This is a genomic window from Bradyrhizobium sp. SZCCHNR1017, assembly GCF_032381375.1.
Lineage (GTDB): Bacteria > Pseudomonadota > Alphaproteobacteria > Rhizobiales > Xanthobacteraceae > Bradyrhizobium.
The window spans coordinates 283,613-341,283 of the sequence record NZ_JAUHIR010000007.1 but is presented as its reverse complement, the minus strand read 5'-3'; the positions used below and the strand labels follow the sequence as shown (position 1 = coordinate 341,283).

At 64.7% G+C, this 57,671-nt stretch carries 46 protein-coding genes (1 of these 46 cut by a window edge); 24 read left to right on the top strand and 22 right to left on the bottom strand.

The features are described from left to right. Positions 1 to 534 precede the first annotated feature (534 nt). Positions 535 to 2,391: a TIGR04372 family glycosyltransferase gene (locus QW863_RS19665; RefSeq protein WP_315768284.1), complete on the top strand. Its 1,857-nt coding sequence runs from the start codon at positions 535 to 537 to the stop codon at positions 2,389 to 2,391. Between the two features lie 510 nt (positions 2,392 to 2,901). Here the strand turns inward: QW863_RS19665 and QW863_RS19660 are convergent. From QW863_RS19660 to QW863_RS19590, 15 genes are all read right to left on the bottom strand, one after another. After that, positions 2,902 to 3,588: a hypothetical protein gene (locus QW863_RS19660; protein WP_315768282.1), complete on the bottom strand. Its 687-nt coding sequence runs from the start codon at positions 3,586 to 3,588 to the stop codon at positions 2,902 to 2,904. 123 nt (positions 3,589 to 3,711) lie between these two features. After that, positions 3,712 to 4,374, bottom strand: a complete 663-nt coding sequence (locus QW863_RS19655) for a class I SAM-dependent methyltransferase (protein WP_315712807.1) — start codon at positions 4,372 to 4,374, stop codon at positions 3,712 to 3,714. A 27-nt stretch (positions 4,375 to 4,401) separates the two neighbouring features. Next, positions 4,402 to 5,448 (bottom strand): aminoglycoside phosphotransferase family protein, encoded by a 1,047-nt coding sequence (locus tag QW863_RS19650; RefSeq protein WP_315768280.1) that lies wholly within the window; start codon positions 5,446 to 5,448, stop codon positions 4,402 to 4,404. Further along, positions 5,426 to 6,043, bottom strand: a complete 618-nt coding sequence (locus tag QW863_RS19645; protein ID WP_315712805.1) for a hypothetical protein — start codon at positions 6,041 to 6,043, stop codon at positions 5,426 to 5,428. The genes QW863_RS19650 and QW863_RS19645 overlap by 23 nt, the downstream gene beginning before the upstream one ends. A gap of 9 nt (positions 6,044 to 6,052) precedes the next feature. Continuing rightward, the gene (locus QW863_RS19640; protein WP_315753230.1) at positions 6,053 to 7,090 is read right to left on the bottom strand and encodes a zinc-binding dehydrogenase; all 1,038 of its coding nucleotides are present in this window, start codon (positions 7,088 to 7,090) and stop codon (positions 6,053 to 6,055) included. Between the two features lie 8 nt (positions 7,091 to 7,098). Further along, a complete protein-coding gene (locus QW863_RS19635) occupies positions 7,099 to 8,022 on the bottom strand; it encodes a transketolase family protein (protein ID WP_315768278.1) in 924 nt (307 codons plus the stop codon). Continuing rightward, positions 8,019 to 8,867 (bottom strand): transketolase, encoded by an 849-nt coding sequence (locus tag QW863_RS19630; RefSeq protein ID WP_315712801.1) that lies wholly within the window; start codon positions 8,865 to 8,867, stop codon positions 8,019 to 8,021. The genes QW863_RS19635 and QW863_RS19630 overlap by 4 nt, the downstream gene beginning before the upstream one ends. A 42-nt stretch (positions 8,868 to 8,909) precedes the next feature. Continuing rightward, the gene (locus QW863_RS19625) at positions 8,910 to 9,908 is read right to left on the bottom strand and encodes an NAD-dependent epimerase/dehydratase family protein (protein ID WP_315768276.1); all 999 of its coding nucleotides are present in this window, start codon (positions 9,906 to 9,908) and stop codon (positions 8,910 to 8,912) included. A 12-nt stretch (positions 9,909 to 9,920) separates the two neighbouring features. Further along, positions 9,921 to 10,529: an SIS domain-containing protein gene (locus QW863_RS19620; RefSeq protein WP_315712798.1), complete on the bottom strand. Its 609-nt coding sequence runs from the start codon at positions 10,527 to 10,529 to the stop codon at positions 9,921 to 9,923. After that, positions 10,526 to 11,464, bottom strand: a complete 939-nt coding sequence (locus tag QW863_RS19615; protein ID WP_315712796.1) for an SDR family oxidoreductase — start codon at positions 11,462 to 11,464, stop codon at positions 10,526 to 10,528. The genes QW863_RS19620 and QW863_RS19615 overlap by 4 nt, the downstream gene beginning before the upstream one ends. Positions 11,465 to 11,572: 108 nt before the next feature. Next, positions 11,573 to 12,295, bottom strand: a complete 723-nt coding sequence (locus QW863_RS19610) for a nucleotidyltransferase family protein (RefSeq protein ID WP_315768274.1) — start codon at positions 12,293 to 12,295, stop codon at positions 11,573 to 11,575. Positions 12,296 to 12,304: 9 nt separating this feature from the next. After that, a complete protein-coding gene (locus QW863_RS19605) occupies positions 12,305 to 13,792 on the bottom strand; it encodes a PfkB family carbohydrate kinase (RefSeq protein ID WP_409977946.1) in 1,488 nt (495 codons plus the stop codon). A 481-nt stretch (positions 13,793 to 14,273) separates the two neighbouring features. Then, the gene (locus QW863_RS19600) at positions 14,274 to 15,407 is read right to left on the bottom strand and encodes a hypothetical protein (protein WP_315768272.1); all 1,134 of its coding nucleotides are present in this window, start codon (positions 15,405 to 15,407) and stop codon (positions 14,274 to 14,276) included. A gap of 134 nt (positions 15,408 to 15,541) precedes the next feature. Further along, the gene (locus QW863_RS19595) at positions 15,542 to 16,678 is read right to left on the bottom strand and encodes a hydrolase (protein WP_315768270.1); all 1,137 of its coding nucleotides are present in this window, start codon (positions 16,676 to 16,678) and stop codon (positions 15,542 to 15,544) included. A 67-nt stretch (positions 16,679 to 16,745) separates the two neighbouring features. Continuing rightward, positions 16,746 to 18,248, bottom strand: a complete 1,503-nt coding sequence (locus tag QW863_RS19590; protein WP_315768268.1) for an MBOAT family protein — start codon at positions 18,246 to 18,248, stop codon at positions 16,746 to 16,748. 453 nt (positions 18,249 to 18,701) lie between these two features. On the opposite strand from QW863_RS19590, the gene QW863_RS19585 reads away from it, so the two are divergent. The 3 genes from QW863_RS19585 to asnB all read left to right on the top strand — a co-directional run bounded on the left by QW863_RS19585 (position 18,702) and on the right by asnB (position 24,144). Then, entirely contained in the window at positions 18,702 to 19,763 is a 1,062-nt protein-coding gene (locus QW863_RS19585) for a hypothetical protein (protein ID WP_315768266.1), read from the top strand. A gap of 416 nt (positions 19,764 to 20,179) precedes the next feature. Continuing rightward, positions 20,180 to 22,135, top strand: a complete 1,956-nt coding sequence (locus QW863_RS19580) for a TIGR04372 family glycosyltransferase (protein ID WP_315768264.1) — start codon at positions 20,180 to 20,182, stop codon at positions 22,133 to 22,135. Between the two features lie 38 nt (positions 22,136 to 22,173). Further along, positions 22,174 to 24,144: an asparagine synthase (glutamine-hydrolyzing) gene (gene asnB / locus QW863_RS19575; protein ID WP_315768262.1), complete on the top strand. Its 1,971-nt coding sequence runs from the start codon at positions 22,174 to 22,176 to the stop codon at positions 24,142 to 24,144. Positions 24,145 to 24,246: 102 nt separating this feature from the next. Here the strand turns inward: asnB and QW863_RS19570 are convergent, their stop codons facing one another. Next, positions 24,247 to 25,209, bottom strand: a complete 963-nt coding sequence (locus tag QW863_RS19570; protein ID WP_315768260.1) for a lysylphosphatidylglycerol synthase transmembrane domain-containing protein — start codon at positions 25,207 to 25,209, stop codon at positions 24,247 to 24,249. A 187-nt stretch (positions 25,210 to 25,396) separates the two neighbouring features. Between QW863_RS19570 and QW863_RS19565 the strand changes: the two genes are divergently transcribed. The 6 genes from QW863_RS19565 to QW863_RS19540 all read left to right on the top strand — a co-directional run bounded on the left by QW863_RS19565 (position 25,397) and on the right by QW863_RS19540 (position 36,023). Beyond that, positions 25,397 to 26,680: a nucleotide sugar dehydrogenase gene (locus QW863_RS19565; protein ID WP_315768258.1), complete on the top strand. Its 1,284-nt coding sequence runs from the start codon at positions 25,397 to 25,399 to the stop codon at positions 26,678 to 26,680. A 10-nt stretch (positions 26,681 to 26,690) separates the two neighbouring features. After that, positions 26,691 to 27,707 carry an NAD-dependent epimerase gene (locus QW863_RS19560; protein ID WP_315768256.1) on the top strand — a complete coding sequence of 339 codons (1,017 nt, stop codon included), beginning with the start codon at positions 26,691 to 26,693 and terminating at the stop codon, positions 27,705 to 27,707. 11 nt (positions 27,708 to 27,718) lie between these two features. Next, on the top strand, positions 27,719 to 29,131 hold the full coding sequence (locus tag QW863_RS19555) for a mannose-1-phosphate guanylyltransferase/mannose-6-phosphate isomerase (protein WP_315768255.1): 1,413 nt from the start codon (positions 27,719 to 27,721) through the stop codon (positions 29,129 to 29,131). Between the two features lie 70 nt (positions 29,132 to 29,201). Next, positions 29,202 to 31,424, top strand: coding sequence for a tetratricopeptide repeat protein (locus QW863_RS19550; RefSeq protein WP_315768252.1), 2,223 nt, complete (start codon positions 29,202 to 29,204; stop codon positions 31,422 to 31,424). Between the two features lie 81 nt (positions 31,425 to 31,505). Next, the gene (locus tag QW863_RS19545; RefSeq protein ID WP_315768250.1) at positions 31,506 to 33,719 is read left to right on the top strand and encodes a tetratricopeptide repeat protein; all 2,214 of its coding nucleotides are present in this window, start codon (positions 31,506 to 31,508) and stop codon (positions 33,717 to 33,719) included. Positions 33,720 to 33,803: 84 nt separating this feature from the next. Then, positions 33,804 to 36,023, top strand: a complete 2,220-nt coding sequence (locus tag QW863_RS19540; RefSeq protein WP_315768248.1) for a tetratricopeptide repeat protein — start codon at positions 33,804 to 33,806, stop codon at positions 36,021 to 36,023. A gap of 7 nt (positions 36,024 to 36,030) precedes the next feature. On the opposite strand, the gene QW863_RS19535 is transcribed toward QW863_RS19540, so the two are convergent. Next, a complete protein-coding gene (locus QW863_RS19535) occupies positions 36,031 to 36,741 on the bottom strand; it encodes a DUF1223 domain-containing protein (RefSeq protein WP_315768246.1) in 711 nt (236 codons plus the stop codon). 360 nt (positions 36,742 to 37,101) lie between these two features. Between QW863_RS19535 and QW863_RS19530 the strand changes: the two genes are divergently transcribed. Together QW863_RS19530 and QW863_RS19525 are read left to right on the top strand one after the other, a co-directional pair. Next, on the top strand, positions 37,102 to 38,109 hold the full coding sequence (locus tag QW863_RS19530) for a Gfo/Idh/MocA family oxidoreductase (protein WP_315712777.1): 1,008 nt from the start codon (positions 37,102 to 37,104) through the stop codon (positions 38,107 to 38,109). Positions 38,110 to 38,164: 55 nt separating this feature from the next. Further along, on the top strand, positions 38,165 to 39,316 hold the full coding sequence (locus tag QW863_RS19525; RefSeq protein ID WP_315768244.1) for a DegT/DnrJ/EryC1/StrS family aminotransferase: 1,152 nt from the start codon (positions 38,165 to 38,167) through the stop codon (positions 39,314 to 39,316). A gap of 524 nt (positions 39,317 to 39,840) precedes the next feature. Here QW863_RS19525 and QW863_RS19520 read toward each other — a convergent pair. After that, positions 39,841 to 40,329, bottom strand: coding sequence for an HXXEE domain-containing protein (locus QW863_RS19520; protein WP_315753211.1), 489 nt, complete (start codon positions 40,327 to 40,329; stop codon positions 39,841 to 39,843). 276 nt (positions 40,330 to 40,605) lie between these two features. On the opposite strand from QW863_RS19520, the gene murJ reads away from it, so the two are divergent. From murJ to QW863_RS19500, 4 genes are all read left to right on the top strand, one after another. Further along, complete coding sequence (gene murJ, locus QW863_RS19515) at positions 40,606 to 42,135, top strand: murein biosynthesis integral membrane protein MurJ (RefSeq protein ID WP_315768242.1); 1,530 nt, start codon at positions 40,606 to 40,608, stop codon at positions 42,133 to 42,135. 152 nt (positions 42,136 to 42,287) lie between these two features. After that, positions 42,288 to 44,597, top strand: a complete 2,310-nt coding sequence (locus tag QW863_RS19510; protein WP_315768240.1) for a xanthine dehydrogenase family protein molybdopterin-binding subunit — start codon at positions 42,288 to 42,290, stop codon at positions 44,595 to 44,597. A gap of 129 nt (positions 44,598 to 44,726) precedes the next feature. Next, positions 44,727 to 45,176: a cytochrome c gene (locus QW863_RS19505; protein ID WP_315768238.1), complete on the top strand. Its 450-nt coding sequence runs from the start codon at positions 44,727 to 44,729 to the stop codon at positions 45,174 to 45,176. A 148-nt stretch (positions 45,177 to 45,324) separates the two neighbouring features. Next, the gene (locus QW863_RS19500; protein WP_315768236.1) at positions 45,325 to 46,245 is read left to right on the top strand and encodes a cytochrome c; all 921 of its coding nucleotides are present in this window, start codon (positions 45,325 to 45,327) and stop codon (positions 46,243 to 46,245) included. A 27-nt stretch (positions 46,246 to 46,272) separates the two neighbouring features. On the opposite strand, the gene QW863_RS19495 is transcribed toward QW863_RS19500, so the two are convergent. Then, positions 46,273 to 47,433, bottom strand: a complete 1,161-nt coding sequence (locus QW863_RS19495) for an ABC transporter substrate-binding protein (protein ID WP_315768234.1) — start codon at positions 47,431 to 47,433, stop codon at positions 46,273 to 46,275. Between the two features lie 236 nt (positions 47,434 to 47,669). On the opposite strand from QW863_RS19495, the gene QW863_RS19490 reads away from it, so the two are divergent. Then, positions 47,670 to 50,192, top strand: coding sequence for an EAL domain-containing protein (locus tag QW863_RS19490; protein ID WP_315712764.1), 2,523 nt, complete (start codon positions 47,670 to 47,672; stop codon positions 50,190 to 50,192). Here the strand turns inward: QW863_RS19490 and QW863_RS19485 are convergent. Beyond that, positions 50,146 to 51,210 (bottom strand): helix-turn-helix domain-containing protein, encoded by a 1,065-nt coding sequence (locus tag QW863_RS19485; protein WP_315713625.1) that lies wholly within the window; start codon positions 51,208 to 51,210, stop codon positions 50,146 to 50,148. The genes QW863_RS19490 and QW863_RS19485 overlap by 47 nt on opposite strands. Positions 51,211 to 51,593: 383 nt before the next feature. Next, on the bottom strand, positions 51,594 to 51,839 hold the full coding sequence (locus tag QW863_RS19480; protein ID WP_315712762.1) for an Lrp/AsnC ligand binding domain-containing protein: 246 nt from the start codon (positions 51,837 to 51,839) through the stop codon (positions 51,594 to 51,596). Positions 51,840 to 51,961: 122 nt separating this feature from the next. Here QW863_RS19480 and thiD point away from each other — a divergent pair, with 122 nt between their 5' ends. Both thiD and QW863_RS19470 read left to right on the top strand, forming a co-directional pair. After that, positions 51,962 to 52,762, top strand: coding sequence for a bifunctional hydroxymethylpyrimidine kinase/phosphomethylpyrimidine kinase (gene thiD / locus QW863_RS19475; RefSeq protein ID WP_315712760.1), 801 nt, complete (start codon positions 51,962 to 51,964; stop codon positions 52,760 to 52,762). Positions 52,763 to 52,876: 114 nt separating this feature from the next. After that, complete coding sequence (locus QW863_RS19470; RefSeq protein WP_409977945.1) at positions 52,877 to 53,332, top strand: ester cyclase; 456 nt, start codon at positions 52,877 to 52,879, stop codon at positions 53,330 to 53,332. 33 nt (positions 53,333 to 53,365) lie between these two features. Here the strand turns inward: QW863_RS19470 and QW863_RS19465 are convergent, their stop codons facing one another. Beyond that, entirely contained in the window at positions 53,366 to 54,415 is a 1,050-nt protein-coding gene (locus tag QW863_RS19465) for an AraC family transcriptional regulator (protein WP_315712759.1), read from the bottom strand. Positions 54,416 to 54,555: 140 nt separating this feature from the next. Here QW863_RS19465 and QW863_RS19460 point away from each other — a divergent pair, with 140 nt between their 5' ends. The 5 genes in view from QW863_RS19460 to QW863_RS19440 are tightly spaced (at most 27 nt apart) and all read left to right on the top strand, a layout consistent with a single transcriptional unit that may run on beyond the window. Then, positions 54,556 to 55,380 (top strand): alpha/beta hydrolase, encoded by an 825-nt coding sequence (locus QW863_RS19460; RefSeq protein ID WP_315712757.1) that lies wholly within the window; start codon positions 54,556 to 54,558, stop codon positions 55,378 to 55,380. 15 nt (positions 55,381 to 55,395) lie between these two features. Further along, the gene (locus tag QW863_RS19455) at positions 55,396 to 55,908 is read left to right on the top strand and encodes a hypothetical protein (protein WP_315712756.1); all 513 of its coding nucleotides are present in this window, start codon (positions 55,396 to 55,398) and stop codon (positions 55,906 to 55,908) included. Between the two features lie 27 nt (positions 55,909 to 55,935). Then, on the top strand, positions 55,936 to 56,580 hold the full coding sequence (locus QW863_RS19450; protein WP_315712755.1) for a hydrolase: 645 nt from the start codon (positions 55,936 to 55,938) through the stop codon (positions 56,578 to 56,580). 14 nt (positions 56,581 to 56,594) lie between these two features. Next, positions 56,595 to 56,882, top strand: coding sequence for a XapX domain-containing protein (locus QW863_RS19445; RefSeq protein WP_315712754.1), 288 nt, complete (start codon positions 56,595 to 56,597; stop codon positions 56,880 to 56,882). Continuing rightward, a protein-coding gene (locus QW863_RS19440; protein ID WP_315712752.1) for an amidohydrolase crosses the window boundary here: on the top strand, positions 56,879 to 57,671 show its 5' end (the start). Its footprint extends 1,085 nt past the window's final position; only the first 793 of its 1,878 coding nucleotides appear in the window; the start codon lies at positions 56,879 to 56,881; its stop codon lies beyond the right edge, outside the window. Before QW863_RS19445 ends, QW863_RS19440 begins: the two co-directional genes overlap by 4 nt.

Here is a 57,671-nt window from a genome sequence, read left to right as displayed (position 1 = left end):
CGTCGTGCTGTGATGGCAGCCGCCATACATCGCCGAGCTGGACGCAAACGATGACCAACTTCGCCGTGTCGCATTGTGGTTATAGGATGGAATCGTGCACTAGCTCGGCAGGTGCGTCAGGCCATATATTGAGCCAGTTTCCACGAGATTTCACCTACGGAGAGAGTGTTTTCGGTCACCTAAGACTGTATCGACTTGGGTTGAGTTTTGAGAACAAGGAGCCGAGCGCCGTTCGCCATCGGTTTGCCTCCGATCTAAGACGCTCTCGTCTGATCGCAAATGACGACCGGGCTAGAAATATGCCATCGTGAGGTCGGGCGATTAATTAAGTGCTGTTCTTGGGATCTGACAACTGTGATGACAATGCACAGGCGCAAAAGTCTGGAGGTGCCGTCCGAGCCGCTCACTCTCGTTGCAGCGTACGGGGGCGCGGCACGGTGGTCGCGGCTGCAGTCCCGGCGATGGCTTCTCTTCGGCGTCGGTTTAGCGGCTAAGCTTCTATCTCTGTTCCCGGCTCGTTCGGCATTTCTGGTCATGGTAGCTGTCGACGCGAGCAGGGTTCGCGGCGGTCGCCGGCTTCAGAACGCCTATCAGGGCTACGTGACATCGCTACTGGCCAAGCGTCCCGCCCGTCGGTTTTCCGGACGGTTGATGCGGCAATTTCCGATTGCCGCCACGCGAGTTCTCCTGCGTATCGGGGCCTGTCGCGAAGCCTACGAATTGGTCATGCAGGGTCAACTAGGTTTCCGTTCCACTGACCTTGCAGGCTGGACCGCGCGCGAACTGTTCGAGCACGGGGAATTTGAGAAAGCGCATCGACTGCTATCGGGGGTGGCAGGACAAGTCGATCTGGAACGGGAGCACCATCTCGCCTTTCTGAAGGGAGGGCTTGACCTGATAGCGGGTGACGAGGCGGCCGCCGCTGCATCCGCTCGCAAAGCCGGCCGTGGCTACTCGGATTACATGCGTCCGCACCAGAACATGGCTGCACGGCCGGCTCAGAACTACGTTCCCAATCCGCTCGACTCCGCTTGCGGCTCACAGGGGAGGCTGTTTGATCTCTGCAACTACACCGGCCAACGTTTAACCCACGTCGGGCGTGGCGAACTGGGAAGCGGTCTTTTCGAAAGAGCTCTTGTTGCGCAGTCGCAGCTGCGCAGCAATGTCGTGCCGATCTTGTCGGCGGAACTTGCTGCCCTGCTCACCAGGTTGGGCATCCCGCTGGATCAACTGCGGATCCTTGCGGAGGAATGGACCAGCCAAATCGGTCATCTTGGGATGCTTGACATCTTGTTCCGAATGCGCGACCTGGGCTGGTGGTCGGGACGGCCGGTCCTTGTCGTGCGGCGCAATCTCGTTGCCAACAAGCCTTTTTCTCGCCTGTTCGAGAGATTTGCGGAAGTTGTGGTCATTGGAGAATCCGTCTCCCAAACGATAGGCGAGGAGCTCCTGTCGCTGCAGCGGTGGTATGGAATGAGCTTCAACGTATTCCAACTGCCGAGCGGCGATGTGGTGCCGTGGCAGGAGGCGGGAGCGTTAGCCGTTGTGCAATGGGAGAAGGAGGGCCGAGGCCATCCGCTGCGTGACGAGTATGATCGGATTTTCGGGGCGTGGGCGGGGGTGCAAGACAGTTTCCAGGGGATGCGCGAAGCCTTTGGCATGAAGCCGGACGATTGGTATGTCTGCCTGCACACGCGCGACGCTGCGCACTATTCCGAGGTCGAGGGCTCCGGCCAGACTCATCGTAATTCCCCCATTGAATCATACCTCGATGCAGTCCATTTCATCACGGACAGAGGTGGATGGGTGATCAAACTCGGCGGTCCGAATTCACCCAAGCTGCCGCCAATGGATCGTGTGATCGATTATGCACGCAGCCGCTTCCGTTCCGAATTGATGGATATCTGCTTGATCCGTCACGCCAAATTTTTCATCGGGACCACGTCCGGGCTAACGAATGTAGCGATCAGCTTCGGCGTCCCATGCGCTCTTGTCAATTGCATCACCACTGACGCGCAGCTTTGGACAGGAGGGGTGCGGTTCGCGCCCAAACCGATTCGTCGCGATGACGGGACAATGCTGACGCAGGCGCAACTCACTTCGAGTCCATGGCGTTGGCGGCAGTTTGATGCAGGCGTCCTTCGGCGTAGCGGAGCTCAGCCGTACAACAATACGTCCGATGAAATTTCCGCAGTCGTTGAAGAAGTGGAAGCATTGGCTTCAGGACGTCCGCAGGCGCGTTGTCGTTCAACTCTGGTAGTTCGTTGGCGGAAGCAGCTTGCGATCCCGCACTATTATGGTGCCAGCACGATCAGCTCGTATTACCTGAAGAAGTACGAAGATGCGTTCTTGCGTTCGGACGATGACGGTGAGGTTTCTGGTAACAGGTAATTCGCTCACACTCTATACATGTATGTCTGCTCGAAGCGGTCCCTCGCGCCAGTATAGAGAGCCTGATCGACGACGTTCAGTTGCCGGATCAGCTCAAGGTCTTGAGGCGCGATGTCTCTTTGCAGCGGACGGTCCATGTTCAAGTTGAGTTCTCGGGCGATTGGAGTTCTTCCAAGAAGGCGGGAAAGAACCTCGACGCTCTGTCGATAGTGCTCCACTATTCCGACGAACTGAAATCCGGAAAGATTAAGTTCCGCCTCGCGTTGTAGATCTCCGATTTGTTTCCGATATTGTGGCCTAAAATCCAAGGCGAGCGTTCTGGCCTGAAATTTTCCGTGATCATCCGGACCTGCGGATCTTCACATCGAAGAAACTCTGACAACGACATTATTCGAGCAGCCTCGATCGCGCGGCGACTGTAGTCGGATATCGGAGATTTCTCTCTCAAGAAATAATAGGCCAAGATAACGCGTTCGGTCGGATCGCGCAAGAATGTCAAAGGAAGCGATCCTACCTGAGCTTTGCGACGTGCTGATATGTGAAATGGCCAATAACGAGATCGTGGATCACGAGCTCAAGCGGCGTCACCGTGTCAAAGTTGGTAAGCACCTCGTGGAAGATCACCGCGTCCTTGAAGGCATCCGAGAGCGCGTGCTGAAGCGAGGTGCCCGCCGTCTTGCCGATATGCAAAAAGCAGATCTGGTGGCCGTCAGGTCCCGGCCCGGATGCGGTCGCTCGCCCCAGGAACTTCTCGAGACTGCGGAAGAGTCGGTCGCACTCATCAAGCGCCCTGGAACGTTCGGCGCAGCACGTCTCGTATGCAGCACAAAAACCATCCGATGTTTCGCGCCACTGCGTAGCTTCAGCTTGCAAACTCTCGAAGGCATTCCGATAACGATCGGCATCGAGGTGCCATTGCGTTGCTTGCTGCGTCAGGCTTTGATAGGCAGCACGCAAACCGTCCGCCGTTTGCCGCCACTCGGTAGCCTCAGCCTGAAGACTCTCAAAAGCAGCCCGGTAGCCGTCAGCGTCCAGGTGCCACTGTGTTGCTTGCTGCGTTAGATTTTCGCACGCAGCACGATATCCGTCACGTTCGCTTCGCAGGCGATCAATATCTAGTGCGGTGCCCACATTGTCCGCATCGGTGGTTCTCCACTTTGCCAGCAACCGTTGAAAAACCTTTCCGGGCTTCGCCATTCGCATCTGTCCTCACTCACGCTGAGGCGCGTTTGATTTTGATCTTAGGTGGGCCTGGTGGCCTGAGTCCAGTCGCTCACGTATGCCGTCGTGCCTAGAGTGCGAAAGAGATGGCAAGCACACTCATTCGAAGAAGATGAATTCGTGGTCGCCGGTGTAGCCGGAGCGCTTGAATTCGAAGGCCCATTCCTCGGGGGTGTGGAAGATGCGGCAGGTGAGCTGCCAGTACATCAGGTTCACCTTCTCGCGCTCGTTGCGGTAGCCCTCGACGCAGAGATACTTGGCGCCGCGGCTGACGCGCTCCATCTCGCGCAGGGCGGCATCGAGATCGTAGTTGTAGAGGTTGTGCAGCGTGTTGATCGAGATGACCAGATCGAAGTGCTTGTCGGGGTAGGGCAGCTTGGCCGCGGTGCCGACCTGGCAGAACGGCTTCACGCTCTCCATCGTGTGCTCGATGCCGTAGGAGGAGACGTCGATGCCGGCGACCTCGAGATCCGGGATGGCTTCGCGGAAATCGTGCAGGATGAAGCCCTTGCCGGAACCGACGTCGAGCACGCGCATGCCGGGCTTGATGCCGTAGGTCGCGATCATCGCATCGGCGACCTTGCGCCAGCGGCCGTCATATTTGTAGCCGCCATAGCCGGTCTCGCGGCTGCCGTCCCAGTAGTCGTAGTCGTACTTGATCGCCATCTCCGCGACATCGGCCTTGTCGCGCTGGGTAACGCGCGCGAGATAGTCGCGCTTGGTCGATTTGTGGACGAGACTGACGAACTCGCGATAGGCCATGAAAATCTCCGGGCGTTACGATGTCGGTTAGTCGGATGTGGCGCCGATGAGGTCGAGCTTGGCGTCGGCCTTGGCGAGCTGCGCGGCGCAACGCTGCGCCCAGGCGCCTGTGTCGGCGAAGGCGCGCCTGGCGGCGCCAAGCGGCAGGAAGTCGTTCAGGATGATGCAGGTCCACTTGACCTGGTAGGCGTCGAGCAGGAGCCGGCAGCGCGCGACGCTGGCCGCGTCCAGTCCGAGGCCGTCCGTGAGCCGGTCGATGAAATGCTCGTGCACCGCCAGCGGCACCGGCACCTCCGGCTGGCAGAAGAAGTCGGAGACCAGCTTGGCCGGGTCGTCGCAGCCGGCATATTCGAAATCGAGGAAGGTGAGCTTATCAGCGTCGTCGATCAGTGCGTTGTGGAAGCCGAAATCCGACGGCGACAGGCAGACCTGGTCGGCGGGGATGGCGGCCTCCAAGGCAAGCCCTTCGGCCGCGGCGCCGCGCAGAATGGCCGCCTTCACCTCGGCCCAGGCCGGCTGCAGCCGTGCGGTCACGAACTGTCGGGCGTCGGCCACATGGGGCACGTCGCCATCGAGCGTCGCCAGCCGCGCCACCCGGCGCTCGACGGTGGCGAGGTGCTCGGCGAGGGAAAAGCAGGCCTCGGATCCGGCCGCCAGCGCCGGGCGGGGCGGAGCATTCACGGCGAGCACGAAGTCGATCGCGGCATCGACATGAACGGGCGCCAGCTCCGCGACCGTCAGCTTGCGTCCCTGGACGAAGCTGTACAGGCCAGCCTGTTCGGCGCGGTCGCAGGCCAGGGGCTCCGGCACGACACGGACCCCGTGCGACCAGGCATGGCTGACAAAACTCCATTCGGCGCCGAGCCGGTCGCGGGTGTCGCGAGCGTCGGTGAAGTAGCGCTTGAGGACCAGCGGGCCGTCGGCCGTGTCGAGACGGAAGACCTGGTTGTTGCGGCCGCCGGCCAGCCGCGTCAGTCCCGTAGGGCTGGCCTTGCCGGCCTGCGCGGCGAGGCGCTGGGCGAGCGCCAGCAGGGCGGCGTCGGCGTTGGCCTCAGCCGCGGTCACGGACGACATCCGCCGCGATCTCGGCCCACGAGGCGCGGCGCTCGTAAGGGACGGCCGTGGTCGCGAACTGGTTCTCCGGGTCGAACAGCACCTTGCGCATCCCTTGCGGGAATCCGGTCATGCCCAGGATCTCCGGCAGGTCGTCGACAAAGACCTCGCAGGCCAGCGCATGCGCACGGGCGACCTTCTCGTCCTTGGTCAGCTCGAAGAACACCCGGTCCGGCGCGATCTGGCTGGCGGCCGATCCCATCAGCCCGCGGTCGGTCAGGAAGCCGCGCGCGGCGGCATGCATGTCGTGCTTCGGACCGAGAATGGGGTGTCTGGTCTTATGACTGACGATGAACAGGTCATGCCCGGCGCCGCGGGCCGCGGCGACGAACTCCGCGAAGCCAGGGTAGGGCGACACCAGGTCCATCCGGGCACCGTAGACGTAGCCCTGGAGCTCGGTGAAGTCGTCCTTGCGCCCGGAGCCGTTGAGATGGTCGCGAACGCTGTTCTTGTCGCGGCCGAGATCGGCCGGGATCAGGCCGCGCTCGAGCGCGGCCGCATGAAACACGCCGTCATAGCAGGCGATCGTGTTGTCGAAGTCGATCCCGATCCGCATGGCCTGGACTTAACGCAGCGACATGTCGATCAGCGGACGGCCGACCTTGCCGGCGGCCAGATCCTGCAGCGCCTGGTCGGCCTGGGCGAGGCTGTAGGGCTTCGACAAGAGATCCCGCACCGGGAAGCGGCCGGAGCTCAGCAGCCGGCCGTAGCGGCCGTAGTCGCGATCCGGAACGCTGTCGCCGCCCCAGGTGCCGAGCAGGCTCTTGCCCTGGTTGAAGACGCCGGGATTCAGCGTGAGCGCCGCGCCATGCTTGGCGTTGCCGATCACGACCGCGCGGCCGCCCTGCTGACGGGTGGAATTGATCGCCTGCTCCATCACGGCCGGAATGCCGGAGGATTCGACCGCGAGATCAACGCCCTGCGGCACGATCTTCTTGATCTCGGCCAGCACGTCGCCCGATGCATCGATGACATGCGTTGCGCCGTAGATCTGGGCAAGCGCACGGCGGGTCGGGTTCGGGTCGATGCCGATCACCGGCATCGCGCCGGCCAGCGCGGCGGCCATCAGCGCGTTCAGGCCGATGCCACCGGTGCCGAACACGGCGACCGCGTCGCCCGGCTGCACCTTGAGCACGTTGTAGACCGCGCCCATGCCGGTCGGCGCGGCGCAGCCGAGCAGCACCGCGACGTCCATCGGCAGGTCGGGCGGCAGCAGGGTCAGGCGGTTCTCGCTGACGACAGCGTGGCGCTGGAAGGTGGTGACGCCGCCGGCGTTGACCTTCTTGCCATCCCAGTCATAGACGGCGCCGCCAGCCTCGATGCCCGTGCCCTTGATCCAGGACAGCACGACCTTGTCGCCGACCTTGACCTTGGTGACGGCGCTGCCGGCCTCGATCACCGTGCCGGTGCCCTCGTGGCCGAGGCAATGCGGCACCCATTTGTCCTCGCCCTTGTCGCCGCGCCACTCCATGACCTGCGTGCCGCAGGCGCCGGAATAGGCGATCTCGACCAGCACCTGGCCCGGCTTGAGGGCGGGGGTCTCGATCTCGGCCAGCACGAGCGGCTGGCCGGTCTGGACCAGGAGGGCAGCTTGGGTCTTCATGTGATGTCTCAGCTCAACGCGTGGATGATCTTGTCCGCGATCTGGTGGCCGGTCAGTCCCAGCACCTCGCGGGCATATTCCTGTTCGCCTGATTTCTTGAAGAACGCATCCGGCGTGCCGAAGCGTAGGAACTTCTGGTGCTTCGTCTCGGTATCGGCGAGCCATTCGGACACGGCGGAGCCGAAGCCGCCGATCAGCGAATGCTCTTCGATGGTCGCGACCAGCTTGAAGCGGCTGAAGGCCTGCTTGAGCTTGTCCTCATCCAGCGGCTTGACGGTGTGGAAGCTGACGACCTCGGCGGAGACGCCCTTCTCCTTCAATCTGTGTGCGGCTTCAATGACTTCCGGCAGCATGTTGCCGGTCGAGAGCAGGCAGACGTCTGAGCCTTCCTCGATCGTGATCGCCTTGCCGATCTTGAAATCCGCGAGGGGGCCTTTGTGAACGACAGGCTCACCCTTCTTGCCCATGCGGATGTAGACCGGACGGTCCTGCTGCATCGCCGCGCGCAGCGCGCCGCGCACCTCGAAGGCATCGCCCGGGCAGATCACGACCATGTTCGGGATCGAGCGCAGGAACGAGATGTCCTCGCAGGCGTGGTGGGTCGGGCCGAGGCCGGAATAGGCGAGGCCGGCGCCGACCGCGACGATCGTCACGGGGACTTCGTGATAGCAGACGTCGGTGCGGATCTGCTCCAGGCAGCGTGTCGTCACGAACGGCGTGATCGTGTAGGCGACCGGGCGAAGGCCGTTCATGGCCATGCCGGCGGCGACGCCCATCATGTTGGCCTCGGCGACGCCGCAGTTGAAGAAGCGGCTGGGGTGCTTGTCCTTGAACTTGTCGAACAGGCGGTTGCCGATGTCGCCCGAGAGCATGACGACGCGGCTGTCCTCGTTACCGAGCTTGGTCAGTTCGTCAGCGAAAGCGTTTCTCATGACAGGCCGAGCTCCTTGAACGCCTTCGTCACTTCGTCTGCGGTGGGGGCGCGATAATGCCAGTTGTTGTCGTCTTCCATGAACGACACGCCCTTGCCCTTTACGGTGTGGGCGATCAGCGCCACCGGCTTGCCCGAGCCGTTCGGGATGTTCTGCATGGCTTCCGCCAGCGCGCCGACGTCATGGCCGTCGATCTCGTGCGCGTCCCAGCCGAAGGCGGCCCATTTGTCGCGCAGCGGTGCCAGCATCAGGGTTTCGTTGGAGCGCGCGGTCGCCTGCCACTTGTTGTAGTCGACGACGACGCAGACGTTCTCCAGCTTCTGGGCGGCGGCGAACATCGCGGCCTCCCAAACCGAGCCCTCATTGTTCTCGCCGTCCGAGAGAAGGGCGAACACGCGAAAACTCTCGCCCTTGATTCGACCGGCAAGCGCCATGCCGCAGCCGAGCGGCAGCCCGTGGCCGAGCGAGCCGGTCGCAGCCTCGACGCCGGGCAGCAGGTTCGCCGGCGGATGCTCGGCGAGACGGCCGCCGTCCTGGCAGTAGGTGTCGAGTTCCTCGATCGGGAAGTAGCCCTTCATCGCCAAGGTCGCGAACAGCGCTGCGGCGGCGTGGCCCTTGGAGAGGATGAAGCGGTCGCGCAGCGGATCGGTCGGGTTTTTCGGGTCGATGTTGAGCACATGCCAATAGGCCGCTGTCATCGCATCGGCGCAGGACAGCGACGAGGCCAGATGCGCGGCCTGGGCCTTGTGCGACATCTCGATGATCTTGCCGCGCAGCTTCGCCGCCTGCGCCTTCAGGGCGGCTGCGTCAGGCTTGGCCGCTGTGCTCCGGACTGCCACGTTCATCGTGCTCTCCAGTCGCGCTTCACCGGGAAGCGCAGGGGTCGATCAGGGTTTATGTTCGTACTTGGTCGGCAGCTTGGCCATGACATCCTCGAAGCGTCGCGCCCAGGCGATGACGTCGTCGATGCCCTGTTCCAGCGAGAACGTGTCGCGCCAGCCGAGCTCGGTGCGCAGCTTGAAGCTGTCGAGCGTGTAGGCGGTGTCCTTGCCCGGCCGCTCCGGGCCGATCTCGACGCAATCCTCGAACGACTTGCCGAGACGGGCCAGGATCATCTCGACCAGGGTGCGGATCGAGACCAGCTCGTAGCCGGAGATGTGATAGGTTTCGCCGAGCTTGCCGCTGCGCCCGATCTTCACCGTCGCGTCCGAGACGTCGGTCATGTGGATGAAGACGCGGATCGACTTGCCGCCGCCGTCGAGCCGGAGCTTCTGCCCGGTCATCGCGGCCACGATGGTGCGCGGCACGATGCGGTAGAGCTGCTGACCCGGACCGTACACGTTGGCGGCGCGCGTGAACACCACCGGGAACTGGTAGTTGGCGAAATAGGTCCGCAGGCTCATGTCGCCGGCGGCGCGCGACACCGCATAGGGCGTCGACGGATTGAAGGCTGCGTCCTCGCGCACCCAGCCCTCGGTCGAACCGTAGACCTCCGGCGTCGTGACGTGGACGTAGCGGTCGAGGCCGTCATAGTTGCGCAGGATATCGTGCAGGCGGACGGCGGAGACGACGTTGGTCATCATCCAGTGGTCCGGGTACAGCCAGCTCTCGCCGACCATGCTCTGCGCAGCGAAGTTCACGACGTGGGTCGGCCGCTCGGCCGCCAGCAGCGCCTTCAGCGCATCGAGATCGTGGTTGAGGTCGACGCGCTGGAAGCGGACCTTGCCGGCCCGCTTCTGCCACTTGTACGGCAGGAACGCGTCATGCGGCTCGTCCGAGCGGCTGGTCGCGATCACGTCGTGACCGGCCGCAGCCAGGAAGTCGACGAAGGTTGCGCCCGAAAACGAGTTCGAGCCGAGGATCAGGTACTTTTCGTTCGCAGCCATCGTCCTTGCCCGTCAGACCTCGCGCGTCGTGATGATGTCGCCGCGCTGGGCGTACAGCCACTGCATGATCATGTGGCCGATCACCATCTGCGCGTCCTCGGCGATCTGCATGTCGTCGACCGCGAAGTGGATCGGCACGTCGGCGAGCGCCTTGGCCTTGCCGCCGGAGAAGCCCAGCACGGCATAGCTGGTCATGCCGATCTTCTTGCCTTCTTCGAGCGCCTTCAGGATGTTCGGCGAGTTGCCGGAGCCGGAGAAGGTGATCAGCACGTCGCCCTTGCGCGCGAGCACCGCGAGTTGCAGCGAGAACACCTGATCATAGCCTTCGTCGTTGGCGAGGCAGGTGATCACGGACGGGTTCGACGACAGCGAGTGCACGCGCAGGCCCGAGCCGGGCGTCTTCGACAGCGCGTAGAGGAAATCGTTGGCGAGGTGGTTGGCGTTGCCGCCGCTGCCGCCATTGCCGCAGAAGAACACCTGGCGGCCGGTCTGCCAGCAATCACGCAGATCATAGGCGAGCTTCTCGACCGGGCTCCAGTCGAAATCCTTCAGCACGGTGCTGAAGCGGCTGGTGTAGTCGGCGAACAGGCTGCCGGGGGTCTTGAAGGCCAGGACGTTCATTTCACGACCTCCTTCTCCATCCATTTCAGATTATACCAGCGGTCGTCGTTCTTGAGCTGGCCTTGCGAGTACATGCCGATGATTTCCTTGATCGCGTCCTCCACCGTCTTCTTCGGCCGGAAGCCGGTCGCGAGCAGGCGATCGGAGTTGACGCGATAGCTGCGCGGGTCGTTCGAGGGCGTCACGATGACCTCGGCCGGCACGTGCTTGGTGACGAGCCTGGCGATGTCGAGGATCGAGATGTTCTCGAAGCCGGCATTGTAGATCCCGGTGTGCTCAGGATGATCGAGCAGGAAAAGATACAGATCGGTGATGTCGTCGATGTGAATGTTCGGGCGAGTCTGGTCGCCGCCGAACACGGTGATGCGGCCGTTCATCAGCGCCTGCATCGTCAGCATGTTGACGGAGACGTCGAGCCGCTGGCGCGGAGAGTAGCCGCAGACGGTCGCGGGGCGCACGATCTGCACCACCATGTCGTCCTTGTAGGACAGCACGATGCGCTCGCCGCACATCTTGGTCTTGTTGTACTCGGAGATCGGCAGCAGCTCGAGATCCTCGGTGACCTGCTCCTCTTCCTTGACGCCGTAGACGCTGCCGGAGGAGGCGTAGATGAAGCGCTTGATGCCGTGGCGATAGGCGCGATCGGCGAGCTGCATCGTGGCGAGGCAGGAGATCTCCCAGGTCAGCTTTGGGTCGAGATCGCCGCAGGGATCATTGGCGACGCTGGAGAGATGAATGATGGCGTCGACCCCGGTCAGGTCGATGGCGTCGGGATTGCGGACGTCGCCCTGGACGACGGTGAGATCCGGATGCGGCTCGAGAAAGTTGCCGAACCACATGATGTCGAATGCAACGACCTTGTGGCCGGCCTTCAAGAGCTTCGGCACGAGCACGCTGCCCTTGTAGCCGCACGCTCCGGTCACGAATATCTTCATCTGAGCAATCCCCGTGGCTCGCCTGTCGTGTCGCCGGCTGGCGCGTCGCGCGCACCTTTATACAAATTGGCAGAAGAAGGTGACCAGCCCGGCGGCGAAACCCGCCCGTCAAGCGTCCCCGCCACGGCGTGGTTCGTGATTAAACTCCAAATGGGCCCGGCGCAAGCTTTCCGGGTTGCCGATGTCCCGATGATAACCGCTGGTTTCCACGCAGAAAATGCGCCCCAAATAGTTGGGGATGATTTCCGTGGAGAGATCGACGATCGGCTTTCCCAGCGCGGCGATGTCGGCGATGACGGCGGGATCGAATACATAGACCGCGCCATTGGCGAGGTTCCCGGGCGGATTCTTGACCTTCTCGTGGAAGGCGATGACCCTGTGCTGATCGTCCAGCTCGAGAATCCCGCACGAGCTCGGATCATCGGTGCGGAACGCGAGCATCGTCATGATGCAGCCGGGCGGGCGGTTGCGATGGGCGGTGAGCAGCCCCGCGACGTCGAAATCCGTCAGATTGTCGGCGTGAGCCACCAGGAAGGGCTGGTCGCCGAACCAGGCGCGGTTGGCAAGCACGGTGCCGCCCGTCCCGAGCAGTTCATCTTCGTGAACGAGATCGATGCGGTCCCGCCAGCGCGATTGCGCCACGTGCGCGCGCACCTGTTCGGCGAGCCAGTGTGTGTTGAGCAGCGCGCGCTCGATGCCGCCTTCGAACACGAGATCGAGCCAGTAGTCCAGCAATGGACGGTCGTGCACACGCACCAGGCATTTCGGCGTCGTATTGGTCAGCGGGCGCAGCCGGCTTCCGATCCCCGCCGCGAGCAGGAGGGCACGCATGACGACATCCTACTCCTGGCTGAATCCGGTCTCGTCGATTTCCCGCACCAATTCCGCCGTCGTCAACGGCAGATTGCCGACGCGGGAAACCTGGAGGGCAGCCGCCAGCGATCCGAGATAGGAGGCCTGCCAGATATCGGCGCCCGCGCGCAGGCCCATCGAGCAGGCCATGAAGAAGCTGTCGCCGGCACCGGACACGTCCTTCGGGGATGGATTGAACGCCGGCAGGCGGTCCGAGGTGAAGGTGCCGTCCGCCATGGTGTTGATCAGCGCGCCCTCGGCGCCGAGCGTGATCACGAGATTCTTGGTGCGGGCCCGTTCGACCAGCCGCTCGCTGATCACGGCGAGACCCGAAATGAAGTCGTTCAGTGCGACGCGCGCCTCCCGCTCGGTCGGCGTCAGCAGGGTCATGCCCTTGAAGCGGGAGACGTCGCCGGTCTGCGACGACACCTGGCTGTCGGCCGCCATCATCACGCCCTGGGCGCGGGCGCGATCGGCGATCGCGTCGACCAGATCCTGCGGCAGGCAGCCGTAGTTGAAGCAGGAGAACAGCAGCAGATCGCAGGTCTTCAAGGCGCGCTCGACCGAGGTCAGCATCTGCCGCTGCAGGTCGGCATCCGACGCGTGCTGGCGCAGATGATTGACGCGCAACAGCGTCTTGTTGAGCGCGCGAAAACGCTGCTTGCGCGTGGTCGGCCGGCTCTGGTCGGTGAAGGCGTTGAAGTTGACGCCATGCTGTTCGAGCGTGTTGCGGGCGAACCGCGCCGCTTCGTCGTCGCCGACCAGGGTGAAGAATTTCACGTCGGCGCCGAGCCCGTGCGCATGCGCCGCAACCGCACCCGCGCCGCCGACGAAGGTGCGGGTCATCAGCGGCGTCACGACGATGGTCGGGTCCTCCTGGGACATGCCGACCGCATCGCAGGTGACATATTCGTCGACGATCAGGTCGCCGATGACGGCGACCCGCATGCCGGACAGCTTGCGGAGCAGATCCTTCAGATTCGCGATCTCGAAGCCGTGGCGCCTGGGAAATTCCTGCGGCTTGCGGACCGTGGAGATGTCGATGTTGGCGTCGCGTTCCAGCAGCGACAGCGACGCAAAGCGCAGTTCACCGGACGAGAAGATCAGCCGTCCGCCGTAGGCGTCCACGGCCTCCTGCTCGGGATTGGCGCGATCCTCGAACTCCTTGCCCTTGACGACGACCGTCGGCTTCAGATGCGCGATGAAGTCGGACGCCGATGTTTCCAAGCGCACGACATGGTGCACAAAGGCGATGGAACGCACATTTTCGAGGCGCATGTCCTGCGCCAGGGTCACGCCAGGCGTCGAATCGGGATTGACGCCCACGACCAGCACGTCGGCCTGCTCGGCGGCGAACTTCAAAAGCCGTAAATGTCCGGGGTGCACGACGTTGAAGTTGCCGGACACGAACGCAATCGTCTGCCCGGAGTCGCAGGAGGCGCGAACAGTCTGACAGGCCAGATCCATCTCACTCATATCGATCACCTGATCCAAGGAATTCGCCTCCGGTTCGATCGGGCTGAGGTCGGATAATCGGCCACCGTGTCATTCGCGGGCCGAGGAACTCCGATGCAAAGCGTCGCTGTCGCCCGGCACATCTGCACCGCGAATCCCGTTCCGATCTGCATCTTTCATGCTCGACATTGATTTCGTTGCGAAAAAACAAGCACGGTCCCCCGATCGGAGCGATGGAGGGGCCGGCGGCGGTCATTTCCAGCGGTCTCTTTATCAGGTGTGCGCAGCAGCACAAACAGTCCTGTTAGCTTACGGTTGTGTGGTCGCGTTGGAATGCGGCTTCCGGAGAGCTCATCATCCTTTCTCCGCGATGCTCAGCATCTTTGCTGACGAATCAGGCGGAGGATGGATCCGAGGATGCTCCGACGAGAGACGAACTGCTTCGCTGGTGGGCGGGCCAATCGGAAAAGCCTCGGAGGACGCAAGTCTCTCGCAGCATGCCTCAGTGATAGAGATCGAACTGTTCACCCTGTCCCTTTTCGAGATCGGCTGCCAAGGCGCTGCGGTCGATCCGCGGAAACAGCTTGCTGAACTCGGTCCGGTCCAGCAGGGCGAGGTAGGTCTTGAGCATGCCCCTTTCCGAGGGATGCGCGGGATCGAAGAAGTTGCCGGAATCGCGCGATATCTCGGTGCGGCTCATATCGAAGAACTGGATGCCAAGCTGCGCAAATCTTTCGACGGTCTGTGAACTCCTGATCTCGCGCCAGTGACCAGAATAGGGCCGGTAGGCTTCATCGGTATCGAGGAAGGCTGCCGCGCTTTCCAGGAACGGATATTGGATCGCAACCACCGAAAAGCCTCGTTCGCGAGACAGTCGGGCCAAGCGATCGACTTCCAGGAACTGCCTTTCGCTGAGGTGGGATGTACCCCAGAACGACAGGATGTATTGAGCGCCACTAGACATCGTCTCGGCCCATGCGCTTCGATAGGGTGGGGCAACTATGACCGAGCCGTCCTTGCGGAATCCGAACTTCCCGCGAATCGCCTCTGGACCGACCAGTTTGTTGTTGTCCACAGGATCGAACTGCGGAATCAAGAGCGCGGACCGGATTGCTTCGATGTTTCCCCCAGTCCGGATCACGAACTCTACCACGCTGTGCAACTCTCGCCGGTGTGCATCGAGCCCCTGTGCGAAGTCCATCGTGCGTTCCTTTGTCCAGGCATCGGCAAGGGAATCGTCGAACAGGAAGTAATCCAGCGCCACGACGACGACGCGCGGTTTCGCAGCTGTGGTCGCGCGATCGACGAAATCTACGACGTGCGCGAGAGGCCAAGCCGTCAGGCAGGCGTTATAGCTGCGATAGGGGCGAAACATCTGTTCGCGGGCTTGGCCGCAGCGGGAACTTCCCACCAGCAAGATCTCAGGGCGAGTTCGCCTAATTCGCTCCAGCTTGTAAGCGGCATAGTCCTTGAACGTCCCAAGCCAGACGAGCCGGTCGCTTTGTGACTGCTCCGCCGCGATCACTGAAAGCGGAACCGTGGCGCCCAATTGCCAGCCCGCCCATTCCAACATCGCCAGCAGCGGCACGAACGCGGCAGCGAACAGCGTTATGACTATCGCGATATACCGGGTCACGGGCTTGTATCCATTCCGTCTCCTGCCGCAAAGCTCGGCCATCTTTGGTCCCCAACAAGCAACATTCGGACGTTGACTGTCCACGTGTCGAGCTGACGACTCAGAGGTGCTGGCCAAAGAGCGTTGTATGGTGCTCAGGTTTGCGGTGAAGAAGCGAGTGATCGCCGGATCTCTGAGGGGTCGATCCTCGGAAACTCAGCTCGAAAATCCGGATCATTCAGCAAATGCAGCATCGTTCGGGCGGCGCCGGCCTCCGCCAAATGATAGGCGTCCACGAAACTGGCCGTCTCATGCTCCATCGTTAGGCGCGCCAAATCGAAGAAGCGGATTCCCATCTCCTGCATCCAGTCCCGAGTTTGCTTGCTCGCGAACTCTCGCCAAGCACCGAACCTCTGAGGACCGTCCTGTTCGCGATCTAGAAGATCAACGCCAGCCCGAATGAACGGCAACTGAACGCCAATGAGCTTTACCTTGCGAGATTTCGCGATTTCCGCGAGTCGAGCGATCGGCTGTTTCAGCCGTGACGACACGCCTGGCGCGCGAGGAAGGCTCCCGGCGAGCGTTTCGGCATTCAAGTAACGTGAGCGCGCATCGGCAATATGTGCCGGTGAATAGAGGTAGGATCCGTCACTGCGGAAGCCTTCCCCATGAAGGATGGACTGGGTGCCGACGAAGGCCGTCGGCGAGCTGGCGTAGTTCCGGAATGGCGCCGGATTGCGCGCTGCCGTCCGCGCGAAATCCAAAAGGCTTGATCTCACATAGGTGAGCGCGAGATCGTAACGCATCTTTCGTGGAAGAGCGAACCATTCTTCCCAACGCTCGGCAAACAAGAAGTGATCCAGTGAGAGAATGGCGACCCTGGGAGGCGCGAACCGTGTGGCGCGCTCGAACAGATCGACCATCTGGTCAGTCGTCCAAGCCGTGAACGAGAGATTGTAGAAGCTGTATGGAACAAAATGGGCGGCACGAAACGAGCCTGCGCGCGATGAACTGATCCAGATGACTTCGGGACGCTCCTGCTCGAGCCTCGCCAACTTGAACGCTGCATTGTAGCGCAGATCAAAGGGAAGTACGATTTGCCCGGGGTTCTTTCGCTGCGACTCAGCCAGATCCTGCAGAGTTTTCGTAGCGCCGAATGGCCGGGCTAGTTGAAAAAGAGTCGCGGGAAGCAGGTAGCCGGTCAGCGCGGAGGTCGCCAGAACCGTCGTGACGTAACGCCGCGTGCAATCCATCGACTGTGCCGAAAGCGGTGGCCGCGGTTGATCATCCATGCAGCTGTCGTCTGAAACCATGCTCATTAACATCAGCGCAAAGCACTGCGGTGCGCGCGATGATAGCTTAGAATTGGAAGTAGAGGAACTGGGAGGTGTCTCCGGCGATGATGTTCATCAGAACCGCCGCCACGAGCGCGATCGAAGTTCCGATGGCCCACGGCAGGGACGGTCGCCACTTCAGGTTCAGAATGCTCCAGGGACGAGGGTTGTGGTAGGTGTCGAGCCCGACCTTCCAGCGCTCGAACATCGTGTTCACGTTGGGCAGGGTGAAACAGGCGACATAGCCTGCCAGGATTGCGATCATGAGGCGCGGATCGACGAGGTTCGTTGCCGTGATCTTCTCCGGGTTGGACAGGGCGAGCATCCCCTTGATGAGCCTGACCGCGGCATTCGGATTGTCGGCCCGGAAGAAAACCCATGCCAGAACCACGACGAACTGTGTCAACAAGAGCGCCGCCACCGCATACCAGGCGGTCGCCGACAGGCGGGTGAGGGCCGGTCGCTGCGCGACGAATTTGCTCCAGCGATGATTGACGATGAGAAACAGCCCGTGCAGCGCTCCCCAGATGATGAAGGTGAAGCCTGCTCCGTGCCAGAGACCGCCGAGCAGCATGGTGGCGAAGAGGTTGGCGTTTCTCCGGTGCTCGCCGTAGCGATTGCCGCCAAGCGGGATGTAGAGATAGTCGCGGAGGAAGCGCGACAGCGAGATGTGCCAACGGCGCCAGAACTCGACGATGCTCAGCGACTTGTAGGGGGAATCGAAGTTGAAGGGCAGCCGGATCCCGAACATGATCGAAATGCCGATCGCCATGTCGGAGTAGCCCGAGAAATCGAAGTAGATCTGCAGCGAGTAGGCGAGCGCGCCGCCCCAGGCGTCCATCAGGTGAAGGTGGCTCGAATTGGCGGCCTGGAACACGGGATTCGCGATCACGCCGAACCCGTCCGCGATGAACGACTTCTTGAAAAGTCCGATGGTCAGAATCGTAAGGCCGACCGCGACCTTCTCGATGGAAATTCGTCGGCTCTCCTCCGAGCCGAATTGCGGCATCATCTCGCGGTGATGGAGAATCGGGCCGGCGACCAGATGCGGAAAATACGTGACGAACAGGCCGTACTTCACAAAGCTTCGTTCATCGGAATACCCGCCATAGACGTCGGCGAGGTAGGCGATCTGGGTGAAGGTGAAAAACGAAATGCCAAGCGGGAGAACGATCGCAAGCGAGGGGTGCTTCGACGCGGTGATCGCATTGAGGATCTGGATGCCGAAATTCGTATATTTGTAGAACGCGAGCGCGGCCAGGTTGAGCGTGATGGCAGCGGAAAACAGGCCGGTGCGGAGCTTTCCGGTCTGTCCGGCAATCAGCAGACCCATCGTATAATTGAAGACGATGGAGATTAGGATGATCGGGACGAAGTGGATGTCCCAATAGCTGTAGAAAGTGAGCGACGCCGCGGCGAGCCAGCTGAGGCGCACGACAGGGGCGGCGAAAAAGCGAGCCAGCAGAAAATAGCCGACCAGGGTCACCGGCAGGAACAGGAACAGAAACTCAAACTGCGTGAAGAGCATAACAAGTTTCTTGATGTTGCTGCATATTGCGCTGCTTTATCAATGATTGAGGGCGCTGCCAAGTTGCGTGCGCCGCTCCAGCTGCGAATTTCGGGGGGTGCCGCCTGCTGACGGCAGCGACGTGCGGCCGGCCTCTCGAACAGGGCGGACCCTTTTCGATCAATGATTCTTCTGCTATGGCAGCTCAAAATTCGACCCAATGACGCCAATCCAACGCCGCCATGATAGGGGGCGCGCAATCACTCTCGCCGATGACCGCAGCGGCGAAGAAACCCCTCGATGGATCATGCAGATGACATCCCGATAGGTCTGCGCTCCCGCGCAAAGCAAACTTGGGAGGAGTGGGAAGCCCTCTGTTCCACCGGCTGACGTCGTGTCTAGACTCTCGTCGTCGGAGCCGAAAGCAGCTGCCACGACACCCACCGAGACAACCTATCGAGCGGAAATTGCGTCATGTCGACAGTCGGCCGGTCTGCACCGGAAAAGTCAGCTGAACCGGCCGGATTCGGGCGCTATCTCATTGCAGTCGGAATTGTCGGCCTGGCGGCCGCGTTCGCGTTTTCGCTCGGCTTGTCGCTCTTCTCGTTCGACGCGTGGACGTTGCGCGATGGGCTGCTGCAGATTCCGCGCCAAAGCGACACCAACTGGTATCGTAATTTCGGAGGCCGCAGCATTCCGCAGATCCAGGACCAGGATATCTTTTACAGCAATCTGGGAGGATCGGTCGGAGCCGCCGAGCAGGCTGACATTGTCTTTCTCGGTCCGTCCTTCGTCAGCTATGCCGTAGACCGGCAGACGCTCGCGCAATCGCCGGTGCTCGGTCGATTGGGGATCTACAACATGGCCTTCGTGGGCATTCGCGGCGGTGAGTTCTCGCGGCTCGTGATCCAACGCTGGAAAATCCGTCCGCGTCTGTGGATCATCAATGCCGACGATCAGTTCGTGCACTTCTTCAGCAACGACCTCAACGTCACTCTTGGTCCGCAGAAGCAGCCCATTGCCGCCGTCCAGCGCAACCGACTACGGGGGTATCTGACGGTGGTCGGCCGCAATCTGCACTGGCGTATCGAGGACTTGATTGCGGCGTATCAGAGCGGCCATTTCTCGCCCACCGGCCTCTATCGCAACATCGCTGATGGTGACATGGGGCTGGATGACAATCCGGGCTATGTCGCCTTGGGCAACAAGCCGATGCTGTCGGCCCGCGATCCCGACTGCCATACGACCCCCGCGATTGTCGACTATGCGAAGAGATTTCTCCATGAAGTGGGCGGAGAGGCCGTGCTCACATTGGTCCCGCATAGCCAGTCCTGCGTCCAGCAGGCCGCAGAACTGGCGAAGGAATTGAACATCGAACTGATCGCGCCGCCATTCGATGGCCTGACGACGATCGACGGCGGCGGCCATTTGGACAGGCACGGGGCGCAGATCTTTACGAGCTATCTCGCTCGCGAGATCGTCAAGACGGCGGCTTTCAAGCGGGCATTTCCCGTTGGAGTTGGCGACGGCAAATGATGCCGATTTTGCTGAATTCCAACCAAGGAGGAGCCGCCGCCTCCACGCGGGGTCGTCCGACACGCTTCGTCCGAGCCCTCGCGCATCAGGTGGGACTCCCCGAGACCAATCGGCGCCGGGCCTAAGATTCTGAATTCTCATTTCATCCGGATTTGCTCGCGTTCATCCCATGTTCGGCTTGGAAAATTCCCGGCACCTCTGTTATAGCTGCGATCCAATCGGCTCAATCCTTGGTTGGCATTCGCGGCGGCGATGTCTCCACGGGGAATTCTCGCATTGGACTCGGCGAGCGTACTGTCCTTATCCCGAGACGTGATCCTTGGCGCGCAGGCGACTTGAATGGCCGGTCGTCCAGGCTCCGCCTTGATCCGAACGCGCGGAATCCGGGATTTCAAGGTTGTGTGGAACTTGGTCGTATGAAACTGCAAAAGCAAAGGCCGATGCGCGGCGGCCGCCGACGGTTTGTCTACCAGGTCTTCGTCATAGTCGGAGCGACCCTCAATCTGCTGCCGCGACGCGCGGTGTTCCTTGGTCTGGTCATCGCTTTCGCCGCGAGACTTCCACTCCGGCGGCGCCTGGCTCAGGCGTATTTTCCCTATGCGACGTCGCATCTTGCAGCTCGGCCGGAGTTTCGTTTTTCGACGGCTCTCAGCCGATATTTCCCCGGCGCTTCGATTCAAGCCCTGAGCAGCATCGGCGCCTATCGCGAGGCGGCCGGGACTGTCGGCCGCGAAACCTTGGCGTTCGATGATGCGGACACCAGATACGCGCTGGTTCGATCCTTGTTCGAGCTGGGCGAGTTTTCGGAAGCGCGCGATGCCGCGGCGGGAGCGAAGCCAGAACAGCTCGAAGCGATGGTCGATCTCGCCTTCTACAAGGCCATGGTCGACGTGATCGAAGGGGATGAGGCGGCGGCGCTCGACGCGATGTTCTGGGCGGGTCGGAGCAGCCTGCATTTTTTCCGTCCCCACCAGAACATCGCAGCTCGGAATTCACCGCGCTATGTTCCCAACAGCCTCGATTTCCTCTGCGGCGCTCCCGGCCGGCTGTTCGACCTGTGCAACTTCACGGGCCAGCGCGTGATGCATGTCGGTCGCGGCGAGATTGCAATTCGGTTGTATGAGCGCGCCTTGGATGCGCAGCGGGAACTGCGGGCATCGCCGCCACCGCTTTCTGATGAGTTGAAGCGTCTGCTCGACCGGCTCGGCGTCACCTTCGATACGCTGCGGCTCGTTCCTGAGGAATGGGCGACGCAGATCGGCCATCTGGGCATGCTCGACATTCTGTTTCGGATGCGAGAGCTGGGCTGGTGGTCAGGCGAAGCCGTGATCGTCGTCCGTCCCGATAGCATCGCCAACGCGGTCTTCTTCAAGCTGTTTGAAGGTTTCGGCAAGGTCGTGGTGATCGGCGAAACCGTATCGGAGCGATTGGGTGAGGAGCTGCTGTCCTTGCAGCGCTGGTGCGGGTTGAACTTCAACGCGTTCAGGCTGCCGGATGGGCGGGTCGTGCCCTGGCAGGACGCGGGTGCGATCGCCATCGAGCAATGGGAGCGTGAGGGCAGAGGGCATCCGTTGCGTGATGCCTACGACCGGGGTGCGGCCGCCGCTGCGGCTCGCTTCGATGCGTTCCGTTCCAGGTACGGCATGAAGCCCGACGACTGGTATGTGTGCCTGCACACCCGGGACGCAGCGCATTATTTCGAGTTCATGGGCACAGGGCAGACCCACCGCAATGCGCCGATCGAGACGTCTTTGGACGCCATTCGTCTGATCGCCTCCCGTGGCGGTTGGGTCATCAAGCTCGGTGGTCCGAACTCGCCGAGGCTTCCGCTGATGGCTCGCACGATCGATTACGCGCTGAGCGAATTCAGATCGGAGCCGATGGACATCCACCTGATCCGCCACGCCCGCGCCTTCATCGGGACGACGTCCGGGTTGACGAATGTCGCTGTCAGTTTCGGCATTCCTTGTGCGATCGTGAATGCGATCACGACCGACGCCCAGCTATGGAACAGCAACGTCCGTTTTGCCCTCAAGCCCGTCAGACTGGCAGACGGCACCGTGCTGACGCAGCACCAACTGACAACGTCGCCCTGGCGCTGGCGCGTGTTCGATGCGGCCGTGCTGGGCCGGAGCGGCGCGCATCCGGAGACCAACTCGGCGGACGACATCCGCCACACGGCGGATGAGGTCCTGGCCATCGCCGACGGTCGATTGGCTGAATTCGAAGGCGATCACGATGGCGCACGACTGCTGTCGCGCTGGAGGCGTGCGCTGGGGCTCCCCTATTACTACGGCACCAGCCGTCCGAGCCTCGGTTTCCTGGCCAATCATGAGACGGAGTTGCTGCACGACGCTGGTGAGGGTCACTGAGCCATGCAGACGGGGGACGAAGCGCCGGAGAGGGTACCATGTGCGGCATAGCCGGCCTGTTTCGCCCCGGCGGAGCCGACCAGGCTCAACTGACTGGGATCGTCGAACGGATGACGGCAGCGCTGGCGCATCGCGGCCCCGATGCGTCCGGCAGTTGGATCAGTGCTGCGAGGGGACTTGCCTTCGGACATCGCCGTCTGGCGATCCTCGATCTCTCCGAGGCCGGGGCGCAGCCGATGCACAGTGCCTGCGGACGTTACACCGTCACCTTCAACGGCGAGATCTACAACCATCTCGATGTCCGTGCAGAGCTGGAGGCCGCCGGCGCCGCGCCGAATTGGCGCGGTCATTCCGACACCGAAACGCTGCTCGCCGCGATCAGCCGATGGGGCGTTGAGCCGGCGCTTCAGCGCCTGATCGGCATGTTCGTCTTCGGGCTCTGGGACGCCGAAACTCGGCAGTTGATCCTGGCGCGAGACCGCTTCGGCGAAAAGCCGCTGTTCTACGGCTGGAGCGGCGCCGATCTGGTGTTCGGCTCCGAGCTCAAGGCGCTGGCGGCGCATCCCTCCTGGGCGCCGTCGCTCGACCGCGCGGCGCTCACGGCGTTCATGCGCTTTTCCTACGTGCCTGCGCCCGCCACGATCTGGACCGGCATCCGGAAGCTGCCACCGGCGTCGTTCGTGAGCTTCGCCTCGGATGCGGCTCCCGGCGGCTGGCCACTGCCGCAACCCTATTGGTCGCTGCGCGATCGCGTCGCTGCCGCCCAGGAGGATCGCATCGCCGACGAGCGCGAGGCCGTCGATCGGCTGGAGCAGTTGCTGTCGGTCGCCGTGAAGCGGCAGTGCCTGTCGGACGTGCCGCTCGGCGCGTTCCTGTCCGGGGGCGTCGATTCATCGACCATCGTGGCCTTGATGCAGGCGGGGGCGAGCCAGCCGGTCCGCACCTTCAGCATCGGCTTTGCCGAAGGTGGCTACAACGAGGCCGAGGACGCCCGCAGGGTTGCCCAGCATCTCGGCACGGATCATACCGAGCTGTACGTCGATGCGCGGACCGCGATGGACGTGGTGCCGAAGCTGCCGCGGATCTATGACGAACCGTTCGCCGACTCCTCGCAGATCCCCACGCATCTGGTCGCGCAGCTCGCGCGCCGGCATGTGACCGTCGCATTGTCAGGTGACGCGGGCGACGAGCTGTTCGGCGGCTACAACAGGCATGTCTGGGGCGGCGCGCTGCAGGCGCGTCTTGGTCGCGTGCCGATGCCGCTGCGGCGTGCCATTGGCGCCGTTCTCGGCGCGATCGCCCCGGAGCCGGCCGAGACGGTTCTCAGGGCGCTGCAGCCGGTGTTGCCGGCGCGATTGAAGGTTCGGCATGCCGGCGATCAGGTGGCCAAGCTCGGCCGCGTCATTGCCGCCGACGGCTTTGATGGCCTCTACCGGGCGCTGTGCTCGATCGATCAGGATCCGGCCGGCACGGTGGTGGGTGGCACGGAGCAGGAGAGTTGGGCGGGGAGCGAGATGCGGCAGCTCGCGGCGCGGCTCGATCCGCTCGACCGCATGACCCTGGCGGATTCCCTCAGCTATCTCAGCGACGACATCCTGCAGAAGGTCGATCGCGCGGCGATGGCGGTTGCGTTGGAGACGCGTGTGCCGTTCCTCGACAAGGACGTCGTCGAGTTCTCGGCCAAGGTGCCCGCCGGCATGAAGGTGCGGGACGGCCGCGGCAAATGGCTGGTGCGGCAGGTGCTGTATCGCCACGTGCCGGCGGAGATGATCGACCGGCCGAAGACCGGCTTCAGCATTCCGCTCGACGCGTGGCTGCGTGGGCCGTTGAAATCATGGGCCTCGGACCTGCTGTCGCCGGAGCGGCTGAGGCGGCAGGGCCTGTTCGATCCGGTGCGGGTGACGCGCATGTTCGACGAGCATCTCAGCCGCCGCCACAATCATTCCTACTGGCTGTGGAACGTGCTGATGGCGCAGGCCTGGCACGACGAATGGGCGCGCGCCGCTTAGAGCATGATCCGGAAAAGTGGAAACCGGTTTTCCGAAAAGATCATGCTCAAACAAAGAGATGAGATCATGATGCGATTCCGTGGAATCGCATCATGATCCAGGTCAGTCTTCGACCGTCGCGGGAACGGCGAGGCGGCCGGCGCCTTTTTCGGCGCTGAGAATCCACACCAGCCCGCCCATGCCGCCGACGATGAAGTAGACCGCGCCGAACAGGATCGAGACCACGGTGCCGTCCGTCGGCGCCAATCCGGCATAGCCGAAAGCCACCATCATCGTCGCCTCGCGCACGCCCCAGCCGGCGATCGAGATCGGCAGCATCGTGATCAGCATGATCGGCGGGGTCAGCAGGAACAGTTGTTCGAATGCGGCTGGCGCCGCGATGGAGCGCACCGCGCACCAGGCGATGACGACGGCCAGCACGTGAATCGACAGTGACAGCGCGGCGATCTTTGCAGCCGTGGTTCGGCCGAAGATCACCTTGTTCGCGATCACCGAGCAGGCATAGACGTGACGCGTCGGCCACCACGCCTTCATCCACGCCGCCGGCAGATGGCCGATGGTGAGGAAGCCGACGCCGGCCGCCAGCGCGGCGGCGTCGACCAGCACCAGGGCCAGCCGCCCGTGCTCGTCGGCGATCATGCCATAGCTCCACGGCAGGCTCGCGACGATGATCAGCGCCAGTGCAATGAAGCCGACGGCGCGGTCGGTCAGGATCGAGTAGCTGGCAGCGCGCCAGCCGGCGCCGGTGCGCCCGATCAGCCAGAGACGCACGGCGTCGCCGCCGATCGAGGACGGCAGGGTCTGATTGAAGAAGGCGCCGATCATGTTGTAGCGGAACGCTTGCAGGTCCGTCAGCGGCGCGCCGCACAGCGCGGAGATCTCGCGCCACCGCAGGGCGCCGATGAAGATCTGCACCAGCGTGATGGCCACCGCCAGCCCGATCCAGCCGATGTTGATCTGGCTGAGCCGTTCGCGGATCGCCGCAAAGTTGATCCCGCGCAAAGCGAGATACAGTAGGGCCAGCGACACCACGATCCGGAGGAGAAGAATCAAAAACGCACGCATGCCAGGCTGGCTTCGCTCTTGGTTGAAACGGTCCAAGCCGAGTGCGATACGCGCAACTCCCGTCCTGGCAAGGCCGGACCCCGGTCGAGGGGGAGCCTTAGCCGCCCCTTGCGGTCCTGATGCCCCGGTGGCTAAACAGTCGCAGGGGTGGCGTCAATGGCCTCCGAAACGACCGGAATATCAATTTATGTCTCATGGCCGGAAGATTGCGGTGATAGGCCTTGGCTATGTCGGCCTGCCGGTCGCGGCTGCGTTCGCGCGGACAGGCTGCCCGACGATCGGGTTCGATATCGATGCGGTGCGGGTCGCGGAGCTGAAGGATGCAAGGGACCGGACCTGCGAGGTCGATGCGGCCGACCTGCGCCGGCCAGGCCTGCGCTTCACCAGCGAGCCGGATGATATCGCGACTGCCGATTTTTTCATCGTCACCGTTCCGACCCCGATCGATAGCGCGCGGCGGCCCGATCTCGGCGCCATGCTGGCCGCGACGCGCACGGTGGGAGCCGTTCTGAAACGCGGCGACGTCGTCGTCTATGAGTCGACCGTGTACCCGGGCGCCGTCGAAGAAGACTGCGTCCCGTTGCTGGAGAGCTGCTCGGGGCTGAAGGCGGGGACGGATTTCAACGTCGGCTATTCGCCGGAGCGCATCAATCCCGGCGACAAGACGCATCGCTTCGAGACCATCACCAAGGTGGTCTCGGCACAGAATCCGCAGACGCTCGCGATCGTCGCCGCCGTCTACGGCTCGGTCGTCACCGCCGGCATCCATCGCGCGCCCTCGATCAAGGTCGCCGAGGCGGCCAAGGTGATCGAGAACACCCAGCGCGATCTCAACATCGCCTTCATGAACGAGTTGTCGCTGATCTTCCAGGCACTGGAGATCGATACCGGCGACGTGCTCGCGGCTGCCGCGACCAAGTGGAACTTCCTGCCGTTCACCCCCGGCCTGGTCGGCGGCCACTGCATCGGCGTCGATCCGTATTACCTCACCTACCGCGCCGAGAAGGCGGGCTACCATCCCGAGGTGATCCTGGCGGGCCGCCGCATCAATGACGAGATGGGCCGGCGCATCGCGCGCGAATGCATCCGCGGATTGCTGCGGCGGAAGGGCCGGGGGGGCGTCGTCACCATTCTCGGCATGACGTTCAAGGAGAACGTGCCGGACATCCGCAATTCGCGGGTGATCGACATCATCAGCGAATTGCAGTCGTTCGGCGTCGAGGTGCAGATCGCCGATCCCCTCGCCGATGCAGCGGCGGTGCACGAGGAGTATGGCATCGGCCTGACGGCGATCGAGGCGCTGCGCCCAGCCGACGCGGTGGTGTTGGCCGTGTCGCACGATCAGTATCTCGCCGGAGGCTGGGCTCTCGTGCAGGGCCTGCTGCGCGAGGAGAGCGGCCTCGTGCTCGACGTGAAGATGAAGCTCGACCGCGCGAGCAAACCCGCCGCCATCGAACTGTGGCGACCCTGACGGAGCGACCATGGCAGATCATCCCATCCTCGTGACCGGCGCCGCCGGCTTCATTGGATTTCACCTATCGCAGCGGCTGCTCGCCGAGGGACGGCAGGTGGTCGGCATCGACAACATCAACGCTTATTACGATCCGAAGCTGAAGGAAGCGCGCCTCGACATTCTCAAGAGGCAGCCCGGCTTCACCTTCCACAAGCTCGATCTCGTCGACCGCGCCGGCATCAAGGCGCTGTTTGCCCAGCATCGCTTTCCCGCCGTGGTGCATCTCGCGGCCCAGGCCGGCGTGCGCTACTCGCTGGAAAATCCGCACGCCTATGTCGACGCCAATCTCGAAGGCTTCATCAACGTCCTCGAAGGATGCCGCCATCACGGCTGCGAACACCTGCTGTTCGCCTCGTCCTCATCGGTCTATGGCGCCAACACCAAGCTGCCGTTCTCGGTCAAGGACAATGTCGATCATCCGATCAGCCTCTATGCGGCGAGCAAGAAGGCCAACGAGCTGATGGCGCATTCCTACAGCCATCTGTACCGGCTGCCGTCAACCGGCCTGCGCTTCTTTACCGTCTACGGCCCCTGGGGCCGTCCCGACATGGCGATGTTCATCTTTGCCAAGGCCATCCTCGCCGGGCAGCCGGTCAAGCTGTTCAATCAAGGCCGGATGCGGCGTGATTTTACCTATGTCGACGACATCGTGCAGGCCATCGTCCGCCTGATCGGCCGCCCGCCCCAGGGAAACCCGGATTGGGATGGAAACAGGCCCGATCCGTCGAGCAGCCGGGCGCCATGGCGGATTTACAATATCGGCAACAATCATCCCGAACAGCTGATGGACGTGATAACATTACTAGAGAAGGAGTTCGGGCGGCCGGCCATCAGGGAAATGCTGCCGATGCAGCCCGGCGACGTCGAGGCGACCTATGCTGATGTCAGCGACCTCGAACGCGACATCGGCTTCCGGCCGGCGACCTCGATCGCCGACGGCATCGGACGTTTTGCGAAATGGTACCGCGACTATCACCGAATTTAACGGGTTGATTCATGACCGGACGCATCATTCCTCTCATCATGTGCGGCGGCGCCGGGACCCGGCTGTGGCCGGCATCGCGGGAGGTTCGCCCAAAGCAGTTCCTGCCGCTGTTCGGCGCCCGTTCCACGTTCCAGGACACGCTGCTGCGCGTATCCGATGCCGACTTGTTCGAACGGCCGATCATCATCACCAACCTGGCCTATCGCTTCATGGTGCTGGAACAACTGGCCGAGATCGGCATCGAGGCGGACGTGCTGCTGGAGCCGATGCGGCGTGATTCTGGCCCGGCCATCGCAGCCGGAGCTGCCTTCGCCCAGTCGCGCCATCAGGACGCTGTCGTGCTGGCACTCGCGGCCGATCACGTCGTTCGCGACACCGCGGCCTTCCTCGCGGCGTGCCGGCAGGGGCTCGCGGCCGCCGAGGCCGGCCGCATCGTCACCTTCGGCGTCAATCCGGAGCGCGCGGCCACCGAATATGGCTATATCAGCCCGGGTGCATCGGTATCCGGGGAAGTGCGGGCCGTCGCGAAATTCGTCGAGAAGCCGGATCAGCCGACCGCTGAGCGCTACATTCGCGAAGGCTATCTCTGGAACAGCGGCAACTTCATGTTCCGCGCGTCGGTCCTGCTCGATGAATACCGCAAGTTCGATGCGGGCAGCGTGCAGACGGTGATCGACGCTGTCTCCAAGGCCGGCCGCGACCTCGGCTTCATCATCCTGGACTCCGATGCCTTCGCGGCGGCCAAGCCGATCTCGATCGACTATGCCGTGATGGAAAAGACTGAACGTGCCGCCGTGGTGGCGGTGTCGTGCGGTTGGTCTGATGTCGGCTCCTGGCATGCGGTCTGGGAACTGTCCGATAAGGACGGGCAGGGCAATGCCGCGCGCGGCGCCGCCGTGTTCGAGGATTCCCGCAACTGCAACGTGGTCACCGACAAGGCGCTGGTCGCGCTCGAGGGCGTCGATGATCTCGTCGTGGTGGCGGCGCAGGATGCCGTGCTGGTGTCGCGCCAGCGCGATGCCAACGGGTTGAAGCGGCTGGTCGCCAAGCTCAAGACCGTCGCGCCCGAAGTGACCGAGGCGCACATCAAGGTGCATCGGCCCTGGGGCAGCTATCAGTCGGTCGACAATGGCGAGCGTCATCAGGTCAAGCGCATCATCGTCAAGCCCGGCCAGCGGCTGTCGCTGCAGAAGCACTATCACCGCTCCGAGCACTGGATCGTAGTGCGCGGCGCGGCGCGGGTCACCATCAACGAGACGGTCAAGACCGTGCACGAGAACGAATCGATCTACATTCCGATGGGCGCGGTGCACCGGCTGGAGAACCCGGGCAAGATCCTGCTGGAACTGATCGAGGTCCAGACCGGGTCCTATCTCGGCGAGGACGACATCATCCGCATCGAGGACGATTACCGCCGCGAGTAGGGCGGGGTCTCGCCGCGAATCACGCGAGCCGTGCTAGATAGCCCCGGACGTCGTCCGCCGGAGAGCTTCCTTGCAAAGCACGATCGGATCGCGCGCGTTCCAGAACGCGCGCCTGCAGAAGAAGAACCGCAAGCAGGCCGACGGCCTGCTGCCGAAGGCCGTCGAGGCCTACAGGGCGGGCCGGCATGCCGATGCCCAGGCCATCTGCGGTCAGGCGCTGGCCCTCGTGCCCGATCATTTCGACGCCCTTCACCTTCTCGGCGCCTCCGCGCTCGACAGCGGTCGGCTCGACCTCGCCGAGCAGGCCCTGACCCGCGCGGTCGCGGTGGAGCCGCGCAATGCCGAGGCCCTGGCCAATCTCGGCCTCGTGCTGTTCAGCATGAAGCGCTACGAAGAGGCGCGCGCGGTGCAGGAGCGCGCCGTCGCGCTCAAGCCCAATTTCGCCACGGCGCTGACGAGCCTCGGCAACACCCTGATGAACATGCAGCTGTTCGCGCAGGCGATCGAGGTGCATGACCGCGCCATCGCGCTGAAGCCCGACTTCGCCGACGCCTACTGCAATCGCGGCATGGCGCAACTGCTCCTGCTGCGCAACGAGGAGGCCAGACAGAGCTTCGACCGCGCCTTGGCACTGGCGCCGCGGCACATGCAGGCGACCTTCGGCAAGGGGTTGGTCAGCATCAATCTGCGGCACCTCGAGCAGGCGCTCGCCGCCTTCAACGCCGCGCTTGCCATGAAGCCGGGCACGGCGGCCGTCATCGCGCAGCGTGGCCGCCTCTACGTGCAGATGGGACGGTTCGCCGAGGCCGAGGCCGATTTCGATGCCGCCCTGGCGACCGACCCCGGGCTCGAGGCGGCGCTGCTCGGCAAGGCGCATGTCTGCGTGCTCACCGAGCGGATCGCTCCGGCGATGCTGGCCTGCAAGCGGGTGCTGGAGCAGAATCCGGCGTCGGAGGTCGCGCTGATCTGGCTCGGCACGTGCCTGGCGAAGCAGGGCGACACGGCCGGCGCCATCCAGCACTTCGACCGCGCCCTCGAGATCAAGCCGGATTTCGAGGATGCAATGATGAAGAAGATCTTCGCGCTCGATTTCTATCCCGGCGCCGACGTCGCCGTGCATCAGGCCGTCCGCCGCGAATGGTGGGAGCGGATCGGCGCGCATATCTCGCAGCGCCAGCTCGCCGCCATCGACCGTGATCCGGATCGCCGCATCACCGTCGGCTACGTGTCGTCCGACTTCCGCAGTCATTCGGCCGCGCTGACCTTCCTTCCGGTGCTGCGCCATCACGACCACGCGGCGTTCAAGGTCATCTGCTACTCGTGCTCGCCGCTGGTCGATTCAGTCACCGAGCAGTGCAAGGCTGCGGCCGACGGCTGGGTCGACGGATCTCAGCTCTCCGACGATGAGTTGGCCGATCGCATCCAGGCCGACCAGGTCGACATTCTCGTCGACCTCTCCGGTCATTCGGCCGGCAACCGGCTCACCGTGTTCGCCCGCAAGCCCGCGCCGATCCAGGTCACCGCATGGGGCAATGCGACCGGCACGGGATTGCCCACGATGGACTACTTCTTTGCCGATCCGGTGACGGTGCCGGCGGCGGTGCGGCCGCTGTTCGCCGAGCAGGTCTACGATCTTCCGGCGCTGATCACCACGGATCCGCTGCCGGACGCGCAGCCGACGCCGCTGCCGATGCTGCGCAACGGCTACGTCACCTTCGGTGTCTTCAACCGCGTCGACAAGATCTCCGACGAGGTGCTGAGGGTGTGGTCGGCGCTGCTCCAAGCGTTGCCGGACGCCCGCATCGTCATCAAGAACGGCGCGCTGGAGGACGCATTCCTGCGCGACACGCTGATCGCCCGCTTCGCCGCGCACGGTGTCAACGAGAGCCGCCTCACCTGTCTCGGCGCCTCGATGCGCCATGAGCACATCGCGGCGTTCGCCAACATCGACATCTCGCTCGATCCGTTCCCGCAGAATGGCGGCGTCAGCACCTGGGAATCGCTGCAGGCCGGCGTTCCCGTGGTTGCCAAGCTCGGCAACAGCGCGGCGTCGCGGGCCGGCGGCGCGATCGTCAAGGCGATCGGGCTCGACGACTGGGTGGCCGAGGACGACGAGGGGTACATTGCGATCGCCCTGAAGCACGCGGCGCGGCCGGCCGAGCTCGCTCAGCTCCGTGCGGAGCTGCCGATGCGGGTGGCCAACTCGGCCGCCGGCAACGTCGAGACCTACACGCGCAAGGTCGAGGAGGGGTATCGCCAGTTCTGGCGCCGCTATTGCGCTACTGGCGGCTGAGGCCCATCCGTCGCGGCCTGAAGCAAGGTCGCGCGTGAACAAGCCCGATATGTAGATCCACGCGTCATTCGGAGGCCGTCTTTGGCAAGCGATGTCGGTTCCCGTGCGTTTCAGAATGCGAGGCTGCAGAAGAAACACCGCAAGCAGGCCGATGCGCTGATGCCCGCGGCCGTCGCCGCCTATCGCGGTGGTCGGCGGGCCGAGGCCCAGGCGATCTGCGGCCAGATCCTGGCGTTGCTGCCGGACCATTTCGATGCCCTGCATCTGCTCGGTGTGACGGCGCTCGACGGTGGCCAGATCGATCTCGCCGAGCAGGCGCTGACCAAGGCCGTGGAGATCGAGCCGCGGAATGCCGAGGCGCTCTCCAATCTCGGTCTCGCGCTGTTCAACCGCAAGCGCTTCGAGGAGGCGCGCAAGTGCCAGGAGCGGGCGATTGCGCTGAAGCCAGCCCTCGTGGTCGCGCAGACGGGCCTCGGCAACACGCTGATGCGGCTCGGCCTGCCGGACGAGGCGATCGCGGCGCATGACCGCGCGATCGCGCTCAAGCCCGACTATGCCGACGCCTATTGCAACCGCGGCATGGCGCTGCTTCCGCTCGGTCGCAACGCGGAGGCCAACGAGAGCTTCGACCGCGCGCTGTCGCTCAATCCGCGCCACATGGAGGCGATGTTCGGCAAGGGGCTCGCCAGCATCAATCTGCGTCACGTGACCGATGCGCTCGCGGCCTTCGATGCGGCGCTCGCCATCAAGCCCGGTGCACCGCAGGTGCTCGCCCAGCGCGGCCGGCTGCATCAGATGGCCGGGCGTTTCGACCAGGCGAAGGCGGACTACGAGGCGGCGCTGGCGCGTGATCCGATGCTGGAGATGGCGCTGCTCGGCAAGGCCCAGCTCGGCCATTTCAAGGACGTCGCCCAATCCGTCGACGCCTGCCGCAAGGTGCTGGAGCAGAATCCGCGCTCCGAGGAGGCCTGGCTGTGGCTCGGCGTCTGCTATGGCAAGCAGGGCGAGGTCGCCTCGGCCGTCGCACATTTCGATCGCGCCCTCGAGATCAGGCCCGATTTCGCCGAGGCGATGACCGCCAAGATCTTCACGCTCGAGTTCATGCCGGAGGCCGATTTCGCGCTCCAGCAGGCGGTGCGGCGCGAATGGTGGCAGCGGATCGGCGCCCACATCCCGCGCCGGCCGGCGGCCAAGCGCGATCTCGACCCGGAACGACGCCTGACGATCGGGTACGTCTCGTCCGACTTCCGCAATCATTCGGCCGCGCTGACGTTTCTGCCGGTACTCAGGCATCGCGACCCGCAGAATTTCGCGATCGTCTGCTACGCCTGCTCGCCGGTGCAGGACAGTGTGACCGCGCAGTTCCGTGCCTGCGCCGATCTCTGGGTCGACGCCGTGCAGATGTCGGACGACGAACTCGCCGACCGCATCACGGCCGATGGCGTCGATATCCTGGTCGATCTCTCCGGCCACTCCGCCGGCAACCGGCTGCCGCTGTTTGCCCGCAAGCCCGCACCTGTCCAGGTCACGGCCTGGGGCAGCGGCACCGGCACGGGACTGCCGACCATCGACTACTTCCTGGCCGATCCGGTGACGGTGCCCGACGCCGTGCGTCATCTGTTCGCCGAGCAGGTCTACGACCTGCCGGCGGTGATCACCACCGAAGCGTTGCCGGACATCGCGCCGACACCGCTGCCGATGCTCAATAACGGCTTTGTCAGCTTCGGCGTGTTCAATCGGCTCGACAAGATCTCCGATGCTGCGCTGATCGTCTGGACCCGCATCATGCAGCAGCTGCCGGACTCGCGCATCGTGATCAAGAGCAGCTCGCTCGATGATCCCTTGTTGCGCGACCGTCTCCTGGCGCGCTTCGCCGCCCATGGTGTCGCGCCGGAGCGGGTCGTCTGTCTCGGCTGGTCGACGCGCGAGCAGCAGATCGCGCAGTTTGCCCAGGTCGATATCTCGCTCGATCCGTTTCCGCAGAATGGCGGCGTCAGCACCTGGGAATCGCTGCAGGCCGGCGTGCCGGTCATCGCCAGGCTCGGCTGCAGCGCGGCGTCGCGCGCCGCAGCCGCGATCGTCACGGCGGTCGGGCTCGGCGAGTTCGTGGCCGAGGACGACGAGGGCTATGTTGCGCTCGCCGCGAAGTGGGCCTCTCGGCCGGCGGAGCTCGCCAGGCTGCGGGCTGCTCTGCCGGCGATGGTCGCAGGCTCGGCCGCGGGCAATGTCGAGACCTACGCGCGCAAGGTCGAGGAGGGTTATCGCCTGTTCTGGCGCCGCCATTGCGCCGGCTAGTTCTGGTGTCGCGGCATCCGCTCGTGCCGCATGTGAGTTCACCGCGTTCCCGCGATCTGCACGCTCCTCGTGGAGGCAAGTCTTTTGGCAAGCAATGTCGGCTCTCGCGCCTTCCAGAATGCGAGATTGCAGAAGAAGCATCGCAAGCAGGCCGATGAGCTCATGCCGCGCGCCGTGGCGGCGTATCGTGCCGGCCGTCACGCCGAGACGCAGGCGATCTGCGGCCAGATTCTGGCGCTGCTTCCCGACCATTTCGATGCGCTGCACCTGCTCGGCGTCACGGCGCTCGACGGCGGCCAGCTCGACCTCGCCGAGCAGGCCCTGACCAGGGCCGTGGAGATCGAGCCGCGGCATGCCGAGGCGCTCTCCAATCTCGGTCTCGCGCTGTTCAACCGCAAGCGCTTCGACGAGGCGCGCAAATGCCAGGAACGGGCGATCGCGCTGAAGCCGAATCTGCTCGTGGCGCTCACGGGCCTCGGCAACACGCTGATGCGCCTGGGGCGGCCGGAGGAGGCGATCACCGCGCATGACCGGGCGATCGCGCTCAAGCCCGACTATGCCGACGCCTATTGCAATCGCGGCATGGCGCTGCTTCCGCTCGCCCGCAATGCAGAGGCCAATGCGAGCTTCGATCGCGCGTTGTCGCTCAACCCGCGTCACATGGAGGCGATGTTCGGCAAGGGACTCGCCAGCATCAATCTCCGCCATTCCGACGAGGCGCTCGCGGCATTCGACGCCGCGCTTGCGATCAAACCCAACGCCGCGCAGGTGCTGGCGCAGCGCGGCCGGCTGCATCAGCAGGCCGGACGTTTCGACAAGGCGATGCCCGATTTCGAGGCCGCGCTGGCGCTCGATCCGCGGCTGGACGTCGCGCTCCTGGGCTTCGCGCAGCTCAGCGCCATCAAGGACAATATCGCGCCGGCGATGGATGCCTGCCGCAAGGTGCTGGAGCAGAACCCGCAGTCGGAGGTTGCCTGGACCTGGCTCGGAGAATGCTTCTGCAAGCAGGGCGATCTCGCGACGGCCTTGCAGCACTTCGAGCGTGCGCTCGAGATCAAGCCGGATTTCGGTGATGCGATTACCGCGAAGATCTTCCTGCTCGACTTCATGCCGGATACCGATTTCGCTCAGCATCAGGCGGTACGCCGGGAATGGTGGACCAGGATCGGCAGCAAGATCACGCGCCGGCCGCCGCCGGTCCGCGACCGCGATCCGGAGCGGCGGCTCACCATCGGCTACGTCTCGTCCGATTTCAGGAATCACTCGGCTGCCCTGGTGTTCCTGCCGGTCCTGCGCCACCACGACCATCAGGCGTTCAGGGTCGTCTGCTATTCCTGCTCGCCGCTGCAGGATGGCACGACCGAGCGATGCCGTTCTGCCGCCGACCTCTGGGTCGACGCCTGGCAGATGTCCGATGAGGAACTGAGCGACCGTATCGAGGCCGATCAGGTCGATATCCTCGTCGACCTCTCCGGCCATTCCGCCGGCAACCGGTTGCCGGTGTTCGCGCGCAAGCCGGCGCCGGTGCAGGTCACGGCGTGGGGCAGCGGCACCGGCACGGGGCTTCCGACCATCGACTACTTCTTCGCCGATCCGGTGACCGTGCCGGAGGCTGTGCGTCCGCTGTTTGCCGAGCGGGTCTATGATCTGCCGGCCGTGATCACCACCGATCCCTTGCCGGGATGGCAGCCGACGCCGCTGCCGATGCTGCGCAACGGCACCGTCACGTTCGGCGTCTTCAACCGGATCGACAAGATCTCCGAGCCTGCGCTCGCGCTCTGGTCCCGCCTGATGGGCGCGCTGCCGGGCTCGCGGATCGTCGTCAAGAACGGCGCGCTCGATGCGCCCTTGCTGCGCGACGGTCTCGTCGCGCGGTTCGTGGCGCATGGCATCGCGCAGGAGCGCATCACCTGCCTCGGCCTGTCGACGCGCGACCAGCACATCGCGCAGTTCGCAGGCATCGACATGTCGCTCGACCCGTTCCCGCAGAACGGCGGCGTCAGCACCTGGGAGTCGCTGCAGGCCGGCGTCCCCGTCATCGCCAAGCTCGGCCACGGCGCGGCGGCGCGCGCGGCCGCGGCGATCAACACGGCGGTCGGGCTCGGCGACTTCGTGGCCTCCGACGATGACGGCTACATCGCCATCGCGCTGAAATATGCTGCCGCACCCGCGACGCTGGCGAAGCTGCGTGCTGAACTGCCGGCCATGGTTGCCAACTCGGCCGCCGGCAATGTCGAGACCTACACGCGCAAGGTGGAGGAGGGCTACCGCCAGTTCTGGCACCGGTACTGCGCCTCCTCCTGACCGCATACTACAATCGCGCCGCGCCGACGATGCGCCCGTCCGCCGCTTCGAGAATCACGGCGGCATCCTCGCCCTCCGGCATCGGCTCGGTGAGGCGCAGCGCGGCGCCGCTCCAATCTGCCAGCGTGCGCACCGAGCGCACCACGTTGAGCTCCTCCAGCGTGCGGCCGCCATTCTCGCCGCGGCGGATCGCCGTTTCATGCCGATGATCGAAGCCGACCAGGAGGAGGCGTCCGCGTCCTTCACCGCCGCCGACCTCGACCGTGAGCCTGTCGCCATTGCGTGCGAGCTTGAGCCGCGCCGCCGTCGCGCTCGCGCCCCTGGCGCGATTGATCGCGGCTCCCACCTCGGCCCTGTTGGAGCCGACATGACCCGTCACCCCGTCGACGACGATCTCCGGCGTGTAGGAGCCGTCGCCGAAGCGGCTGCCGTAGCGGGCCTGGCGGTCGGTGGCGGCCGGCAGCGAGAACGGATCCTTCCAGCCCAGCCGGTCCCAATAGGTGACGTGAAAGGCGAGCGGCAGCACGTCGCGGCGCTGCCGCACCAGCTCGTTCAGATAGGCATTTGCAGGCGGGCAGGAGGAGCAGCCCTGCGAGGTGAAGAGCTCGATGACGACGGGCCGATCCACCGCGGCCGCCGACGGCGACCACGGGGCAAGCGAGGCGAGCAGCACGGCGAAGGATGAGGCGTAGCGGAGCGAGGCGAGGCTGAGGGTCATGGGTGTTCTCCCGCGATGTGACGTGATCTCCTTCGCCGGCGGGCTCCACCGTGTTACCTCCTGCCGTAGCCAACACGCAGGCGTGAAGACGCATCGACGGTTACCTTCGCGGCCTGTCGTGACGCGTGAGCAGGGCGCTCGCCACACGTGAAGGGCATCGTGCACGCCGTTCAAAAGACAGCGCTTTTCGTCCGCACCCGATGTAACTTTCTGAATCAAATCGTGTCCTGAAAAGGGTTTCCGCATTCGCCTCGCTTCAAGCGGCATGCTAGGAGAGCTTCGACCGGTGATTTGCCGTTCGTTAACCGTTGCGGCCAATCCGTGACGTCGCAATCCGGGGACATTGATGGGGTCGATGACATGAGTTCCAAGGGGGCGGGCCACAAGGCCGAGCTGAGGCAGGCGCTGCGAGTCGGCGTGATCGGAGCCGGCGTGATGGGCAGCAATCATGCCCGCGTGCTCGCCGGTCTGCCCGACGTGCACCTCGTCGGCGTCGTCGATCCGCTGCCGGCGCATCGCAGCCGCGTCACCGAGCTTGCGAACTGCCCGACCTTCGAGACGCTCGATGAGCTCGTCGCCGAGGGCGTCGACGCCGTGACGATCGCCGCGCCGACCCATCTGCATCACGAGCTCGCGCTCGCCTGCATCGCCCGCAAGGTGCATCTGCTCGTCGAGAAGCCGATCGCCTCCACGGTCGAGGAAGGCAAGGAGATCGTCTCGGCCGCGCACCGCGCCGGCGTCACCCTGATGATCGGCCATGTCGAGCGCTTCAATCCGGCGGTTGCCGCGATCAAGAAGGCGATCGCCGGCGAGGATATCCTGTCGATCGCGATCACCCGCGTCGGCCCGTTCCCGCCGCGCATGTCCAATGTCGGCGTCGTCATCGACCTCGCCGTGCACGACATCGACCTGATCCGCTGGTTCACCGAGTCCGACATCATCGAGGTGCAGCCGCAGCTCTCCAGCGCGGTCGCCGAGCGCGAGGACATCGCGCTTCTGCAGTTCCGCACCGCATCGGGCGTGTTGGCCCACATCAACACCAACTGGCTGACGCCGTTCAAGGCGCGCAACGTCACCGTGGCGACGCGCGGCAAGTACATCATGGGCGACCTGCTCACCCGCCAGGTCACCGAATGCTTCGGCTTCAAGCCGGACGGCAGCTACTCGATGCGGCATCTCCCGGTCGGCCATGACGAGCCTCTCCGCGCCGAGCTGATCGCGTTCCTGCATGCGGTGCGCTCGGGCACGTCGCCCGCCGTCACCGGCGACGAGGGCGTCGCGAGTCTGGCGATCGCCACGCAGTGCCTGGAAACCTCGAGCCATCGCCCGGCCGAGGCCGCCGCCACCAAGCTGCGCGCGGCCGGCTAGCCGGCCCGGCCTTCGCTTCATCCTCATTTCCGTTTGCGAACATGTGTCAGAGCTCATGAACCAGCACCTGCGTCATCAGCCCATTCCGTTCATCGACACCGCCGCGCAGCGCCAGCGGCTCGGCAAGTCGCTCGATGACGCCGTCGCCCGCGTGCTCGCGCATTGCCAGTTTCTCGGCGGCCCCGAAATCATCCAGCTCGAGAAGGAGCTGGCTGAATTCTGCGGCGCCAAATACGCCGTGAGCTGCTCCAGCGGCACCGACGCGCTGCTGATGGTGCTGATGGCCCAGGGTATCGGCCCCGGCGACGCGGTGCTGTGCCCGTCCTTCACCTTCTGCGCCACCGGCGAGGCGGTGGCACTGACCGGCGCCACGCCGGTGTTCGTCGACGTGCTGGAGGACACCTTCAACATCGATCCGGCCTCGCTCCGCCGCGGCATCGCCACCGCGAAGCGGCTCGGCCTGAAGCCGAAGGCTGTGATCCCGGTCGATCTGTTCGGGCAGAGCGCCGACCACGATTCGGTCGCCGCGATCGCGCAAGCCGAAGGCCTGTTCGTGCTCGACGACGCCGCCCAAGGTTTTGGTGCCAGCTACAAGGGCCGCCGCATCGGCACCTTCGGGCTCGCGACCGCCACCAGCTTCTATCCGGCCAAGCCGCTCGGCTGCTTCGGCGACGGCGGCGCCATCCTCACCGACGATGCTGGCCTCTTGGAGCGGCTGCGCAGCGTGCGCGCCCATGGTGGCGGCAGCGACAAATACGACAATGTCCGCCTCGGCCTCACCGCGCGGCTCGACACCATCCAGGCTGCGGTGCTGATCGAGAAGCTCAAGATCTTCGAGGACGAGATCGCCGCGCGCAACGCGGTGGCCGAGCGCTACACCGCGGCGCTGGCCGACGTCGTGAAGGTGCCGCGCCTCGCCGAGGGCTGCACCTCGGTCTGGGCGCAATACACCATCCGCCTGCCCAAGGGCGTCGACCGCGACACCTTCGCTGCCGCGCTGAAGGCGCAGGGCATTCCGACCGCGATCTACTATCCGAAATCGATGCATCAGCAGACCGCCTACCGCATCTTCCCGAGCGCCGATGGCGGCCTGCCGGTCAGCGAGCAGCTGTCCAGCGATGTCATCAGCCTGCCGATGCACGCCTATCTCGACGAGCCGACGCAAGGGCGCATCATCGACGTCGTCCGCGGCGCAGTCCGGGCCTGAGGCCTTACGCATCCTTGACGTCACGCCGCTTGCTGCGGCGCGGCTCACAGCGCCGGCGGGCGATCTGCCCCGTTGGCAGCCCCAAATCACACTGTCGTCCCGGCGAACGCCGGGACCCATACCGCGTGATCTCTGAAACGGGCAGGCGGCCCGATCCACGCGCCCCATCGGCCGCACGGCGTATGGATCCCGGATCAGCGCCCGCCGCCGCTTCGCGTCGGCCGGCTTGTCCGGGATGACAGCGGAGTGCTTGGCACGCATCTGGCGCCTTCTCCGGTGTTGTTCGTGCTGACGCCGCATCGGCACACTCATCGTCATTGCGAGCGAAGCGACTTGTCCGCCATAGCCCGAAGGGCGACGGCGGAAGCAATCCAGCGCTGCGCGTGCGGCCCTGGATTGCTTCGTCGCTGACGCTCCTCGCAATGACGGTGGTGAGTTGCGTGCTCGCAGCAAGCCTCGCCCCGATGAGCGCATCGACATCCGGAGTACTAATCGGCCCTACGGGCTGAGCGAAAGATCGTTGGCTACTGCGAACCGTTGATCACTCGGCCAGCTCTGAAGAGAACAGGGATGAGGGCAACGATGGCAATCACGACCAGCGGTCCGGCCCAAACGAACGTGCCGCTGTCAATGTAGCCCTCCGCCAACGCCGTTCGCAGCAGCGTGGCGGTGACCGGCAAATTGATGAGCACTGCAGTTGCAGTCCCCGGCGCATAGCGGCGCATCGCCAGTGTCGACAGAACATGCGGGACGGCGACGTTCAGCAGCATGGCCAGTGCGTAGCCACACAACAAGTAGGATCCGAGACTTTGCTTGCCCTGCAAATTCGCGAGAACGGCCGCGACCGCTGCCACCAGCGTCAACACCGCCAACGCAAACCGAAACTCACTGCTTCCTACGGTATGGTGCCATCTCCCAGCCGTTGCCGACCATCCCGGCAACCAAACGGCCTCTTCGACGTTGTGAACGGCAATTGCCGCCACAAAGAACCATGCGAGAGTTGAGTAGCTCACTCTGGGAACCAAGCTTCTAACAACGCCACATTGCATGCCTACCTTGGTCGGGACATGACCCATTTGACATGTCTCAAGTGTCCGCGAACCGGAGGTCGGACATCGGCCCGAGCATGCTTGCCAGCCGGCGGAGCGCAAGATCCGAGACGATATGTGCTGGCGCTGGCCGCAAGTCGGGAGAGGGGGCCGCGACCGGGTCGCCACAATTTACCCCCAAGCAGGCATCGCCCGCGTTCTCCGCTTCAAACCCGCCCCCCAATGCTCTAGAAGCCCCCCATGCTCGGACGTATCTTCACCGTCGGCGGCTATACGCTGCTGTCGCGCCTCACCGGCTTTGCCCGCGACATCATGCTGGCGGCGATTCTCGGCGCCGGGCCGGTCGCGGACGCCTTCTTCATTGCGTTCCGGCTGCCGAATCATTTCCGGGCGATCTTCGCCGAGGGGGCGTTCAACGCGGCCTTCGTGCCGGCCTATGCGCATGTCCATGGCGAGAAGGGGCCGGCCTCGGCGAGCCTGTTTGCCGACCGCATCTTCACCCTGCTGCTGGCCTCGCAGATCGTGCTGCTGATCCTCGCCTGGGTGTTCATGCCGCAGGCGATGACGATCCTGGCGCCCGGCTTCACCGACGATCCGGCGCAGCGGGACCTGGCGATCACGCTGACGCGGATCACCTTTCCCTATCTGCTGCTGATCACGCTGGTGACGCTGTATGGCGGCATGCTCAACGTGATGCAGCGTTTCGCCAGCGCGGCGGCGGCGTCGATCTTCCTCAATCTCGCGATGATGGCGACCTTGGCGCTGGCGGCGTTCTTCCCCGGCGTCGGTCATGCCGCGGCCTGGGGTGTGCTGATCTCGGGATTCCTGCAATATTTCCTGCTCGCCGGCGATCTCGCCCGCCACGGCGGGCTGCCGCGCTTCGCGCCGCTCAAGCTCGACGATGACATCCGCGCCTTCTTCAAGGCGCTGGGGCCGGCCACGCTCGGCTCGATGGGCACGCAGGTCGCGATGTTCGCCGACACCATCATCGCGACGTTCCTCCCCGCCGGCGCGATCTCGGCGCTGTATTATGCCGACCGCCTCAACCAGTTGCCGATCGGCGTGATCGGCATCGCCATCGGCACCGTGCTGCTGCCGGAAATGTCGCGGCGGCTGACCGCGAACGATCATGAAGGGGCCATGGAGCAGCAGCGCCGCGCCTTCGAGTTCACGCTGCTGTTCTCGGTGCCGTTCGTCGCCGCCTTCCTCGCGGTGCCCGACGTCATCACCCGCGCGATGTTCGCGCGCGGCGCCTTCACCAAGGGCGATGCCGCGGCGGCCGGTGCGACGCTCGCCGCCTATGCCGTCGGCCTCATTCCGTTCGTGATGATCCGCAGCGCGGTCTCGACCTTCTACGCGCGCAAGGACACCGCCACGCCGGTGAAGGCCTCGCTCACCGGGCTGACCGCCAACGTCGTGCTGAAGGTCCTGCTGATGGGCTCGCTCGCCCAGGTCGGCCTCGCGCTGGCGACGGCCGTCGGCGCCTGGATCAACCTGCTGCTCGTGCTCGGCTTCGCCGTGCACAAGGGCTATCTGCGGTTCGATCGGCGGCTCACCATGTCGCTGCTGAAATTTGCCGGAACCGGCGTGGTGCTCGCGGCGGCGCTGTGGGCGACAGCGTTGGTGGCATCGGCCCATCTCGCTTCGCTCGGCCGCTTGCAGGACGAAGTCGTTCTCGGCCTGTTGATCGTGGTGGGGGCCGTCATTTATGCCGGCGCCATTCTGGTGCTGTTCGGCCCGCGCTGGCTCAAGGCGCTGGTGCGGCGCTGACGTTTGCGCTGCAGCATCGAGCTGGTGGCATGCCTGCGGAGAGTTGACCGCGCGTGGGTCCAGGGGCGGCCATATGGCGTTTGCGCGAGTCTTCGTTCCGCTGCAATATGCCGTCCAATAGTCGCGACAATGCAAGCGGGAAGTGAAACCAGATGGCAGCTCCTATCAAGTTCGGCGTCGGACAAAGCGTTCTCCGGAAAGAGGACGACGCGCTGATTCGCGGCAAGGGCCGCTATACCGATGATCTGGCGCTGGCTGCCGCCTTGCATGCCCTGGTGCTGCGCTCGCCGCATGCCCATGCCAAGTTCACCATCGATGTCACCCAGGCGCGGCTCTTGCCGGGCGTGGCGCTGATCCTGACCGCCGCCGACACCGCGGAGCTCGGTGGGCTGCCCTGCCTGTTCAATCTCGAGACCGATCCCTTCACCGCGCCGCCTTATCCGATCCTCGCCAGGAACGAGGTGCGCCACGTCGGTGACGCCATCGCCTTCGTCGTCGCCGATACGCTGGATCACGCGCGCGACGCGCTGGAGGCGATCAAGGTCGAGTGGACGACCTTGCCGGCCGTGACCGGCGTCGTGAACGCGATCAAGCCGGATGCGCCGCAGGTATGGGCCGAACACAAGGGCAATGTGCTGTTCGACGTCTCGATCGGCGACAAGTCCGCGACCGAGGCGGCCTTCGCGAAAGCGCATACGGTGGCCGAGATCCGCATCGTCAATCCGCGCGTGGTGGCGAGCTTCATGGAGACGCGCGCCGCAGTCTGCGAATACGACACCAAGCGCGATCATCTGACCCTGACGGCTGGCAGCCAGGGCAGCCACCGGCTGCGCGACATCCTCTGCCAGAACGTGCTGAAGATCCCGACCGAGAAGATGCGGGTGATCTGCCCCGACGTCGGCGGCGGCTTCGGCACAAAATTGTTTCCCTACCGGGAGTATGCGCTGCTCGCGGTCGCCGCGCAGCGGCTGCGCAAGTCGGTGCGCTGGGCCGCCGATCGCTCCGAGCATTTCATGGGCGACGCGCAGGGCCGCGACAACGTCACCACGGCGAAGATGGCGCTGGCCGAGGACGGCAAATTCCTCGCCATGGACGTCGACCTGATGGGCGACATGGGCGCCTATCTCTCGACCTTCGCGCCCTACATCCCGCATGGCGGCGCCGGCATGCTGCCGGGCCTCTACGACATCCAGGCGTTCCACTGCCGGGTGCGCACGATCTTCACCCACACCGTTCCGGTCGACGCCTATCGCGGCGCGGGCCGCCCCGAGGCGGCGTATGTCATCGAGCGCCTGGTCGATGCCTGCGCACGCAAGCTCGACATGTCAGTCGATGCGATCAGGCGCAAGAACTTCATTCCGCCGCGCGCGCTGCCCTACAAGACCGCGACCGGCAAGGTCTATGATTCCGGCGACTTCAACGCGCATCTCAAGCGCGCGATGGAGATCGCGCAGTGGAAGGAGTTTCCGAAGCGCGCCAAGGCTGCCAAGAAGCACGGGCTGATCCGCGGCATCGGGCTCGCGAGCTATGTCGAGGTCTGCGGCGTGATGGGCGAGGAGACCGCCAATGTGCGGCTCGACCCCAATGGCGACGTCACCATCCTGATCGGCACGCAGTCGAGCGGGCAGGGCCATCAGACCGCCTATGCCCAGATCGTCGCCGAGCAGTTCGGCCTGCCGCCGGAGCGGGTCCACATCCACCAGGGCGACACCCAGGAGATCGCGACCGGCCTCGGCACCGGCGGCTCGGCGTCGATCCCCTCGGGCGGCGTCAGCGTGCAGCGCGCCACCCATGAGCTCGGCGACAAGCTCAAGCAGATCGCCGCCGAAGCGCTCGAGGCCGGCCTCGGCGATCTCGAGATCGCCGATGGCGTGATCCGCGTCGCCGGCACCGACCGCGCGATCTCGTTCGCCGACCTCGCCAAGCGTCCGGGCACAGATCCCGCCAAGCTCAACGGCAGCGCCACCTTCGCCAGCGCCGATGGCACCTATCCGAACGGCACGCATGTGGCCGAGGTCGAGATCGATCCGGCGACCGGCATCATCAAAATCGTCAACTACGTCATCGTCGACGATTTTGGCGTGACGCTGAATCCGCTGCTGCTGGCGGGCCAGGTGCATGGCGGTGCGGTGCAGGGCATCGGCCAGGCGCTGATGGAGCAGGTGGTCTACAGCAACTCCGACGCCCAGCTCGTCACCGGCAGCTTCATGGACTACGCGCTGCCGCGTGCCGCCGACGCGCCGTCCTTCACCTTCGAGACCCACAACGTGCCCTGCAAGACCAATCCGATGGGCGTCAAGGGCGCGGGCGAAGCGGGCGCGATCGGCTCCTGTCCGGCCGTCGTCAATGCGATCGTCGAAGCCCTCTGGCGCGAGTACAAGATCGATCACATCGACATGCCGGCGACCCCGGAGCGCGTCTGGATCGCGATCCGGGAGCAGCATCGCCGTCATAGTCTCTGAGTACTCTCCCCCCGGATCTCCTCCGATATCCGCCTCAATTCCGGAATAACCCGCCGGCTGAGGGGTTGACCACCCAAGCGACCCGTCCAGGTGGGCTGGACGGGATTGTGACAACAAAGGAGCGAATTGATGAAGCGGACTGTCGTGGCTGTCGCAGCTTTGCTGCTAGGGGCCGGCGCCGTGATGGCACAGCAGGATCTGGTCAAGCATAGCCAGGACACGATGAAGGCCAACGCCAAGAACCTCGGCGGTGTCCTGATCGCGATGGTCAAGGGCGAGAAGCCGTATGATCAGGCCGCCGTCAATGCCGCTCTGGCGCAGCTCGAGGAGACCGCCAAGAAGCTCCCGACGATGTATCCGGCGAGCCTGAAGGGCGCCAAGTTCGAAGGCGACTACGGTCCGTCGCCGAAGATCTGGGAAGACCAGGCCGGCTTCAAGGCCAAGATCGAGAGCTTCGGCAAGGTCGTCACCGAGGCCAAGGCCAAGATCAAGGATCTCGACAGCCTGAAGGCGACCGCGCCGGCCATCGGCAAGGAATGTGGCGGTTGCCACGAGACCTTCCGTCTCAAGAACAGTTGATCTGACCAGCAATCAACGGGGGCGGACGCGACAATGCGTCCGCCCCCGTTTGTTTGCGCCGCGCGGGCGTCCTGACGTATCACGGCGCCGCCGAGCTCCGGTGATGATCGCCGGGCCGACGATATCCTCCTGCTGTGACGGAGCCACCATGCTACGCCGCCTCCTGCTTGCTCTCTGCGTGCTCGGCGCCGCCGGCCTGGCGGTGTTCTGGTGGCTGACCCAGCCGTCGACGATCACGCTCGCAGCGGCGACGCGCGCGCCGGATCTCGCCAACGGGCAGGAGATGTTCAACATCGGTGGCTGCGCGTCCTGTCACGCGGTGCCGAACCAGCCGGATCGACTGAAGCTCGGCGGCGGTCTGCCGCTGAGCTCGCCGTTCGGCACCTTCTATGCGCCCAACATCTCGCCCGATCCCACTGACGGTATCGGGCGCTGGAGCGAGGCCGAGTTCGTCAATGCGGTGGTGAGGGGCGTGTCGCCGGACGGCAGCCACTACTACCCGGCATTTCCCTATCCCTCCTACGCTGCGGCGAAGATCGACGACGTCCGCGATCTCTTCGCCTACATGAAGACGCTGCCGCCGGTCGCCGGCGCCTCGCGCGCGCACGACATGCCATTCCCGTTCAACATCCGTCGCACCGTCGGGGTCTGGAAGCTGCTGTTCTTCGACGACAGGCTGTTTGCCGCCAACGCCTCGCGCCCGGCGGAGTGGAATCGCGGCGCCTATCTGGTCAATACGCTCGGCCATTGCGCCGAGTGCCACAGCCCGCGCAACGCGCTCGGCGGCATCGTTTCGGCGCAGCGTCTGGCGGGCGGGCCGGATCCCGAAGGTCAGGGCTTCGTGCCGAACATCACCCAAAAGGGCCTGGCGGACTGGAGCGAGAGCGACATCAGCTATTTCCTCGAGACCGGACAGCTGCCCGATGGCGACAGCGCCGGCGGCTCGATGGCGCGGGTGATCCGCAACACCTCGCAGCTCACGCCCGAGGATCGCAAGGCGATGGCGGTCTATCTGAAATCGCTGCCGCCGGTGGAAGGCCCGCCGAAGTCGAAGAAGCCGGCAAGCTGATCAGTTCGGCGAGCGCGCGCACTCAGGTCAGATCGGCTTGAAGCTGCCGTCGCTCTGGATCACCGTCAGCGATACCGGCGGTGGATTCTCCTTGCGCGCGTTGCCGAAGCTGACCACCAGTCCGCCGATGTCGAACTGGCCGACCTCGTTGATGATGCGGAGCAGCTCGGCGCGGGTCGGGTTCGGCCCGGTCATCGCCAGGGCGCGGGCCACCAGGCGGCCGGTGATGTAGCCCTCGAGCCCGATGAAATCCGGCGTCTGGCTCGGATCGAGCGTCTTCATCGCGGCCTGGTAGTCGGCGACGACGCGGAGGTCGGTGTCCCACGGAAACGGGACCACCTCGGAGACGATAACGCCGCGTCCCTCCGGACCGAGCTCCTTTGCAAGCGCATTGCCGCCGACAAAGGAGACCGCCGTGAAGGTCGGATTGAAGCCGCTGCGATGCGCCATCTTGATGAACTCGGCGCACGGGCCGTAGGTGCCGACCAGGATCACCGCTTCCGGCTCCGCGCGCCGGATGACCTTGAGCGCCGCGCCGACCGCGCGCGTGTTGCGCTCGAACGTGCCTTCGGCCGCGAGCTCGAGGCCGCGGCGATCGAGATGCGTCTTCACGCCGGCCAGCACGTCGCGGCCGAACGAGTCATCCTGATAAAAAATGGCGATGCGGGTGAGGTGAAGCTCTTCGGTGAGATACTTGATCGTGGCTTCGGCCTCGGCCGCGTAGCTCGCGCGGATGTTCACGACGTTCTGGAATTCGGGCGCCCGCAGGAATTCGGCGCCCGAGATCGGCCCGATGAAGGGGACGTCGTTCGACGCCGCGATCGGCGCGGTGGCCATCGCGGTCGGGGTGCCGACGGCGCCGATCAGCGCGAACACCTTGTCCTCGTAGATCAGCTTGATGGTCTCGACCACCGAGCGATCGGGGTCGTAGCCGTCATTGCGGCTCGCCAGCTTCAGCCTGCGGCCGTAGACGCCGCCCTTGGCGTTGAGCTCGTTGAAGGCCGCCAGCAATCCCTGGCGCGCCGCCTGGCCCAGTGCGGCCGACGGGCCCTCCAGCGCCGCCACCTGGCCGAACATGATAGAGTCGTTGGTGACGCCGAGCTCGTCGGCGCGCGCAGACCCGGGCGGCAGCACGCCGGCGATCAGGACGAGAACGATGGAGATCCGAAGGCTTGAAAACCAGTTCATTGCGATCTTCGATGCACGAGTACGCTTGATGACAACTCAGTCTAGGCGTGTTGAATGAAGACCTCGCTAAAGACGTGGCCCGCGCTTGATCGCGTTTTGGGCGGCCCTCAACAGTCAGCCGTTAACCAAGCCCGGTTTCTGGTACGCCACGACGGATCATCTTTGACCGTCCTTAACTTACCGCGGCCAGCATCGGCCGCATCGTGGTGAGGGGCAGCCGTTTGGCGGGGGCCATATTGCAGGTTGAAGAGTACAGCGCACCGACGCTGCAGGAAAAGGATGATGCTCGCAGCGGTAGCGGGCGCGAGAGGCTGCGCGCGTCGCTATCGCGATACCGGCTTTATCGCCCTGCGATCATCGCGGCATGCGTCGGCGTCGTGCTGTCGGTCGTCGGGACGGTTGCCGTGGGACGCTGGGAAAACCGGCTGGCGCGCACCGATTTCGAAGGCGTGGCCGAAGCTCAGGCGATCCTGGTCCAGAACGGCGTCAACGAATATGTCAGCCGGCTGACCGCGCTGCGCACCCGCTTCGAATCCGCCAACGACGACATCACCCGCAGCGAGTACCAGACCTTCAGCGCGCGCCTGTTCGAGGCGCATCGCGGCATGCTGCGCCTGGCGTGGCTGCCGCGGATCAAGCGCAAGGAGCGCGGCGAATACGAGGCGGCGGCGATCACCGATGGCGTGCCCGCCTTTCGCATCAAGTCCTATCCCGACGGCACGGTCGCGCCGGAGAGCGACGAATATTATCCGGTCTACTTCTCCACCGAGGCGAAGACCTCGCCGGTCTACGGTCTCGATTATTGGAGCATTCCCGACCATCGCGCCGTGCTGGAACAGTCGCGCGACTACGACGTGATCGGCGCATTGCGCACGCGTCAGAACCTGATCAATCAGAACGAGCGCAACAACGCCGTGATGATCGGCATCCCCGTCTACGCCAAGGGGACGTCGCGCACGACGGTCGCCGACCGCCGCCGCAATCTCAGCGGCTTCATCATCGGCGTGTTCGACCTGCCGACGCTGTTGCAGTCGGTGCGCGCGAACAATCCCAACAGCCCGGCGCTCGCGATCAACCTTCTGCCGCCCGAACGCGTGATCAACGCCTCCGGCGTGGACCCGCAGCGCTGGCCCGCGGACCCCAGCATCTGGTCGACGACCTTGCGCATCGGCGACGCCGACTGGGTGTTCCAGGCGGCGCCCGCCGGTGGCAGCCTGATGGCGAGCCACAACCGCGCGCTGGCGCTGTACGCGGCCGGCATGGCGACGACGATCTTCCTCGCCGTGTATCTCGCGCTGTCGAGCCGCAACGCCCTGCAGCTCGCGCTCGCCAATCGCCGCGTGCTCGAGCTGGCGCAGACCGACGCGCTGACGGGCCTTGCGAACCGCGCCTTCTTCCTCGAGGAAATGGAGCGCATCAACGACGAGAAGAGCGGCCGCTTCACAGTCTTCCTGCTTGACCTCGACCGCTTCAAGAATGTCAACGACTCGCTCGGCCATGGCGCCGGCGACGAACTGCTGGTGCAGGTCGCTCAGCGGCTGAGATCTCAGCTGCGCGACGAGGACGTGCTGGCCCGGCTCGGCGGCGACGAGTTCGCCCTGATCCAGGCCGGATCCGCCGACCAGCGCGCCGCCGCGATCGAGCTTGCGCAGCGCATCACCAAGCTGATCGCCGAGCCGTTCCAGCTCGGCGGGCAACGGGTCGAGATCGGCACCAGCATCGGCATCTCGCTCGCGCCCCAGCACGGCCGCGACCAGGAGCACCTGCTCAAGAAGGCCGACCTCGCGCTCTATCGCTCGAAATCCGCCGGCCGCAGCTGCTACACGCTCTATGACGATGCGATGTCGGCCGAGCTCGAGGCGCGCAACACGCTCGAGGGTGATCTGCGCGACGCCATCGCGCAGTGCCAGTTCGAGGTGCACTATCAGCCGTTCTACGACGCCGAGACGCGCGAGCGCCGCGGTGTCGAGGCGCTGGTGCGCTGGCGTCATCCGGTCAAGGGGCTGGTGCCGCCGGACAAGTTCATCCCGCTTGCGGAGTCGACCGGCCTGATCGTGCCGCTCGGCGAATGGATCATCGGGCGCGCCTGCGACGACGCCACCGCATGGCCGGACGACGTCAAGATCGCCGTCAATCTGTCGCCCGTCCAGTTCAAGCAGGCCGAACTGTTCGACGTCATCCAGTCGGCGCTCGCGAGGTCCGGCCTCGATCCGAAGCGTCTCGAGATCGAGATCACGGAGTCGGTGCTGCTGGAGCGCGCGGCCGAGAACGAGAGCTTCATCGACCGGCTGAAGGGCCTCGGCATCTCGCTGGCGCTCGACGATTTCGGCACCGGCTATTCGTCGCTGCGTTCGCTGACGGCGTTCCCGTTCAACAAGATCAAGATCGACAAGTCCTTCGTCGCCAATCTGAGCGTGCGCGACGAAAGTGCCGCCGTCATCTCCTCGGTCGTGACGCTGGCGCGGGGGCTTGGCATCCAGATCACCGCCGAAGGCGTCGAGACCGAAGAGCAGCTGGTGCAACTGCGCGCCCTCGGCGTCAATTTCGCGCAGGGCTATCTGCTGGGCCGGCCGATGCCGGTCGAGCAGCTCGAGCAGCATCTGGAGATCGCGCGCGCTGCGTCCGATGCCGACGAGCCGCAGCCGGCCGAAGACGCATCTGAGGACGACGCATCCGAGGACGACGACCCGCACTCGGCGGCCGTCGTCGCGCTCATTCCCCGGTCCGGGGCGCTGCTATCCCTCGCATCCAACGGCTGAGCGGCGAGGCGGCTTCGGCGTCCGCGTCGACCGGCAGGCGTGGCGAGCCCAGCATGGCGGCCTCGCGCGCGGCGCTCGGCGTGATGCCGTAGGCGGCCTTGAACAGCCGCGTGAAATGCGCATCGGTCCCGAGCTGCCAGCGCCGCGCGACCTCGCTGATGCGCTGCGTCCGCGATCCCGTCCCGGCGAGATCGAAGAACGCGCGGTGCAGGCGGCGGCTGCGGATGTAGTCGGCGATGCCGCCGATCGGCGCGAACAGGCGATAGAGCGACGCGCGAGACATCCCGAAATGCAGCGCCACCGCGTCGGCGCTGAGTTCAGGGCTCGACAGCCGCGCTTCGATATATTGGCGGACGCGGAGGAGCGAGGCGTCCGGCGTCACGCTGCGGTCGGCATCGCGGCGTTCGAGCTCGCCGCGCAGGCACGCCGAGATCAGCGCGATCGTGCCCTCGACCGCGGCCTGGCACTCGTCGAAACTCATGCGCGGCGCACAGTCGAGCAGCGCGCCGAAATGCCGCGCCAACAGCGGCGCCAGCGCGCCGCTGCGCGGCAGCACCAGGCCGTGCAGGTCGTCGACCTGCAGCAGGCGCGCATCGAACATCGGACGCGGCACCACCAACGTGACGTTCTCGAACGGTGTCGCGCGCGTTTCGAGTGTCTGGGCGAGATCGAGCACGCAGAGGTCGCCGGCCTCGACCCGGATCGGCGAGGCGCCCGCGACGCCCTCATAGCTGCCGTTCACGTAGAGCTGCAGGATGATGTGATCCACGCCGCTGCGGGCGACGGTTTCGGCCGATCGCCGGAACCGCTGGCCGCTCGCACGGGCCGATCCCAGCAGCACGGAGCCCAGCGCATAGGACAGCACGTCCGCTCTGAACGGAGCGGCCTCGCCGGCCGCGAGCTGGTCGACCTCGAAGAACGTCGACGTGGCCTCGCGCCACGCCGCAATGTTCGCCTCGGTGTCCATCTGCTCGGCGCAAAAGCCGTAGCTCGGCAGCAGGGACGAAACGGCTTTGATCTCACTCTTCACGCGGCGCCGCAGTCATTCTTGAGTTTTCGTCTCAACTTCTTGATCGACCGTATCGGATCGGCCGCCCGCCTTGACCCGGTGCTCCGCGTACCCGCTATAGAGCGCCTGTCGCCAAGTTGCCGAAGGGAAAGCCGGGCCGTTCGACGGTCCCCCAATTGCCCCTCACGATCGAAAGGTCCGGCTTTCCGGCCCACCGGTGCGAATTGGCGGACAACGGTCTCCGGCCGCCACCGTCTTTCATGACGAAACCATGCTTGACCCATTTTCAGGACCTCGGCGCCCGTCGGTCACGACGGGCGCCTTTGTCGTGAGGCAGGTGTTGAGGCAGACGCCCGACGGGCAGGCCGCGCCGGGTGAGAAAGCGCGCCTCGTCAGGTGGCGCCGAAGGCCTTGAACGTGATGATGGTGTGGGTGTCCTGAATGCCGGGCAGGATCTGGACCTTCTCATTCACGAAGTGGCCGATGTCGGTGGCATTGTCGACGTAGAACTTCACCAGCAGGTCGTAATTTCCCGCCGTCGAGTAGATCTCGGAGGCGATCTCGGCTTCCGCCAGCGCATTGGCGACCGTGTAGGACTGGCCAAGCTTGCACTTGATCTGGACGAAGAAGGGAACCATTGCGGGCTGTCTCCGGAAGGCATCTTTCGCCTCAATATAGCGTTTTCCGACGAAGTCGATACGCTTTCTCCGGTGGGCCGGCCTGCTTGCCGGGCGCGGCCGGCCCGCGCTAGGAAGGGGGCATGAGCACCCCCGTCGCACTTACCATCGCCGGTTCGGATTCCTCCGGGGGAGCCGGTATCCAGGCCGACCTCAAGACCTTCGCGGCGCTCGGCGTCTATGGCGCCTCGGTGCTGACGGCGCTGACCGCCCAGAACACCAGGGGCGTGACCGGGGTGCATCTGGTGCCGCCCGATTTCGTCGCCGCGCAGATCGATGCGGTGTTCGATGACCTCGCGGTCGGCGCGGTCAAGATCGGCATGGTGGCGCAGGCGCCGATTGCCGACGCCATTGCGGCAAGCCTCGCGCGCTGGCGGCCGCGGCACGTGGTGCTCGATCCGGTGATGGTCGCAACCTCGGGCGCCCGGCTGTTGCCGGAGGATGCGATCGACGCGCTGCGCCGCGGGCTGATCCCGCGGGCGTCGCTGATCACGCCGAACCTGCCCGAGGCGGCCGCGCTGCTCGACGAGCCGGTCGCGACCTCGGACGAGGCGATCGCCGCGCAAGGCCGCCGGCTGCTCGCGCTCGGCTGTCCGGCCGTGCTGATCAAGGGCGGCCACGGGCAGGGCGCCGACAGCACCGATTACCTGATCACATCAGCAACCAGCATCCCATTGCCGTCGCCGCGCATCGACACGACGAACACCCACGGCACGGGGTGTTCGCTGTCGTCGGCCGTGGCCGCAGGGCTGGCGAAGGGGGAGAGCCTCGAGGCGGCCGTACGCAACGCCAAGGCCTTCATCTCCGGCGCGATCGCGGCTGCCGATCGCTTCACGGTCGGACGCGGCCACGGCCCGGTGCATCATCTCCACCGCTATTATTGAGGTCACTCATCTTTGAGGTCACTTCCCGTGGGAAGTCCGCTTAGCTGGCGACAGCCGAAATAGCTGGGGTGGGCAACGGCTGCATCATGTCTGCGCCCCGGGGGAGATGACGGAATGATGACGCGTTTCGCCGCGGTGGCCGCGGTGCTGTTCGCCACGGTCGCAACACCGGTGCTGGCTCAGCGGGCCTATTCGGCCCAGGAGGAGCGCAACAAGGCGATCGTGCTCGACTTCTATGAGCAGGGCCTCAATCGCAAGGATTTCGAGGCGGCGTCGAAATATCTCGGCACCTACATCCAGCACAATCCGAATGCCGAGGACGGCCCGGAGGGATTTCGCAAGTTCATCGAATTTCTGAAGGCCAAATTTCCACAGTCGCACAGCAGGATCACGCAGGTGCATGTCGACGGCGACTTCGTCGTGCTGCGCGTTCACGCCGTCCGCGAGCCCGGCACGCGCGGCAACGCCATCGTCGACATCTTCCGTCTCAAGGACGGCAAGATCGAGGAGCATTGGGATTCGGTTCAGCCCGTTCCCGAGCAGTCGGCCAATCCCAACGGGATGTTCTGAAGAACGCGTCTGAAGCCGTCTCCCGCCGGCGGATCATGGTCCGCGCGCGACAGCGACTTCCCGCCGCACGCCCTCCATCAGCCGCGAGCGGTATTCGCCCGGTGATTCGCCGAACCAGCGATTGGATGCGCGGAAGAAGGTGCTCTGGTCGGCATAGCCGAGCAGATAGCCGATGTCGGTGAGCGTCATGCGGAAATCGGCGAGATGGCGCTGGGCGAGCTCGCGCCTGACATCGTCGACGAGATCGCTGAAGGAGAGGCCTTCGTCCGCCAGCCGGCGCTGGAAGGTTCGGTCGCTCAAGCCCAGCTCGGCTGCGATGGCCGAGCGCAGCGGGCTGCCGTCGGGCAGCAGCCTGACGATCGCGGCGCGGGCGCGATACGCAGTGTCGGCCTTGACCAGACGCTCCAGCGCCTCGTCGGCGATCCGATCGTGGATTGCCGAAAGCTCGGGCGCCGAGGTCGTCAGCTTGCAGGCGAGATCCTGATCCGACACCAGGAAGCCGTTGAATGGCGCGTCGAATTCGAGTGGGGATTGGAACGCCCTGTTGTAGCACGCGATCGATAGCGGCACCGCATGCGAGAAACGCGTGGCGAGCGGCGTCAGCGGACGATCCAGCATCCACCGGCATAGATTGAGCAGATTGACGACGCCGTAGTCATAGCGCTGCCGCGGAATCGGGCATTCACCGCCGAACACGTCGGTCCGCACCCAACGGCCGCCATTGCCCTGCTCGAGCGTGATGGTCACCGCGTCGCTCACCAGGCACATGTAGCGGATCAGTCGCGTCAGCCCGGCGAGGAGCGTGGGGCTCGACATCATGGCATAGCCGGCGACGCCATAGTTGTCAGGTCGCGGCGCATCGAGCTTTGCCAGCCCGATGTCCGGATTGCCCGAACGCTCGGCCGCCAGCACCCACAACCGGCTCAGCGCCTCGGTCGGCCAGCGGCGATCGCAATCGTCGAGATCGTCGATCGACAGGCCTACGTCGGCGAACAGCGCAGCCGCATCCAGACCTTGCTCGTTCAGCGTCGTCGCGACGCCGCGCATCCAGGACGACGATGTGGTTCGAATCTGCTGAGCCATCCCTTGGCCTTCTGGGGCCAGTGCTTTGGCCTCCTCGGGTCATTGTGCAGATGCACATGAGATTGCATAGCACCGGGTATTGGCGATCGCGACACGAAATTCGTTGGTGCGACCGCATGGCTGGCGCGCAGGAGAAAATCATGCCCGTTCTGAAAACCAATGACGGCACAGAGCTTTACTACAAGGATTGGGGCTCCGGCCAGCCGATCGTGTTCAGCCATGGCTGGCCGCTGTCAGCGGATGATTGGGATGCGCAGATGCTGTTTTTCCTCAATCACGGCTTTCGCGTCATCGCCCATGATCGCCGCGGCCATGGTCGTTCGGCCCAGGTCGCCGACGGTCACGACATGGACCACTATGCCGACGATCTCGCGGCCTTGACCGCGCATCTCGATCTCAAGCGCGCGATCCATGTCGGCCATTCCACGGGCGGCGGCGAGGTGGTGCATTACCTCGCGCGCCATGGCGAGAGCCGCGCGGCCAAGGCTGCCATCATCGCCGCGGTGCCGCCACTGATGCTGCAGACCGCGGCCAATCCGGGCGGGCTGCCGAAGTCGGTGTTCGACGACTTTCAGACCCAGGTCGCCACGCGCCGCGCGGAATTCTATCGCGACGTCGCCGCTGGGCCGTTCTACGGCTACAACAAGCCTGGCGCCAAGCCGTCCGAGGCCGTGATCCAGAACTGGTGGCGGCAGGGCATGATGGGCAGCGCCAAGGCGCACTACGACGGCGTCGTCGCCTTCTCGCAGACCGACTTCACCGAGGATCTCAAGAAGATCACCTTGCCGGTGCTGGTCATGCACAGCGAGGACGACCAGATCGTGCCTTACGCGGATTCCGCGCCGCTGTCGGCCAGGCTGCTGAAGAACGGCGTGCTGAAGACCTACAAGGGCTTTCCGCACGGCATGCCGACCACGGAGGCGGAGACCATCAACGCCGACCTGCTGTCCTTTATCAAGGGCTGATCAGAGGAGGCTTGCATGACCTGGGGAATTCCGACGGCCCTGTTTCTTCAGATCCACGTGGTGCTGAGCCTGATCGGAATCGCGACCGGGCTCGTCATGCTCGCCGGCATGATGGCAGGCCGCCATCTGGCGGCCTGGGCGGCGCTGTTCCTGGTCACGACCTTCCTCACCGGCGTGACCGGCTTTCCGCTGCCGCCGTTCGGTCTCGACCCGCCGCGCATCATCGGCATCATCCTGCTCGCGCTGTTGATTGCGGCCAGCGTCGCACTCTATGCGTTCGCGCTGTCGGGATGGTGGCGACGGGTCTACGTCGTCACCGCGCTGCTCTCGCTCTATCTCAACGTCTTCGTCGCGATCGTGCAGTCGTTCCAGAAGATCGGCGTGCTCAATGTCCTGGCGCCGACGCAGAGCGAGCCGCCGTTCGCCGCAGCTCAGCTCGTCACGCTCGCTCTTTTCATTGCTTTCGGTGTCTTCTCGTGGCGGCGTTTCGCGCCAACCACGCTGGCGCCGCGAGCTTCTCTCACCTGATCGATTCGACCCTTCAAGGAGAACCTCGTGTCCAAGCTCGAAATGCTGACCCCGCAGAACTGCGCCGTGGCGTTGATCGACTATCAGCCCGCGATGTATCAGGGCGTGCAGTCTCATGACCGCCTCGGCGTGTTCAACAACATCCAGATCGTCGCCAAGGCGGCCAAGCTGTTCAAGATTCCGACCGTGCTCACCACGGTCGCCAAGGACTCGTTCTCCGGTCCCTTCATGCCGGAGGTGACCGAGCTGTTTCCAGAGCACGACATCGTCGACCGCACGGCGATGAACTCCTGGCTCGATGCCGGCTTCCGCAAGCAGGTCGCTGCCACCGGTCGCAAGAAGTTCATCATCGCGGGACTCTGGACCGAGGCCTGTGTGCTGTTCCCGACGCTCGACATGCTGCGCGAAGGCTATGAGATCTACATCCCGGCCGATGCCTGCGGCGACCTGTCACTCGAGGCGCACAACAGGGCGATGGACCGCGCGGTGCAGGCCGGTGCGGTGCCGATCACCTCGTGCCAGTTCGCCTTCGAGCTGCAGCAGGACTGGGCGCGTGCCGAGACCTATGACGGCATGATGGAGATCCTGAAGGCGCATTCGCCCTACGGCATCCAGATCCGCTTCTCCAAATGGGCGCTTGGAGAGCACGCCTCGGAGGGCGGGGCCAAGTAGTCCCGGGACGAACGATGAAGATCTATCTGTTTTCGCTCGGGGCAGGGCTGCTGGTCGGCGTGATCTACAGCCTGCTTCAGGTCCGCTCGCCGGCGCCGCCATTGGTGGCGCTGGTCGGCCTGCTCGGCATCCTCGTCGGAGAGCAGGTGATCCCCGTGGGCAAGCAGCTCCTGAACGGCACCACGCTTGCTGCCGCGTGGCAGAAGGCGGCCTGCGCCACGCACATCTTCGGCCTGCTGCCCGGCCACCACGGCCGGGCAGAGACGACCAATTCTACTGTGCAGAATGAGAAGGCCTCATGAGCGATTACCCCGATCTCATCCTCCATCACGGCCTGTTCACGACGCTCGATCGGTCCAATCCCACGGTGAGCGCGGTGGCGATCAAGGACGGCGCCTTCACCGCGGTCGGCCACGAGCAGGACGTGATGAAGCTCGCCGGTCCCCGAACGAAGATCATCGATCTCACGGGCCGTCGCGTGCTGCCGGGGCTGATCGACAATCACCTGCACATCATCCGCGGCGGGCTCAACTTCAACATGGAGCTGCGCTGGGACGGTGTGCGCTCGCTCGCGGACGCGATGGCGATGCTCAAGGCCCAGGTCGCCATCACACCGCCGCCGCAATGGGTGCGCGTGGTCGGCGGCTTCACTGAGCATCAGTTCGCCGAAAAGCGCCTGCCGAGCATCGACGAGCTGAACGCGGTGGCGCCTGATACCCCGGTGTTTCTGCTACACCTGTACGACCGCGCGATCCTGAACGGCGCCGCGCTACGCGCCGTCGGCTACGACAAGGACACGCCGCAACCGCCCGGCGGCGAGATCGTGCGCGATATCAGGGGCAACCCGACCGGCTTGCTGCTCGCCAAGCCGAATGCGGCGATTCTCTACGCGACGCTGGCCAAGGGTCCGAAGCTGCCGTTCGACTATCAGCTCAACTCGACGCGGCACTTCATGCGCGAGCTGAACCGGCTCGGCGTCACCGGTGCGATCGATGCCGGCGGCGGCTTCCAGAACTATCCGGACGACTACGCCGTGATCCAGAAGCTGGCCGATGACGGCCAGCTCACGATCCGGCTCGCCTACAATCTGT

Bases quoted from the DNA above. Each gene is read 5' to 3' on its own strand.
- QW863_RS19665 (WP_315768284.1), top strand. From the start codon at position 535: ATGGTAGCTGTCGACGCGAGCAGGGTTCGCGGCGGTCGCCGGCTTCAG.
- QW863_RS19660 (WP_315768282.1), bottom strand. From the start codon at position 3,588: ATGGCGAAGCCCGGAAAGGTTTTTCAACGGTTGCTGGCAAAGTGGAGA.
- QW863_RS19655 (WP_315712807.1), bottom strand. From the start codon at position 4,374: ATGGCCTATCGCGAGTTCGTCAGTCTCGTCCACAAATCGACCAAGCGC.
- QW863_RS19650 (WP_315768280.1), bottom strand. From the start codon at position 5,448: ATGTCGTCCGTGACCGCGGCTGAGGCCAACGCCGACGCCGCCCTGCTG.
- QW863_RS19645 (WP_315712805.1), bottom strand. From the start codon at position 6,043: ATGCGGATCGGGATCGACTTCGACAACACGATCGCCTGCTATGACGGC.
- QW863_RS19640 (WP_315753230.1), bottom strand. From the start codon at position 7,090: ATGAAGACCCAAGCTGCCCTCCTGGTCCAGACCGGCCAGCCGCTCGTG.
- QW863_RS19635 (WP_315768278.1), bottom strand. From the start codon at position 8,022: ATGAGAAACGCTTTCGCTGACGAACTGACCAAGCTCGGTAACGAGGAC.
- QW863_RS19630 (WP_315712801.1), bottom strand. From the start codon at position 8,867: ATGAACGTGGCAGTCCGGAGCACAGCGGCCAAGCCTGACGCAGCCGCC.
- QW863_RS19625 (WP_315768276.1), bottom strand. From the start codon at position 9,908: ATGGCTGCGAACGAAAAGTACCTGATCCTCGGCTCGAACTCGTTTTCG.
- QW863_RS19620 (WP_315712798.1), bottom strand. From the start codon at position 10,529: ATGAACGTCCTGGCCTTCAAGACCCCCGGCAGCCTGTTCGCCGACTAC.
- QW863_RS19615 (WP_315712796.1), bottom strand. From the start codon at position 11,464: ATGAAGATATTCGTGACCGGAGCGTGCGGCTACAAGGGCAGCGTGCTC.
- QW863_RS19610 (WP_315768274.1), bottom strand. From the start codon at position 12,295: ATGCGTGCCCTCCTGCTCGCGGCGGGGATCGGAAGCCGGCTGCGCCCG.
- QW863_RS19605 (WP_409977946.1), bottom strand. From the start codon at position 13,792: ATGAGTGAGATGGATCTGGCCTGTCAGACTGTTCGCGCCTCCTGCGAC.
- QW863_RS19595 (WP_315768270.1), bottom strand. From the start codon at position 16,678: ATGGATGATCAACCGCGGCCACCGCTTTCGGCACAGTCGATGGATTGC.
- QW863_RS19590 (WP_315768268.1), bottom strand. From the start codon at position 18,248: ATGCTCTTCACGCAGTTTGAGTTTCTGTTCCTGTTCCTGCCGGTGACC.
- QW863_RS19585 (WP_315768266.1), top strand. From the start codon at position 18,702: ATGTCGACAGTCGGCCGGTCTGCACCGGAAAAGTCAGCTGAACCGGCC.
- QW863_RS19580 (WP_315768264.1), top strand. From the start codon at position 20,180: ATGAAACTGCAAAAGCAAAGGCCGATGCGCGGCGGCCGCCGACGGTTT.
- asnB (WP_315768262.1), top strand. From the start codon at position 22,174: ATGTGCGGCATAGCCGGCCTGTTTCGCCCCGGCGGAGCCGACCAGGCT.
- QW863_RS19570 (WP_315768260.1), bottom strand. From the start codon at position 25,209: ATGCGTGCGTTTTTGATTCTTCTCCTCCGGATCGTGGTGTCGCTGGCC.
- QW863_RS19565 (WP_315768258.1), top strand. From the start codon at position 25,397: ATGTCTCATGGCCGGAAGATTGCGGTGATAGGCCTTGGCTATGTCGGC.
- QW863_RS19560 (WP_315768256.1), top strand. From the start codon at position 26,691: ATGGCAGATCATCCCATCCTCGTGACCGGCGCCGCCGGCTTCATTGGA.
- QW863_RS19555 (WP_315768255.1), top strand. From the start codon at position 27,719: ATGACCGGACGCATCATTCCTCTCATCATGTGCGGCGGCGCCGGGACC.
- QW863_RS19535 (WP_315768246.1), bottom strand. From the start codon at position 36,741: ATGACCCTCAGCCTCGCCTCGCTCCGCTACGCCTCATCCTTCGCCGTG.
- QW863_RS19530 (WP_315712777.1), top strand. From the start codon at position 37,102: ATGAGTTCCAAGGGGGCGGGCCACAAGGCCGAGCTGAGGCAGGCGCTG.
- QW863_RS19525 (WP_315768244.1), top strand. From the start codon at position 38,165: ATGAACCAGCACCTGCGTCATCAGCCCATTCCGTTCATCGACACCGCC.
- murJ (WP_315768242.1), top strand. From the start codon at position 40,606: ATGCTCGGACGTATCTTCACCGTCGGCGGCTATACGCTGCTGTCGCGC.
- QW863_RS19510 (WP_315768240.1), top strand. From the start codon at position 42,288: ATGGCAGCTCCTATCAAGTTCGGCGTCGGACAAAGCGTTCTCCGGAAA.
- QW863_RS19505 (WP_315768238.1), top strand. From the start codon at position 44,727: ATGAAGCGGACTGTCGTGGCTGTCGCAGCTTTGCTGCTAGGGGCCGGC.
- QW863_RS19500 (WP_315768236.1), top strand. From the start codon at position 45,325: ATGCTACGCCGCCTCCTGCTTGCTCTCTGCGTGCTCGGCGCCGCCGGC.
- QW863_RS19495 (WP_315768234.1), bottom strand. From the start codon at position 47,433: ATGAACTGGTTTTCAAGCCTTCGGATCTCCATCGTTCTCGTCCTGATC.
- QW863_RS19480 (WP_315712762.1), bottom strand. From the start codon at position 51,839: ATGGTTCCCTTCTTCGTCCAGATCAAGTGCAAGCTTGGCCAGTCCTAC.
- thiD (WP_315712760.1), top strand. From the start codon at position 51,962: ATGAGCACCCCCGTCGCACTTACCATCGCCGGTTCGGATTCCTCCGGG.
- QW863_RS19470 (WP_409977945.1), top strand. From the start codon at position 52,877: ATGATGACGCGTTTCGCCGCGGTGGCCGCGGTGCTGTTCGCCACGGTC.
- QW863_RS19465 (WP_315712759.1), bottom strand. From the start codon at position 54,415: ATGGCTCAGCAGATTCGAACCACATCGTCGTCCTGGATGCGCGGCGTC.
- QW863_RS19460 (WP_315712757.1), top strand. From the start codon at position 54,556: ATGCCCGTTCTGAAAACCAATGACGGCACAGAGCTTTACTACAAGGAT.
- QW863_RS19455 (WP_315712756.1), top strand. From the start codon at position 55,396: ATGACCTGGGGAATTCCGACGGCCCTGTTTCTTCAGATCCACGTGGTG.
- QW863_RS19445 (WP_315712754.1), top strand. From the start codon at position 56,595: ATGAAGATCTATCTGTTTTCGCTCGGGGCAGGGCTGCTGGTCGGCGTG.